This window comes from Leisingera sp. ANG-DT (assembly GCF_000813785.1).
Taxonomy (GTDB): Bacteria; Pseudomonadota; Alphaproteobacteria; order Rhodobacterales; family Rhodobacteraceae; genus Leisingera.
This window is the reverse complement of the sequence record NZ_JWLE01000025.1, coordinates 1-54789: the sequence shown is the minus strand read 5'-3', so window position 1 is coordinate 54789 and position 54789 is coordinate 1. Positions and strand designations below refer to the sequence as shown.

58 protein-coding genes (1 of these 58 only partly in view) are annotated in these 54789 nt (G+C 65.1%); 32 read left to right on the top strand and 26 right to left on the bottom strand.

Features of this window, described 5'->3' with window-relative positions:
• Positions 1–372, bottom strand: partial view of a GcrA family cell cycle regulator gene (locus RA21_RS17770; RefSeq protein ID WP_039151400.1) — the 5' portion only. 225 nt of this gene lie to the left of the window's left edge; the window shows 372 of its 597 coding nt (coding positions 1–372); the start codon lies at positions 370–372; its stop codon lies beyond the left edge, outside the window.
• 159 nt (positions 373–531) lie between these two features.
• Here RA21_RS17770 and RA21_RS17765 point away from each other — a divergent pair, with 159 nt between their 5' ends.
• The gene (locus RA21_RS17765; protein WP_019296092.1) at positions 532–1344 is read left to right on the top strand and encodes an ABC transporter permease; all 813 of its coding nucleotides are present in this window, start codon (positions 532–534) and stop codon (positions 1342–1344) included.
• A gap of 5 nt (positions 1345–1349) precedes the next feature.
• On the opposite strand, the gene RA21_RS17760 is transcribed toward RA21_RS17765, so the two are convergent.
• Both RA21_RS17760 and RA21_RS17755 read right to left on the bottom strand, forming a co-directional pair.
• Positions 1350–2588: an MFS transporter gene (locus tag RA21_RS17760; RefSeq protein WP_039151397.1), complete on the bottom strand. Its 1239-nt coding sequence runs from the start codon at positions 2586–2588 to the stop codon at positions 1350–1352.
• Positions 2589–2716: 128 nt separating this feature from the next.
• Complete coding sequence (locus tag RA21_RS17755; RefSeq protein ID WP_039151394.1) at positions 2717–3628, bottom strand: DMT family transporter; 912 nt, start codon at positions 3626–3628, stop codon at positions 2717–2719.
• Positions 3629–4058: 430 nt separating this feature from the next.
• Here RA21_RS17755 and RA21_RS17750 point away from each other — a divergent pair, with 430 nt between their 5' ends.
• From RA21_RS17750 to RA21_RS17735, 4 genes are all read left to right on the top strand, one after another.
• Complete coding sequence (locus RA21_RS17750; RefSeq protein WP_039151490.1) at positions 4059–5234, top strand: aspartate aminotransferase family protein; 1176 nt, start codon at positions 4059–4061, stop codon at positions 5232–5234.
• 79 nt (positions 5235–5313) lie between these two features.
• Entirely contained in the window at positions 5314–6240 is a 927-nt protein-coding gene (argF, locus tag RA21_RS17745) for an ornithine carbamoyltransferase (RefSeq protein WP_019296096.1), read from the top strand.
• Between the two features lie 162 nt (positions 6241–6402).
• Positions 6403–6978, top strand: a complete 576-nt coding sequence (locus RA21_RS17740; protein ID WP_039151393.1) for an isochorismatase family protein — start codon at positions 6403–6405, stop codon at positions 6976–6978.
• 91 nt (positions 6979–7069) lie between these two features.
• Positions 7070–7789, top strand: a complete 720-nt coding sequence (locus RA21_RS17735; RefSeq protein ID WP_039151390.1) for an SDR family NAD(P)-dependent oxidoreductase — start codon at positions 7070–7072, stop codon at positions 7787–7789.
• Positions 7790–7862: 73 nt separating this feature from the next.
• Here RA21_RS17735 and RA21_RS17730 read toward each other — a convergent pair whose 3' ends face one another.
• The 3 genes from RA21_RS17730 to hrpB form a co-directional block, all read right to left on the bottom strand.
• Positions 7863–9344: an inorganic phosphate transporter gene (locus RA21_RS17730; protein ID WP_039151487.1), complete on the bottom strand. Its 1482-nt coding sequence runs from the start codon at positions 9342–9344 to the stop codon at positions 7863–7865.
• A gap of 90 nt (positions 9345–9434) precedes the next feature.
• A complete protein-coding gene (locus RA21_RS17725; protein WP_039151387.1) occupies positions 9435–9893 on the bottom strand; it encodes an NUDIX hydrolase in 459 nt (152 codons plus the stop codon).
• Between the two features lie 214 nt (positions 9894–10107).
• Positions 10108–12555 (bottom strand): ATP-dependent helicase HrpB, encoded by a 2448-nt coding sequence (gene hrpB / locus RA21_RS17720; RefSeq protein ID WP_039151383.1) that lies wholly within the window; start codon positions 12553–12555, stop codon positions 10108–10110.
• A 197-nt stretch (positions 12556–12752) separates the two neighbouring features.
• Between hrpB and meaB the strand changes: the two genes are divergently transcribed.
• The 5 genes from meaB to RA21_RS17695 all read left to right on the top strand — a co-directional run bounded on the left by meaB (position 12753) and on the right by RA21_RS17695 (position 16013).
• Positions 12753–13730 carry a methylmalonyl Co-A mutase-associated GTPase MeaB gene (meaB, locus tag RA21_RS17715; RefSeq protein ID WP_052257706.1) on the top strand — a complete coding sequence of 326 codons (978 nt, stop codon included), beginning with the start codon at positions 12753–12755 and terminating at the stop codon, positions 13728–13730.
• Between the two features lie 9 nt (positions 13731–13739).
• On the top strand, positions 13740–14543 hold the full coding sequence (locus tag RA21_RS17710; RefSeq protein WP_039151379.1) for a hypothetical protein: 804 nt from the start codon (positions 13740–13742) through the stop codon (positions 14541–14543).
• Between the two features lie 149 nt (positions 14544–14692).
• Entirely contained in the window at positions 14693–14983 is a 291-nt protein-coding gene (gene rpmB, locus RA21_RS17705; protein WP_019296104.1) for a 50S ribosomal protein L28, read from the top strand.
• 151 nt (positions 14984–15134) lie between these two features.
• Positions 15135–15470, top strand: a complete 336-nt coding sequence (locus RA21_RS17700; protein WP_241480926.1) for a DUF2946 family protein — start codon at positions 15135–15137, stop codon at positions 15468–15470.
• 54 nt (positions 15471–15524) lie between these two features.
• Positions 15525–16013, top strand: coding sequence for a copper chaperone PCu(A)C (locus tag RA21_RS17695; protein ID WP_039151371.1), 489 nt, complete (start codon positions 15525–15527; stop codon positions 16011–16013).
• Positions 16014–16108: 95 nt separating this feature from the next.
• Here RA21_RS17695 and RA21_RS17690 read toward each other — a convergent pair whose 3' ends face one another.
• A complete protein-coding gene (locus RA21_RS17690; RefSeq protein WP_039151367.1) occupies positions 16109–16807 on the bottom strand; it encodes an NAD-dependent deacylase in 699 nt (232 codons plus the stop codon).
• A gap of 49 nt (positions 16808–16856) precedes the next feature.
• Here RA21_RS17690 and RA21_RS17685 point away from each other — a divergent pair, with 49 nt between their 5' ends.
• Positions 16857–17294, top strand: coding sequence for a low molecular weight protein-tyrosine-phosphatase (locus tag RA21_RS17685; protein ID WP_019296108.1), 438 nt, complete (start codon positions 16857–16859; stop codon positions 17292–17294).
• A gap of 1 nt (position 17295) precedes the next feature.
• Here the strand turns inward: RA21_RS17685 and RA21_RS17680 are convergent, their stop codons facing one another.
• From RA21_RS17680 to RA21_RS23210, 4 genes are all read right to left on the bottom strand, one after another.
• On the bottom strand, positions 17296–18261 hold the full coding sequence (locus RA21_RS17680; protein WP_039151364.1) for a LysR family transcriptional regulator: 966 nt from the start codon (positions 18259–18261) through the stop codon (positions 17296–17298).
• Between the two features lie 166 nt (positions 18262–18427).
• Complete coding sequence (locus RA21_RS17675; protein ID WP_019296110.1) at positions 18428–18739, bottom strand: hypothetical protein; 312 nt, start codon at positions 18737–18739, stop codon at positions 18428–18430.
• Between the two features lie 149 nt (positions 18740–18888).
• Positions 18889–19071: a hypothetical protein gene (locus tag RA21_RS17670; RefSeq protein WP_039151362.1), complete on the bottom strand. Its 183-nt coding sequence runs from the start codon at positions 19069–19071 to the stop codon at positions 18889–18891.
• A 353-nt stretch (positions 19072–19424) separates the two neighbouring features.
• Positions 19425–20945 carry a hypothetical protein gene (locus RA21_RS23210; protein WP_241483521.1) on the bottom strand — a complete coding sequence of 507 codons (1521 nt, stop codon included), beginning with the start codon at positions 20943–20945 and terminating at the stop codon, positions 19425–19427.
• Between the two features lie 46 nt (positions 20946–20991).
• Here RA21_RS23210 and lepA point away from each other — a divergent pair, with 46 nt between their 5' ends.
• From lepA to RA21_RS17650, 3 genes are all read left to right on the top strand, one after another.
• Positions 20992–22806: a translation elongation factor 4 gene (gene lepA, locus RA21_RS17660; RefSeq protein WP_039151358.1), complete on the top strand. Its 1815-nt coding sequence runs from the start codon at positions 20992–20994 to the stop codon at positions 22804–22806.
• 552 nt (positions 22807–23358) lie between these two features.
• Positions 23359–23988: a hypothetical protein gene (locus tag RA21_RS17655; RefSeq protein ID WP_039151354.1), complete on the top strand. Its 630-nt coding sequence runs from the start codon at positions 23359–23361 to the stop codon at positions 23986–23988.
• 344 nt (positions 23989–24332) lie between these two features.
• A complete protein-coding gene (locus tag RA21_RS17650) occupies positions 24333–24572 on the top strand; it encodes a hypothetical protein (RefSeq protein ID WP_019296115.1) in 240 nt (79 codons plus the stop codon).
• A gap of 76 nt (positions 24573–24648) precedes the next feature.
• On the opposite strand, the gene RA21_RS22410 is transcribed toward RA21_RS17650, so the two are convergent.
• On the bottom strand, positions 24649–24786 hold the full coding sequence (locus RA21_RS22410; protein ID WP_019296116.1) for an entericidin A/B family lipoprotein: 138 nt from the start codon (positions 24784–24786) through the stop codon (positions 24649–24651).
• 155 nt (positions 24787–24941) lie between these two features.
• Here RA21_RS22410 and RA21_RS17645 point away from each other — a divergent pair, with 155 nt between their 5' ends.
• The 5 genes from RA21_RS17645 to RA21_RS22915 all read left to right on the top strand — a co-directional run bounded on the left by RA21_RS17645 (position 24942) and on the right by RA21_RS22915 (position 29442).
• Positions 24942–25268, top strand: a complete 327-nt coding sequence (locus RA21_RS17645) for a TraR/DksA family transcriptional regulator (protein ID WP_039151350.1) — start codon at positions 24942–24944, stop codon at positions 25266–25268.
• 249 nt (positions 25269–25517) lie between these two features.
• Positions 25518–25736, top strand: coding sequence for a TraR/DksA family transcriptional regulator (locus RA21_RS17640; protein WP_241483520.1), 219 nt, complete (start codon positions 25518–25520; stop codon positions 25734–25736).
• Between the two features lie 266 nt (positions 25737–26002).
• Complete coding sequence (locus RA21_RS17635) at positions 26003–26656, top strand: protein-L-isoaspartate O-methyltransferase family protein (protein ID WP_039151347.1); 654 nt, start codon at positions 26003–26005, stop codon at positions 26654–26656.
• 130 nt (positions 26657–26786) lie between these two features.
• Positions 26787–28211 (top strand): TolC family outer membrane protein, encoded by a 1425-nt coding sequence (locus tag RA21_RS17630; RefSeq protein ID WP_019296120.1) that lies wholly within the window; start codon positions 26787–26789, stop codon positions 28209–28211.
• A gap of 76 nt (positions 28212–28287) precedes the next feature.
• Positions 28288–29442 (top strand): hypothetical protein, encoded by a 1155-nt coding sequence (locus tag RA21_RS22915; protein WP_052257704.1) that lies wholly within the window; start codon positions 28288–28290, stop codon positions 29440–29442.
• 251 nt (positions 29443–29693) lie between these two features.
• Here RA21_RS22915 and RA21_RS17620 read toward each other — a convergent pair whose 3' ends face one another.
• Both RA21_RS17620 and RA21_RS17615 read right to left on the bottom strand, forming a co-directional pair.
• Positions 29694–31148: a cobyric acid synthase gene (locus RA21_RS17620; protein WP_193748088.1), complete on the bottom strand. Its 1455-nt coding sequence runs from the start codon at positions 31146–31148 to the stop codon at positions 29694–29696.
• 192 nt (positions 31149–31340) lie between these two features.
• Complete coding sequence (locus RA21_RS17615) at positions 31341–31658, bottom strand: DUF6280 family protein (RefSeq protein ID WP_008556013.1); 318 nt, start codon at positions 31656–31658, stop codon at positions 31341–31343.
• Between the two features lie 219 nt (positions 31659–31877).
• Here RA21_RS17615 and efp point away from each other — a divergent pair, with 219 nt between their 5' ends.
• Positions 31878–32441: an elongation factor P gene (gene efp, locus RA21_RS17610; RefSeq protein ID WP_019296123.1), complete on the top strand. Its 564-nt coding sequence runs from the start codon at positions 31878–31880 to the stop codon at positions 32439–32441.
• Positions 32442–32578: 137 nt separating this feature from the next.
• On the opposite strand, the gene RA21_RS17605 is transcribed toward efp, so the two are convergent.
• From RA21_RS17605 to ygfZ, 3 genes are read right to left on the bottom strand one after another with little or no spacing between them, the layout of a single operon-like run.
• Positions 32579–33124, bottom strand: a complete 546-nt coding sequence (locus RA21_RS17605; RefSeq protein ID WP_039151343.1) for a hypothetical protein — start codon at positions 33122–33124, stop codon at positions 32579–32581.
• A gap of 60 nt (positions 33125–33184) precedes the next feature.
• Positions 33185–33988: a fructosamine kinase family protein gene (locus tag RA21_RS17600; RefSeq protein ID WP_039151340.1), complete on the bottom strand. Its 804-nt coding sequence runs from the start codon at positions 33986–33988 to the stop codon at positions 33185–33187.
• Positions 33985–34719: a CAF17-like 4Fe-4S cluster assembly/insertion protein YgfZ gene (ygfZ, locus tag RA21_RS17595; protein WP_039151337.1), complete on the bottom strand. Its 735-nt coding sequence runs from the start codon at positions 34717–34719 to the stop codon at positions 33985–33987. The genes RA21_RS17600 and ygfZ overlap by 4 nt, the downstream gene beginning before the upstream one ends.
• A gap of 99 nt (positions 34720–34818) precedes the next feature.
• On the opposite strand from ygfZ, the gene RA21_RS17590 reads away from it, so the two are divergent.
• The gene (locus RA21_RS17590; RefSeq protein ID WP_039151334.1) at positions 34819–35499 is read left to right on the top strand and encodes a TIGR04283 family arsenosugar biosynthesis glycosyltransferase; all 681 of its coding nucleotides are present in this window, start codon (positions 34819–34821) and stop codon (positions 35497–35499) included.
• 69 nt (positions 35500–35568) lie between these two features.
• On the opposite strand, the gene RA21_RS17585 is transcribed toward RA21_RS17590, so the two are convergent.
• Entirely contained in the window at positions 35569–37431 is a 1863-nt protein-coding gene (locus RA21_RS17585) for an ABC transporter ATP-binding protein (protein WP_039151332.1), read from the bottom strand.
• 206 nt (positions 37432–37637) lie between these two features.
• Between RA21_RS17585 and RA21_RS17580 the strand changes: the two genes are divergently transcribed.
• A complete protein-coding gene (locus RA21_RS17580) occupies positions 37638–38846 on the top strand; it encodes a pyridoxal-phosphate-dependent aminotransferase family protein (RefSeq protein WP_039151331.1) in 1209 nt (402 codons plus the stop codon).
• Between the two features lie 32 nt (positions 38847–38878).
• Here the strand turns inward: RA21_RS17580 and RA21_RS17575 are convergent, their stop codons facing one another.
• Positions 38879–39073, bottom strand: coding sequence for a hypothetical protein (locus tag RA21_RS17575; protein WP_039151328.1), 195 nt, complete (start codon positions 39071–39073; stop codon positions 38879–38881).
• 89 nt (positions 39074–39162) lie between these two features.
• Entirely contained in the window at positions 39163–40272 is a 1110-nt protein-coding gene (locus RA21_RS17570) for a pyridoxal phosphate-dependent aminotransferase (RefSeq protein WP_039151325.1), read from the bottom strand.
• A gap of 94 nt (positions 40273–40366) precedes the next feature.
• On the opposite strand from RA21_RS17570, the gene RA21_RS17565 reads away from it, so the two are divergent.
• From RA21_RS17565 to RA21_RS17550, 4 genes are all read left to right on the top strand, one after another.
• Positions 40367–41431, top strand: a complete 1065-nt coding sequence (locus RA21_RS17565) for an SMP-30/gluconolactonase/LRE family protein (protein WP_039151323.1) — start codon at positions 40367–40369, stop codon at positions 41429–41431.
• Positions 41432–41504: 73 nt separating this feature from the next.
• Positions 41505–42290, top strand: a complete 786-nt coding sequence (locus RA21_RS17560) for a crotonase/enoyl-CoA hydratase family protein (RefSeq protein WP_039151320.1) — start codon at positions 41505–41507, stop codon at positions 42288–42290.
• A gap of 424 nt (positions 42291–42714) precedes the next feature.
• The gene (locus RA21_RS17555) at positions 42715–42912 is read left to right on the top strand and encodes a hypothetical protein (protein WP_019296134.1); all 198 of its coding nucleotides are present in this window, start codon (positions 42715–42717) and stop codon (positions 42910–42912) included.
• A gap of 56 nt (positions 42913–42968) precedes the next feature.
• Positions 42969–43187 carry a hypothetical protein gene (locus tag RA21_RS17550; protein WP_019296135.1) on the top strand — a complete coding sequence of 73 codons (219 nt, stop codon included), beginning with the start codon at positions 42969–42971 and terminating at the stop codon, positions 43185–43187.
• Between the two features lie 82 nt (positions 43188–43269).
• Here the strand turns inward: RA21_RS17550 and RA21_RS17545 are convergent, their stop codons facing one another.
• The 3 genes from RA21_RS17545 to RA21_RS17535 form a co-directional block, all read right to left on the bottom strand.
• Positions 43270–44172 carry a fructose bisphosphate aldolase gene (locus RA21_RS17545; protein ID WP_039151318.1) on the bottom strand — a complete coding sequence of 301 codons (903 nt, stop codon included), beginning with the start codon at positions 44170–44172 and terminating at the stop codon, positions 43270–43272.
• An 80-nt stretch (positions 44173–44252) separates the two neighbouring features.
• Positions 44253–44585 carry a DnaJ family domain-containing protein gene (locus RA21_RS17540; RefSeq protein WP_039151316.1) on the bottom strand — a complete coding sequence of 111 codons (333 nt, stop codon included), beginning with the start codon at positions 44583–44585 and terminating at the stop codon, positions 44253–44255.
• Between the two features lie 41 nt (positions 44586–44626).
• Positions 44627–45997, bottom strand: a complete 1371-nt coding sequence (locus RA21_RS17535) for an aminotransferase-like domain-containing protein (protein ID WP_039151313.1) — start codon at positions 45995–45997, stop codon at positions 44627–44629.
• A 145-nt stretch (positions 45998–46142) separates the two neighbouring features.
• Here RA21_RS17535 and RA21_RS17530 point away from each other — a divergent pair, with 145 nt between their 5' ends.
• On the top strand, positions 46143–46523 hold the full coding sequence (locus tag RA21_RS17530; protein ID WP_019296139.1) for a DUF983 domain-containing protein: 381 nt from the start codon (positions 46143–46145) through the stop codon (positions 46521–46523).
• Positions 46524–46679: 156 nt separating this feature from the next.
• On the opposite strand, the gene RA21_RS17525 is transcribed toward RA21_RS17530, so the two are convergent.
• Positions 46680–48323 (bottom strand): CTP synthase, encoded by a 1644-nt coding sequence (locus RA21_RS17525; RefSeq protein ID WP_039151310.1) that lies wholly within the window; start codon positions 48321–48323, stop codon positions 46680–46682.
• 172 nt (positions 48324–48495) lie between these two features.
• Entirely contained in the window at positions 48496–48864 is a 369-nt protein-coding gene (gene secG / locus RA21_RS17520; protein WP_039151307.1) for a preprotein translocase subunit SecG, read from the bottom strand.
• A gap of 375 nt (positions 48865–49239) precedes the next feature.
• On the opposite strand from secG, the gene nthA reads away from it, so the two are divergent.
• From nthA to RA21_RS17495, 5 genes are all read left to right on the top strand, one after another.
• Positions 49240–49866: a nitrile hydratase subunit alpha gene (gene nthA / locus RA21_RS17515; protein ID WP_039151304.1), complete on the top strand. Its 627-nt coding sequence runs from the start codon at positions 49240–49242 to the stop codon at positions 49864–49866.
• Entirely contained in the window at positions 49863–50540 is a 678-nt protein-coding gene (gene nthB / locus RA21_RS17510) for a nitrile hydratase subunit beta (protein WP_039151302.1), read from the top strand. Before nthA ends, nthB begins: the two co-directional genes overlap by 4 nt.
• Positions 50537–50869 (top strand): nitrile hydratase accessory protein, encoded by a 333-nt coding sequence (locus RA21_RS17505; protein ID WP_039151300.1) that lies wholly within the window; start codon positions 50537–50539, stop codon positions 50867–50869. Before nthB ends, RA21_RS17505 begins: the two co-directional genes overlap by 4 nt.
• Positions 50870–51534: 665 nt before the next feature.
• Entirely contained in the window at positions 51535–52848 is a 1314-nt protein-coding gene (locus RA21_RS17500; RefSeq protein WP_039151297.1) for an adenylosuccinate synthase, read from the top strand.
• Entirely contained in the window at positions 52848–53096 is a 249-nt protein-coding gene (locus RA21_RS17495; RefSeq protein ID WP_019296880.1) for a DUF2842 domain-containing protein, read from the top strand. Before RA21_RS17500 ends, RA21_RS17495 begins: the two co-directional genes overlap by 1 nt.
• 136 nt (positions 53097–53232) lie before the next feature.
• Here RA21_RS17495 and RA21_RS22910 read toward each other — a convergent pair.
• On the bottom strand, positions 53233–54789 hold a 1557-nt coding region (locus RA21_RS22910), incomplete at its 5' end, for a hypothetical protein (RefSeq protein ID WP_052257703.1).

Genomic DNA, 54789 nt, shown 5'->3' with positions numbered 1-54789 from the left:
TTCATTGGCGGAGGGCTGCGGCGGCAGCGGCTGGCCGGCCGGGATGATCTGGCGGCGGGCCGGGGTTGCGGGCTTGGCGTCCGCGGAGGGCTGGGCCGCGGCCGGGCGGGCCGGTTCGGTCTTGGGTTGCGGCTTGGGCTTGGCGGTAGCCGCAGGTTTCGGCGCGGCGGCTGCAGGGGCGGCTGCCGGCTTTTCCTTCGGCTCCGCCGCCTTGGATCCGCCGCTGTTGCGGTTGGACAGGCCGAGGCGGTGCACCTTGCCAATGACGGCGTTGCGGGTGACGCCGCCCAGTTCCTTGGCGATCTGGCTGGCCGACTGGCCCTCGCCCCACATTTTCTTGAGCAGTTCGACGCGCTCGTCTGTCCAGGACATCTGTTGCCTTTCCAAGCTAATAGCGGCCCCAGGGGTTCTGCGGCCGCCATCATATTCCGTGTGATCCCCTATTCTAATCACTGCGGGCGGAGTTACAAGGCATCTTGCGCCCATTGGCCCAGCCGTTATGCAGTCGGGCAAGGAAATGCAGGGGGCAGCATGGCAGAGCAGGGCTATCAGGTGGAATTGGGCGCGCGCCGGTTCGGGCGGGTGAACTGGCTGGGGCTCAAGGCGCTGGCATGGCGCGAGGTGAAGCGGTTCCTGGCGGTCTGGACCCAGACTCTGCTGGCGCCGCTGGTGACCGCGGCGCTGTTCCTGATGATCTTCAACATCGCCATCGGGCCGAAGCGCGGCGATGTGATGGGGGTGCCGTTCCTGACCTTCCTGGCACCGGGCATCATGATGATGACGGTGATCCAGAATGCCTTTGCAAACACCTCATCCTCCATCGTTATTGCCAAGGTGCAGGGCAATATCGTCGACACGCTGATGCCGCCCCTGTCGGGGCTGGAGATCCTGCTAGGCTATCTGGCGGGCGCCGTTGCACGCGGCACTCTGGTGGCGCTGGGCATCGGGCTGGGGCTGATGGCGGTGCTGCAAATCGTACCTGCGCATCCGCTGACCGCACTGGTCTTCATCGTGCTGGGCGCGGCGTTTCTGGGCGGCCTCGGGATCGTTGCCGGGGTTTTTGCCGACAAGTTCGACCAGATGGCGGCAATCACCAATTTCATCGTCACACCCTTGGCTTTCCTCTCCGGCACTTTTTATTCGGTCGAGGCGCTGCCGCCGGTGCTGAAAGTCATCTCGCATCTGAACCCGGTGTTCTACCTGATCGACGGAGTGCGATTCGGGGTGATCGGCACCTCGGACAGCCCGCCCTTGCTGGGGCTGGCGGTCTGCAGCGGTGCCACCTTTGCGGTCTGCCTGCTGGCCTGGGTGATGCTGCGCACTGGTTACCGCCTGAAACCCTGACGCCGCTACTCCGCGGGCAGGGGGTCTTCCGCTGGCGGAGGCGCCGCCTTTCTGCGTCCCAGCCGCGGATGCAGCTTGCCAGCCAGCAGCGCGGCATAAGCCGCAGCCGCGGCGCCAGCGGCAAAGATCCCAGCCAGCGGCGACACCATCAGCACCAGCCAGGCGGCCCCCGGCGTCAGGATGCCGGAGATATCCCGGTAGCTGGAGTAGACCGCCGACATCTCGGTGCGCTCGGAGGGTTTCACCGCCATCAGGAATGGCAGTCCGCCGCAGATGTCCAGCAGGATCAGCGCGGCGGACCCCGCCATCAGCAGGCCGACCGCAACATCTGGCCAGCCCTGCAACGCTGCGGCACCGCCGAAACACAGGGCGACGATCAGAAAACCGGTGCGCACCGCCAGCCGGATCGAATGCTGCTGCACCCAGCGCTGCAGCAGCGGCGCGCCGAACAGGCAGGCGTTGGTCACGGACAAGAGGATGCCGCCCAGTTCCTGTCCCAGCCCTTTTTCAATGGCAAAGATCGGCAGGTAGACCACGTAGATCCACCAGCCAGCCGACCGGATCACCGCAAACAGGAAGCCGGTGATCAGCCGCGGCTGCTCCAGAAAGCGCGGCAGGTATTTCAACGGGCTGGAGGCCGGGCCGCGGGCGCGGGCGATCTGCTTGCCGTTGCCCATCCGCATCCACCAGAAGGCGGCCAGCATCAGGAGCGCCGCAGCACCGGAAATCAGGAACGGGGCAGGCGGCCACCAATCCAGCAGCAGCACCCCCGCCATTGGCCCGGCGGTCCAGCCCAGGGCTGAATAGAACATCCGTGAGGTCTCGCATTTGCCCAGTTCGACCCGGGAAATGTAGTCGAGTACATAGGCGTTGAAGCAGATGAAGGTGGTGACCGCCGCCACGGTGTTGAGCGCCAGCGCCGCCAGCACCGAACCCGGGCTGCCTTCGATCGCCAGCGCTGCCGAGGCCACGAACATCGCCGCGCCCAGGGAATAGGCCCAGCGGCGCGGCACCAGCCGCACCAGTGCGGGCACCATCAGCCCCGCGAGCAGCGACAGGATACCCACCGCGAAATAGGAGGCCGAGACCAGCCCGGCATCCCCCAGCGCCCGGTACATAATCAGCGGAAAGACTGAGATCAGCGTGCCGCGCACCACCGCCTCCAGCCCCGCCAGGATGCCGAAATCCCGGACCGAGGGCACCGGCGCGTGGCGCAGCCATTCTGGGATTCGCCGCTCGTGCATGGGTATTCTCCTGTCCTGTTACAGAGCAGGGTGCCGTGCCGGGCAGGCGGAAATTGCCGGTTTTCGACCTCGGCGTCGCGATGGGGCCATTGAAGGGAATAACTTTTTGTGAGGGTGGCGGCCCGGGGCTATCTTCCCGCGGTTGCCGCGCGGCCCGCGGTCGGCCGCACCCGGCCTTCGCGCCAGGCCAGAACAGCGGCGCCCGCCAGGATGATGCAGGCGCCGAGGAAGGAGATGGCATCCGGCACCACACCAAAGCCGAGGAAATCGTAAAGCGCAGCAAACACCAGCGTGGCATAGCTGAACGGCGCCACAAAGGACGCATCGGCCCGCGCCATCCCGTTGATGAAACAGGCCTGCGCGCAGGCCATCAGCAGCCCCAGCGCCGCCAATGCGCCCCATTGCCCGGTGCTCGGCATTTGCCAGACCGGCAGCACCGCGCAGCTGGCAATCATCATGCCCAAGAGGTTGTTGAACCACAGCACCTGCAACGGTCCCTCGCGGCCAGCGAGCTTCTTGATGAAAATCAGCTCCAGCCCCATCACCGCCGCCGCGCCCAGGGCCAGCAGCGCCGCGGGCTGGAAGCTGGCGGGCGTGGGGCGCAACAGAATCATCGCGCCGATCATCGCAACCAGCGCCGCGCCCCAGCGCCAGGGTCCGACCCGTTCCCCCAAGAGCGGGATCGCCAGCAGCATGCCGAAAACCGGGTTCAGGAAGGTGATCGCGGTGGCATCGGCCAGCGGGATATAGGCAACCGAGGCAAACATCAGCGTGACCCCGGCCCAGCCGAAGGAGGTGCGTCCGATGTGATAGCCCCAATGCGGGCGGATGAAGTGCGGGCGCAGGATCAGCACGGCGGTTGAAATGCCGATGAAGGCAAACAGGAAGCGCCCGTGGCTGATCTGCAGCGGATGCAGCGGTGCACCCAGCACATCTGTCCCCAATGACTTGGCCAGCAGAGTGGTGCCCGCAATGAAGGTGGTGGCCGCCAGGATCAGGGCAGCGGCCAGGGCGGGGTTCTGCGGGGTGTTGCGCGTCATGGCACCAGCGGTGCGGCAAGCCGCCGCGGGATGCAAGGGGAAAGGCTGCGGCAGCTGTCGTAATTTGCCGCCAGGGCGGGCGCGCTGCCCTCGCAGGTTTGTAAGGAAGAGGGGCGCTGCCCCTCTTGGCCTGCGGCCAATTCACCCCGGAGTATTTCGCCAAAGGTGAAAGGGCCGGGCGGCGCTTTGGCGGGGAGGGCTGCACAAAAGGGGTTTTCTTTCGCCAAAACCTCCACTATGGAACCCATCCATGATCAAACGCGCACATACCCCCATTTCGCGACGCCGACGCCGCCTGGTGTAACCGGCCCCTGATCCCCTGTGCCTGCCGTGCAGCACATCCCCCATTCGAAATCCAATGATCCACCGTTGACCCAAGGCCAAGCTTACGTCACAGCTTTGGCTTCCACCTTTGAAAAGGATGATCCCGATGATCCCGTCCGTTCTGCCGACCTACAACCGTGCCCCGCTTGAGTTCGTCAAAGGCGAAGGCGCCTGGCTGACCACGGCGGACGGGCGACGCTTTCTGGATCTGGGCTCCGGCATCGCGGTCAACGCGCTGGGCCATGCCCATCCGGCGCTGGTGGAGGCACTGACCACCCAGGCGCAAGCCTTGTGGCATGTGTCCAACCTCTACCACATTCCCCAGCAGCAAGCGCTGGCGGACAAGCTGGTGGAGCATACCTTTGCCGACACCGTGTTCTTCACCAACTCCGGCACCGAGGCCTGCGAGCTGGCGGTGAAGATGGCGCGTAAGTATTTCTATGACAAAGGCCAGCCGGAGCGGGTCGAAATCATCACCTTTGACGGCTCCTTCCATGGCCGGTCCTCGGCCGGCATCGCCGCCGCTGGCTCCGAGAAGATGGTCAAGGGCTTCGGCCCGCTGCTGCCCGGTTTCGTGCATCTGACCTTTGGCGATCTGGATGGCGTCACCAATGCCATCTCGGACAGCACTGCTGCCATCATGATCGAGCCGGTGCAGGGCGAGGGCGGCATCCGCCCGGTCCCGGATGCAGAGCTGAAGGCGCTGCGCCAGATCTGCGACGACAACGGCCTGTTGCTGATCCTGGATGAGGTGCAATGCGGCGTCGGGCGGACCGGCAAGCTGTTTGCCCATGAATGGGCGGGCATCGCTCCGGATATCATGATGGTGGCCAAGGGCATCGGCGGCGGCTTCCCGCTGGGCGCAGTGCTGGCCACCGAGGATGCCGCCAGCGGCATGACCGCAGGCACCCACGGCTCCACATACGGCGGCAACCCGCTGGGCTGCGCAGTGGGCTGCGCGGTGATGGATCATGTGGCTGACCCGGACTTCCTGGCAGAGGTGAACCGCAAGGCGGGTCTCTTGCGGCAGAAGCTGGAGGGGCTGGTGGCCGACCATCCAGAAGTCTTCGAGGAAGTGCGCGGCGCCGGCCTGATGCTGGGCCTCAAGTGCACGGCAGCCAACATAGATGTGGTCAACGCGGGCTACGCCAACGAGCTGATCACCGTCCCGGCTGCCGACAACGTGATCCGCCTGCTGCCGCCGCTGACCCTGAGTGATGAGGACATCGCCGAGGCCGTCAGCCGTCTTGATAAAACTGCCGCCCAGGTCGCAGCCTCCTGATCTTCACCTTTGCAGAAATACTCCCGGGGGTCCGGGGGCAGGCAGCCCCCGGCCTTCGCCAGAACAAAGCGATACGACTATGAACCATTTCCTCGACATCCACAAAACCGACCCTGCCGACCTGCGCGCCATCATCGACCAGGCTAAAGCCACCAAGCAGGCGCGCCTCGGCCGCCCCAAGGCGGCGCTGGATGATGAGCTGCCGCTGAAGGACCGGATGGTGGCACTGATATTTGAGAAACCCTCAACCCGGACCCGGGTGTCCTTTGATGTCGGCGTGCGCCAGATGGGCGGCCAGACTATGGTTCTGTCGGGCAAGGACATGCAGCTGGGCCATGGCGAGACCATCGCCGACACCGCCCGCGTGCTCAGCCGCTATGTCGACATGATCATGATCCGCACCTTCGATGAGACCGTGCTGACCGAGATGGCGGAGTACTCCGATGTGCCGGTGATCAACGGCCTGACCGACCGCACTCATCCCTGCCAGATCATGGCGGACGTGCAGACCTACGAGGAGCACCGCGGCTCCATCAAGGGCAAGAAAGTGGTGTGGTGCGGCGATGGCAACAACGTCTGCGCCTCCTTCATCCATGCGGCCGGGCAGTTCGGCTTCGACCTGACCTTCACCGGCCCCTCGCAGCTGGACCCGGAAGAGGAGTTCATGGGACTGGCGCGCAAGGCTGGATCGAAGATCGTGGTCGAGCGCGACGCCGTGAAGGCGGTGGAGGGTGCCGATCTGGTGGTCGCAGACACCTGGGTGTCGATGCATGACAGCCAGTCTTCCAAGGAGCGCCGCCACAACATGCTGCGCCCCTATCAGGTGAACGACGCGCTGATGGCGCATGCCAAGCCCGATGCGCTGTTCATGCACTGCCTGCCGGCCCACCGCGAGGAAGAGGTGACCTCCGCCGTCATGGACGGCCCGCAGTCGGTGATCTTTGACGAGGCCGAGAACCGCCTGCACGCGCAGAAGGCCATTATGCGCTGGTGCCTGGGCGGCTAAGGTCTGGCATTCCGGTTTTGCCAAGGCGCGCAGCAGGTGACACTGCTGCGCGCCTTTTTCGTGCGCTATGCGCCCATGACGCAGGGGCATGGGAGTTTGCACTGGCCGCTGGGCGCGGTTTCGGCAAACCTCCTGCCAAGAATTTCACCGCGAGGATTTCCCATGGACCGCAGCACAGCCCTGTTGATCGTCGACATGCAGCAGGAGATGGCCAACGTGGCCGCCTCTGGCCGCCCGCAGGCCAACCCGGATGCGGAGGAGACGGTGGCCGAGCTGGCCGCAGCCTTCCGCACCGCGGATCTGCCGGTGGTGCATGTAATGCATGACGATCCGCGGCCCGAGAGCAAGTTCCGCCGCGATCTGCCCAGCGGCCAGCCGTTGCCCTGCGCGGTGCCGCAGGAGGGCGAGGCGGTGTTCTGGAAAATCGGGTCATCCGGGTTCTACGGCACCGGGCTGGAGCAGCATCTGCGGGACGCCGGGATCACCCGGCTGGTGATTGCGGGTGGGGTGGCAGCCTTCTGCGTCAACTCAACCGCCCGCTCTGCCGCCAACCTCGGGTTTGAAATCGAGGTGGTAGAAGATGCGCTGATCGCCTTTGACATGCCCGCGCGCAACGGCGGGATGCTGGATGCCGGGACCGTTCTGGAGGTCACGCTGTCCGCCCTGCACGCAGGTTTTGGAAAGGTGGTGACCGCGGCAGATGTTCTTGCGCAGCTGCCTGCCGCGGCAGAGGCCTGATTCAGCCTTCGGCCAAGGCGCTGCCCGATAAACCTTGTGTCATGAGTGGATTGCCGTCAGCATTTCACTCAAGGACAGGGGAGGGCTGGCAATGGCAGGCACATCATCCAAACCGCAGGCGCTGATCGTCGGGGCCGGGACCGGTCTGTCGGCGGCTTTCGCCCGGCAGCTCTCTGCTGCGGGCTATGCGGTGCATCTGGCTGCCCGCAATACGGACAAGCTGGAGACGCTGGCAGCAGAGACCGGGGCCGTGCTGCACGTGCTCGATGGCACCGACACCAACGGGACCTCGGCACTGATCGACGGTTTGCCCGGGGAACTGCGGGTGGCCTGCTACAACCCCTCGGCCCGGCTGCGCGGTCCTGTTGCAGAACTGGAGCCGGAAGCGGTGCGCAAGGCAGTGGAGATCACTGCCTATGGCGCCTTTGTGCTGGGGCAGGCGGCGGCCAAGAGGATGCTGATGCAGCAGGCCTTGGACGGGCGGCGCGGCACCATCCTGTTCACCGGCGCCTCCGCCGGGGTGAAGGGCTTTGCCCAGTCCGCGCCCTTTGCGATGGGCAAGTTTGCGCAGCGCGGCCTGGCGCAATCGATGGCGCGGGAGCTGCACCCAAAGGGCATCCATGTCGCCTGGGTCAATATCGACGGCGGCATCCGCAATGCCGCCCGGCCAGAGCGGACAGAGGCCGCGGATAACCCCGACAGCATGCTGGACCCCGATGCCATTGCCGCGGAGTACATGCATCTGATTAACCAGCACCGCTCCGCCTGGAGCGACGAGCTGGTGCTGCGGCCTTGGGTGGAGCGGTTCTAGGGGCTGAAACCAAGGCAAAGAAAACCCCCGCAGCCGGATGGTGCGGGGGTTCCTAATGTGAATGTGGTGCAGCTCAGCTGACGAAGGTATTGAGCAGCAGGTAGATCACCGCGGACAGCAGCGCGGCAGCAGGCACGGTGATCACCCAAGCGGCCACAATTGTCATGAAGTGGCTGCGGCGCACCAGCTTGCGGCGGCGGCGTTCCTCCGGCGCGATGCGTTTCTCCACCGGGCGGCCTGCGGCGGATTTCTTCAGGCGGCGCTCCATGTGCCACTCGCGGAAGAAGCCGACGCCGAACACCGCGCCCACCGCGATATGGGTGGAGGAGACCGGCAGGCCCAGCCAGCTGGCCACGATCACGGTGATGGCGGCGGACAGCGACACGCAGTAGGCGCGCATTGGGTTCAGCTTGGTGATCTGGCTGCCGACCATGCGGATCAGCTTGGGGCCGAACAGGAACAGGCCAAAGGAAATGCCGAAGGCGCCGATCACCATCACCCAGGTCGGGATTGCGACCTTGGCGGCAAAGTCGCCGAACTCGGTGGCGTGCACGATGGCGGCCAGCGGGCCAACCGCGTTGGCCACGTCATTGGCGCCATGGGCAAAGGACAACAGGCCCGCGGAAATCACCAGCGGCAGGCCGAACAGCGCCTTCAGCGACTTGTTGCGGTTCTCCATGCCTTCGGACTGGCGCTTGATCAGCGGCGCGGTGATCACATAGGAAACCGCGCCGATGCCGGCACCGATCAGCAGCGCGGTCTGCAGGTCAATCTTGACGATCTTCTTCAGGCCTTTGAGGGCCAGATAGGCACCAAAGGCGCCCGCCATGATGGCAACCAGCACCGGCACCCAGCGGCGGGCAGCGGCGATTTTGTCGTCCTGGTAGATGATCCTGGCTTTGATGAAGGCCAGGAACAGCGCGGCGATGATGCCGCCCAGCACCGGCGAAATGACCCAGCTGGCGGCGATCTTGCCCATGGTGGGCCAGTTCACCGCGGCGGTGCCTGCGGCGGCCACACCGGCACCCAGCACGCCACCCACGACAGAGTGGGTGGTGGACACAGGCGCGCCGACCCAGGTGGCCAGGTTTACCCATAGGGCCGAGGAGATCAGCGCTGCCATCATCGCCCAGATGAAGATGCTGCTGCTGCTGACTGCGGCGGGATCAATGATGCCCTTGGAAATGGTCGAGACCACATCGCCGCCTGCCAGCAGGGCGCCTGCGCTTTCACAGATGGCGGCAATCACGATGGCGCCGCCCATGGTCAGCGCATTGGCACCGACCGCCGGCCCCATGTTGTTGGCGACGTCATTGGCGCCGATGTTGATCGCCATATAGGCGCCAAAGGCCGCGGCGGCGATCACCACCATGCTCATGGCGGAACCGCCGAAGAAAACGCCGGCGGCAAGGCCCGCCAGCACGATAAAGGCCAGCGCGATGCCCGGCGCCACCAGCGGGCGGGAGGCATAGCTGGTCGCGAGCTCCAGCTGGGAGATCCTGTTCAGATCCTTATCCAGCGTGTTCCATTGCGGACGCTGATCTTCGTGGCTCATCATCGCATTCCTGATTCCGGGGTCTGGGCACGCGCCTACCCCCGCTCAGGACACGGTTCAAGCGTTTGACATAAAAATGTCACATAACTTTTACAAACGGTGCAGAATGTCCCGCAGTTCCGGCTCATCCACCAGCCCGGCGGCCTCTGCGGGCTTCATCCACTGGCGGGTGCGCTCGCTGGATTCCGGGTAATCATCCTCCAGCTGCTCCACTTCGACCTCGAAGATCAGCGTTGTGACGGGCTCTTCGGTGCCGTTGTCGTGGCGCTTGGTGAAATGGTATTCACCGATCGGCTGCGGCGTGATGCGGGCCGGTTTGACGCCGGCTTCTTCCCAGGCTTCCTGCAGCGCCGAGTCCGGTCCGTCCTTGCCCTCAACCGGCCAGCCCTTGGGCAGGATCCAGCGCCCGGTGCCGCGGCTGGTGATCATCAGCACTTCCTTGCCGTCCGCATCCATGCGGTAGCACAGGGCGGCGACCTGCACGCGGGCAGGGCGCTGCAGCATCGGTTTGATGATCTCGTTCCAGGCGCGGGTCAGGGGGCTTGTCATTTGTGCTCAGCCTTTTGTTGTTGGGGAATATCCCGTGTCGTGTGTGTAACTGCAGGAATCTACGCCTGATTGACCGGGGTTGCAAGATGATGCGCGGGTTTGCCGTGCAGCAGACCGCAGGCCTCAGGCGGGGCTCCGGCCCGCTGATCCGCGCATCACAGATGCACCGCCAGCCGTTGGGCCGGGCAGCGCGGCTCAGCCGCGCTGCGTTTCGCTACTTGCGCCGTTTCGCCCTGAGCGTCGGGTCTTCTTGGGTCGGGTCTTCGGGCCAGGGGTGCTTGGGGTACTGGGCGCGCATGTCTTTTCTCACATCTGCATAGGAGCCGGCCCAGAAGCCCGGCAGGTCGCGGGTGATCTGGATCGGGCGCTGGGCGGGCGACAGCAGCGAGACCTTCAACGGCACGCCGCCCACCGAAGGGTGCCGGGTGACGCCGAACATCTCCTGCAGGCGGACCGAGATTTCCGGGATCTCGCCGTCATAGCTGATCGGAATCTTGCGCCCAAGCGGGGTTGTGAAACTGCCCGGCGCCTCGCGGTCCAGCATCTGCGTCTGTTCCCAGCTGAGCGCCGCCTTGAGCGCGGGCAGCAGGTCAAAGCGTTTCCAGTCCTCGGCCGATTTCACCCCGTCCAGCATCGGCAGCAGCCAGTCTTCCAGGTTCTCCGTCAGACCGTGCAGTGAGAAATCCGGCAGTTCATGGCCTTCCGCCCTGACCAGTTCCACCCGCGCCGCCAGCCGCGCGGCAGCCCCGGTGAGCCGCAGGCCGAGGTCGCGCACGCCGTCGAGCATCGCCCGGGCCACGGCGTCCGGCGGCACGTCCTTCCAGATGCGGTCGTCCAGCACCACGGCGCCGAACCGCTCCTGCTGGCGCGCCACCACCCGCCGGTCGCGCTTGGACCACTCGCATGTGTCCTCCCAAGTGATCTGATCCGCAAACAGCTCGCGGATCTCGGCCAGCGAGATTTGCGCCGCCATGCGGATCTTCGCCTCGCGCGGGTTGCCGTCGGTATCCAGCGCCACGATGAACGGTGCCCCCGCCAGCGTATCGCCGCCATCCAATATGGCGCCCTTGCCTCCGGACAGCACGAACCGTGGATTGTCGCCCTTGCGGCGCTGGCCGACGCGGTCCGGATAGGCGAGGGCGGCCATCATCGCGGCAGACAGGCCCGCATCCCGGTGGCCTGCCTGTTTCTCCAGCCGCCGCGCCTCGCTCCTGATCCGCTCCACCACCGGGCGGTTCAGCTGGTAGGGGTGATTGCGCGCAAACCCCTTGGGGTCCCGCAGCGCCTTCAGCCGCAGCGACAGGTCCGCAGGGGCGCCGCGTAGCGGATCGCGCTCACCCAGAAGGGCCGCCAGCGGTGCGGCTTCGGGGCCTGCCTGCAGCAGCATATGCCCAAGCCGCGGATGCAAGGGCAGGGCGGCCAGCGCCTTGCCGTGCTCGGTGATCCGCCCCTGGGCATCCAGGGCGCCCAGCATCGCAAGCAGCGCCTGCGCCTCTGCCAGCGCGCCCGCAGGCGGCTGGGTCAGGAACATCAGATCCTCCGGCGCCGCGCCCCACAGCGCCAGCTCCAGCGCCAGTGCTGTAAGGTCGGCGCTTTCGATCTCGGCGGGCGGAAACGCCATCAGCGCGCCTTCTTCGCCCTTGGTCCACAGCCGGTAGCAGAGGCCCTCCGCCACCCGGCCCGCGCGGCCCTGCCGCTGGGTCGCCTCGGCGCGGGTCACTTTCTCTGTCACCAGCCGCGACATGCCGGAGCCGGGATCAAACCGCGCGCGGCGCGCCTGTCCCATATCGACCACCACGCGGATATCCTGAATGGTCAGCGAGGTTTCGGCGATCGAGGTCGCCAGCACCACCTTGCGCCCCTGTGCCTCGGGCTGGATCGCCGCGCGCTGCTCGGCAAAGGGCAGGGCGCCAAACAGCGGCCGGATATGGCAGTGGCCGGGCAGCCGTTTTTCCAGCGCGCCGGCGGCGCGGCGGATCTCGCTCTCGCCGGGCAGGAACACCAGGATGCCGCCGCCGGTGGCCTTTGTTTCCCGTTCAGCCTGCACCACCAGATCCGCCAAGGCGTCCACGCGCCGCGCTTGCGCGGGCAGGGGGCGCTCCAGCCAGCGGGTGTCCACCGGGTAGCTGCGCCCCTCAGACGTCACCATCGGCGCATCCATCAGCGCCGCCACCGGCCCGGCGTCCAATGTTGCCGACATCGCCAGCAGCATCAGGTCATCGCGCAGTGCGCCCGCCACCTCCAGGCATAAGCCAAGACCCAGGTCGGCATTCAGCGAGCGTTCGTGGAATTCGTCAAAGATCACCGCGCCGATGCCGGGCAGGTCCGGGTCCGATTGCAGCATCCGGGTCAGGATGCCCTCGGTCACCACCTCGATCCGCGTGGACTTCGACACCTTCGCATCACCGCGCACCTTGTATCCGACGGTCTGGCCGGGCTTCTCCCCCAGCGTTTCCGCCATCCGCTCCGCTGCGGCGCGGGCGGCCAGGCGGCGGGGTTCCAGCATCACGATGCGGCCCGCGGTCAGCCCGGCCTCCAGCATTGCCAGCGGCACCCGCGTGGTCTTGCCCGCGCCGGGCGGCGCCTGCAGTACGGCACGGCCGCGGGCGCGCAGGGCGTCCAGAAGTTCGGGAAGGGCGTCTTCGATCGGCAATCTGGTCATTCCGCCTTATCGCCAAAGGGGCGGGGGAGGTCCAGCGGCCTTGCAGCGCCCGGCAATCCGCAAACCGCCTCAGGCGCGGCGGATTTGCCGCCTTTCCTGCGGCGTGCGCTGATGTAGTCTGCCCGCCAGACGGCAGGGGCTGGACTTTGCGGCGCGGCTTGCGCCAAGGTCCCGCCCATCAAGACAGGAAGGCACGCATGGACACCGATGAACTGACGCAGAAAATCCTCGATGGCGACCGCCGGGCGCTGGCCCGTGCCATCACCCTGGTGGAAAGCGGCCGCGAGGATCACCGCGCCAGGGCGCAGGAGCTGCTGTCGGAACTGGCCAAGCACAAACGCCAGTCGCTGCGCATCGGCCTGTCGGGCACGCCGGGCGTTGGCAAATCCACCTTCATCGAAAGCTTCGGCATGATGCTGACGGGCCTCGGCCTGCGGGTCGCGGTGCTGGCGGTTGATCCCAGCTCCGCCCGGTCCGGCGGGTCGATCCTGGGCGACAAGACCCGGATGGAACGGCTCAGCCGCGAGAAGAACGCTTTCATCCGCCCGTCCCCCAGCCAAAGCCACCTGGGCGGCGTCGCCCGCCGCTCCCGCGAAGCTGTCGCCCTGTGCGAGGCAGCAGGGTTCGACGTGGTGCTGATCGAAACCGTCGGCGTCGGCCAGTCGGAAACCGTGGTGGCAGAGATGTCGGACCTGTTCCTCCTGCTGCTGGCACCCGCCGGCGGCGATGAGCTGCAGGGGGTGAAGCGCGGCATCATGGAAATGGCCGACCTCATCCTGGTGAACAAGGCCGATGGGCCCCTGAAACCCGTCGCCACCCGCACCTGCGCCGATTACGCCGGCGCCCTGCGCCTGTTGCGCAAGCGGCCGCAGGACCCCGAAGGTTTCCCCAAGGCGCTTATGGTGTCGGCGGTGGAGGAGCACGGGCTGGAACAGGCTTGGGAAGAGATGCAGACGCTCACCGCCTGGCGCCGCGAAAACGGCCACTGGGGCCGCCGCCGCGCCGATCAGTCCTGCTACTGGTTCGACCAGGAGGTGCGCCAGGCGCTCTTGGCGCGGCTGCACACCGCCAGCGCCCAGGCGGCGATGGCAAAGCTGTCGGGGCAGGTGGCCGAGGGCGCGCTGACCCCGGCGGCGGCGGCGCAGCAGATGCTGCAGGACCACCTGAAGGGCTGAGCCGCGCAGATGCAGGAAACCCGGGTCTTCGACGGCGAATGCCTGCGCGCCTCGCTGTTCAACGCAGGCGCAGAACGGCTGTTCGTGACCTTCCGCCAGCGGGTTGCCGTGGCCGGGGAGTTCGAGGACCGCGGCCCGGTCAGGAACATGACCAGGCACGGCTATGCCCATCTGCACATCCAGCCCCGCCACAACGACTGGTACATCAACAGCGAGACCAAGGCGCTGTCGCGCAGCCTGAAGGAACTGTCCAAGGGCTATGGCGACGTCTCTGCCATGGGGTTTTCCATGGGCGGCTACGGGGCGCTGCGGTTCTCCGGGGCGCTGCGCCTGAACCGCCTAATTGCCGTCTCGCCGCAATACACAATTGCGCCGGGCGTGGTGCCGCATGACCGGCGCCGCAAGGAGGCAGAGGCCTTTGATGCGGCGCTCGGCGATCTGGTGCGCTATGGCCGCCATGATCTGCAGGGCGTGGTGCTGTTTGATCCGTTCCGCAAGATGGACCTCAGCCACGCGCTGTTCATCCAGGCGGTGTTCCCGGACCTGCAACTGTGCCGGCTGTCCTGCGGCGGCCATCCGGCCAGCCAGGTGATCCGCGAGGGCGGCAGCTTCTGGGACCTGCAATCGCTGCTGCGCGACGGCGCGCTGAACGCGGCGCGGGTACTGGAGCTGCACCGCAGCCGGCGCAGGCTGTCGCGGACCTATTGGCAGAAGCTGGCACGGGTGGCCCGGCAGCGCGGCCGGCCGGGGCTCGGGGCGGCGGCAGAAGCCGGTCTGGAGAGGCTTGAAGCGGCGCAGGAAAAGGTGCAGTAAGCGCGGCAAGAAAGCTGAGTTGAATCACTTGACGCTGTTGCCGGTTGAGCGTAAGAGCAGCGGACCAGTTTTCGGGCGCAGCCAATGGCCGCGCCCCTTGTGATTTGGCGCCGGACTGCCGGAGCCTCCAAAAAACGAAGGATGAAGATATGTCGCGCCGTTGCGAACTGACCGGAAAAGGCCCGATGACTGGCAACAATGTCAGCCACGCCAACAACAAAACCAAGCGCCGCTTTCTGCCCAACCTGAACGACGTGACCCTGCAGTCCGAAGTTCTGGGCCGTGGCGTCAAGCTGCGCATCTCCGCAGCTGCCCTGCGCTCTGTCGACCACCGCGGCGGCCTGGACGCGTTCCTGGCCAAAGCCAAGGACGAAGAGCTGTCGGCAAACGCGCTGAAAGTGAAGAAAGAGATCGCCAAGGCACAAGCCGCACAGGCTTAATTCCCTGGCCTGATCCCTTCACCGGATCGGATTAAGAGACACCGCGCAGGGCTGCCCCTGCGCGGTGTTTGCGTTTGCGCAATCTGCCGCAGGATTGCGCCTTGCAGACGGTTTGCCTTGGGGGCATATCTGCCTGCAGATGATACCTGCCTTGCGCATATTCCTTGGGCTGTTCCTGGCCCTGACCGTTGCCCTGACGGCGCACAGCGCCGCCGCCCGGCAGGGGGAGCGTAACGCCGCGGGCCAGATGGTGATCTGCACCGGCACCGGCCCGGTCGCAATCTACGTCGACAGCGACGGCCAGCCGGCCAAACCGCCGCACAATTGCCCCGACTGCGTGATGCATGTGCTGGACGCGGTGATGCAGCCTGCGGGGCTGGTACTGCCGGTTGTGGTCTGCAGTGAAGCCTCGGCGGGCCGGCAGGCCGCACTGGCCTCGGTGCAGCATATTCTGAATGCCAGCGCCCGCGCGCCGCCAGCCGCCTGACGTTCACACACAGCCTATCTGAAATTTGAAAATCCAACTATGAGGAGACAGAACATGTCCCTGAAGTCTGTTGTTTTTGCAGCCGCGGCTGCTGCTGCCTTTGCCACCTCCGCCTTTGCAGGCGATGCCATGATCATGGTGCACGACCAATACGCGCGGGTATCTTCCCCGACAGCCAAGGCCGGTGCCGCCTTCATGGAGATCATGAACAAGGGTGAGGCCGACGATCAGCTGATCGACGTGCGTTCCGACGTGGCCGCCAAGGTGCAGCTGCACACCCACAAGGAAGGCGATGACGGCGTCATGAAGATGATGCATGTGGAGGAAGGCTTTGCCGTGCCGGCCGGTGAAACCCATATGCTGATGCGCGGCGGCGACCACATCATGTTCATGGGCCTGAAGCAGGCGCTGAACCACGGCGATGTGGTGAAGGTCACGCTGGTGTTCGAAAAGGCCGGCGAGGTCGAGATCGAGGTGCCGGTGGATCTGGAGCGCAAGGCCGAGGGCCACGGCCATTCGGATCACTCCGGCCACTCGAACTAAGCGCCGCAGGGCAGGGCCGGCGCGGCGTCAGGCCGCGCTTCGGCCCTCCTTCGCGCCCAAAGCCCGCTCTTTGGCGGGCTTTTTGCCGCCTGGGCTCAGCCCAGCAGCTCAGCCACCCAGTCCGGAACAATCCCGCTGGCCGGGCCAAAGCGGCGCTCTGCAAAGCGGGAAGCGGTGGCCGACGGCTCCAGGTTCAGTTCCACCGTATGGGCGCCTGCCAGATACGCCTCATCGACAAAGGCCGCGGCTGGGTAAACCTCGCCCGATGTGCCGATGGCGGCAAACAGATCCGCCTCGGCCAGATGGGCATAGATCTCCTCCATGAAATACGGCATTTCACCGAACCAGACCACATCGGGTCGCCCGGCAGGCGCCGCGCAGGCAGGGCAGGGCTGGCCGGTCTGCATCTCCATTGGTGCAGGCCAACGGTGGCTGCAGGCCGCACACAGCGCGCCTGCCAGCGTGCCATGCATATGCAGCACCCCGTCTGCGCCGCCGGCCTCATGCAGCCCGTCGACGTTCTGGGTCACAATCACCACTTCTCCCGGATGCTCCCGCTGCAGCCGCGCCAGCGCCTGATGGCCCGGGTTGGGCGCTGCTTCCGCCGCCTGCCTGCGCCGCGCATTGTAGAAGCCATGAACCAGGTCCGGATTGCGCGCAAAGCCTTCGGGCGTTGCCACATCCTCGATCCGGTGCTGCGCCCAGAGACCGCCCTCATCGCGGAAGGTGCCCAGCCCGCTCTCGGCGGAAATCCCGGCGCCGGTTAGGATCACGATCTTCGCGCTCTTTTCCATCGCTGCAGAACCTCCTATCACTACTCCCGTTCAAAGGAGCCATTTGCCCATGCCTACCCGTATTCTGTTTGTCTGCCTAGGAAACATCTGCCGCTCCCCGGCGGCGGAGGGCGTGTTCCGCGCGCTTTGCCCGGAGGCTGAGACCGACAGCGCCGGCACCGCGTCCTACCACGCAGGCGAGCCGCCCTACGGCCCGATGCAGGCGGCGGCGCGGGCGCGGGGGCTGGATATCTCCGACCTGCGCGCCCGGCAGTTCCGGCGCGGCGATTTCGAGAGCTTCGACCTGATCATCGCCATGGATGACAGTAACCTGAAAAACATCGAAGCCCTGCGCCCGGCTGGCAGCGAAACCCCGGTGCGCCTGTTCACGGACTATGCGCCGGAGACCGGTGCCGGCCACGTGCCGGATCCCTATTACACCCGCGACTTCGACGGCTGCCTCGACCTGATCGAACAGGCCGCCAAGGGCCTTAGGGCGGCGCTGTAAATTACTCCGCAATCACCCGGAAACCGCCTGCCAGGAACGGCAGCTGCTGCACCGCCGGATCGATCATCTGGGTCTGCACCAGTCGGCGCACGGTCTCGGCCACATCGCGCGGCACCCGGTCGGCCCAGTCGGCGGCGGTGAACAGTGAGATTGTCCGCGACATTTCCCCGAACGGCAGCGGGAAGGCGTCGATCTGGTCGTGGAACCGGCCCGCGCGCATATACCCTAGCGGCGTGGTGATGGCCCAGCCGATCCGCCGCGCCACCATCGCCATCAGCGCCAGATGCGAGCCGACCTCAAACCGGTTCTCGAATTCCAGCTTCTGGCGGCTGAGCAGCCCCTCGATCTGCTGCGAGATCAGCTGTTCACGGGCATAGCGCAGAAACGGCAGGCCGCTCAGCTGCTCCTCTGCCTGCGCGATATCAGAAACCGCACCGCGCGGCGCCACCAGGATGAAGGGATCGCGCACCAGCGGGTATTCCACCAGCCCCTCGTGCAGGCCGCCGGCCGTGGCGGCAATGGCGATATGCAGCTCCCGCGCTTCCATCGCCCGCACCACGTCGTGGCTGGAGGCGGTGATCATCTTGAACCGGCACTGGGTGAGGCTGTCGGCCAGGATGGTGGCCAGCCGAGGCGTCAGGTCATTGTCGAAATCGTCGATCAGCCCGATCGACAGCGCCTGCAGGTGGGTGAGGTCCATCACCGTCAGCTCGCTCTGGGCCAGCCGCAGCTCGCCCAGCACCGCCTCGGTCCGGGCCAGGAAGCTGCGCCCTGCGGCAGTCAGCACCATCGGGCGGCGGCCATGGTCGATCAGTTCGCTGTCCAGCGCCTTTTCCAGGTTGCGCATCTGCTGGCTGACCGCCGGCTGGCTCAGCCCGGTCATCTCGGCGGCTTGCGCCACGGATCCGGTCTTGGCCAAAGCTTCAAACACTTCCAGCCCGCGTAAGGAAACGCCCTTGATCAACATATCAACTGCTCCAATACCTTAGGCCGTTCTTTGCGGTTTGAGGCTGCGCGGGTCAAGGGTGGCAATGCCGCAGTCTTTCCCCCTTGCGAAAATGCCGCAGCGCGGATGCATCAATAGAAAAGGCGCCCCGAAGGGCGCCCCCAGCAATCGTGAATGTGCCGCCGCTTCAGCCGCAGCTGCGTGCCGCGTGGTCGCCAAAGGCCTTGTAGCGCAGCCACAGCCGCTCGTCGCTGCGGTTGGAGGACTGGCGCACCACCTGGGCCTGGTGCGGATCGGCAAACCACTTGGAGACTTTCTTGCGCTCCGACGCTGTCAGGCTGCGGTTGGCGACCTTCTGGATGCAGTTGCAAAGGCTGGGCGAGGCCGCGGTGCGGTCCGACTGGCGGCAGGCGCGTTCAATGGCGCCGGCCTCAGCGCCCGCAGGCGCCAGCGCGGCCAGAAAGCCGGCGCAGAGCGCGGTTGTCAGGAAAGTTTTCATCTGCTCATGCCCCGTGTTTGGCAAGCGGGTCTGATGCCCGCAGTTCTGGCCGCAGTATGGCAAATGCGGGGCTGCGTTTCAATCGTGGTAAACGGGGAATGAAGGCGGCTGGAGCGCCACGGTCGACGGCCCTCCAGCTCTGGTTTCGCTCAGGCCTGGTTCGGCCCGCGCAGGGCGCGGACGGCCTGGCGCACGGCTTTCCAGTCTGCCGCCTCATCGTCCTTGCCGGCCTCTTCGCAGGCGCGCATCTTCTGCGCGGCCTCAGCCTCGGCCTTGTCGCCATGCGCGCTGTAGAGCGCGCGGGCGTATTCAGCGGCTTTGATTGCATCCATGCGGATCGTCCTCCTTTGCTTGTCACTCGCATCACAGGGGCGCGCGTCTCGCGGTACGGGAGCAGTATAGCGCATTTTGGCGAGCCATGCAGGGAACGGCGCGAATTTGCGGGGTTTTGGCGGCGCGGCGCGGAGGGCAGGGGGCAAAGGCCGCGTCGTAAACCTGAGGGCAGCGCCCGGTCCGAGGGTTGAAACGAAGCGCGATATTGGACAACGGGTGCGTTTGAACACCGAGGAACGCACCTGACCTTAGGGGAGGCGTAACACGCCTTCCCGTTTTGCCGGAGGCAAACCTTTGGTTTGACGGGGAAGGTCAGGCGTGTTCCGGCCTGCCGGCCGGGGGTGAGATTGATTTAGAGCACACCAAGAACTCGCAGCCCGATTTGCACAAGCTCAAAAAGCTTGGGGCCGATGGCTACCGCCGCGGTAATTGCACCGCCGCCGACCATGCCCGCAAGTTGCAAGGTCTTTCTTGTATCACTGTCGAACAACTCAGCCCCTTTGCGCGTCAGCTTGCCGTATTGATCTTGAAGCAGAGCCATCTTCGACACCCGGCTGAACACCCGCGTAGCCGCATCCGCCCCCGGCAAGGGCGGCGCGCCATCGGGCAGCGGCGTCACCGCATCGTTAATCAGCTCCGGAATATCCCGTGCGAAATCCTCTGCCAGCTCCGGGTCGCTGATGGCTGTCAGCACGGGCAAGGCCTCGCCCAGCACCTGCTTGTCCTCCGGTGCCAGCGCCTTGAACGCCTGCTGGGCAAGCTGTTCGCGGTTGGCGGCCACCTCCGGGTGGTTGGCCCGGATGCCGCGCACGCCTTCCTCCACCGCGTTCAGCAGGGCGAGGTTGTCCTCATTGTCCGGCAGTTCGCGGCTGTCATGCAGCTGCGCCCGCAGGCTGCCCGCCACCCGGGTCAGGGTCAGCTCGGCGTTCTGCGGGTCGTCCTTGTATTTCGTCAGCACCCGGTAGAGTTTTCGCACATCGCCTGCGCGCTCCGACAGGCCATTGTGGCCGCCCAGGCAATCCTCCAGCGCGTCGCTGATTTGCGACAGCAGCGCGGACATATAGGGCGCGTTCTCGACCGGGATAGGCACAGCGCGGAACTGGCCGGTCTCCGGGTTCAGCTCGATGGTCTCGGCCATCGGCAGTTTCTCGGAGAGCATCTCTGCCTTGATGCGCTCGATCTCGGCGGCGACGGCTTCGGGGCCTGCGTTCCATGTGGGCTCTTGGATTTGAACTATGCGCTTGTTTAACGCCGCGTTGTAGTCAGAACCCTCAACAAGGGCCTGAACCATAGAACGCCAAAATCCCCAAACTGCGGAGCGTTCATCGAAGTAGCTCAGCAGAGAGGAAAGTGAAGCGTTGTGCTTGCGGTCAGGTGCTGGCCAAAGCGGGGTTGAAAGGATTGACTTTTTGTCAAGCTTGCTTTTCGCTGTTTCCACATCTTTCTGGAGGCACCCTAAGTCTAAGTAATGCCCCGGCAAGACATTGTCCGGCTTAGATATAGCAAAAAAGACATCACCGGATGAAGCTTCTTCACCTTCCCATGATAGTTCGTAGAAGATCGCGTCCGAAGAGTAAGTCACAGTCGCTTCTGTCTCACGAGTGCTGAAGTGGAACCACGCTTCGCTTTTTTCAATGTTGTAGTCCCAAGCAAATCCGGAGTGGTTCTCCCACGGTTCATCTACGTCATCTAAGTAGAGGTTCAGGATGCTTCGAAGATAAACCAGTAGTACCTGATCGGGAACGTTTGGCCTGAACATTGACATGATTGGGAGAGTGCGAAGGAGCACTCGGGCCGAGATTGAAGTTTTGAACTGTTCGTCAACTTCGTATGCTGTTCTAATTTCTTGTAGGAAATCGTGCTGGGTGCCCATTCAATCCACCTTGACCAAACCCCGAATCCAAATCATATGCCTCAGCATGACTGACCTCGCTCACATCCGCAATTTCTCCATCGTCGCCCATATCGACCATGGCAAATCCACCCTCGCTGACCGGCTCATCCAGGAGACCGGAACGGTGAAGGACCGCGATATGAAGGAACAGCTGCTCGACGCCATGGACATCGAGCGCGAGCGCGGGATCACCATCAAGGCCAACACCGTGCGCATCGACTACAAAGCGCAAAACGGCGAGACCTATGTGCTCAATCTGATCGACACCCCCGGCCACGTCGACTTTGCCTATGAGGTCTCCCGCTCCATGCGCGCGGTTGAGGGCTCGCTGCTGGTGGTGGACTCGACGCAAGGGGTGGAGGCGCAGACGCTGGCCAACGTCTATCAGGCCATCGACGCGGATCATGAGATCGTCCCCGTCCTGAACAAGATCGACCTGCCGGCCTCCGACTGCGACCGGGTGGCGGAACAGATCGAAGATGTGATCGGCATCGACGCCACCGGCGCCATCCAGGTCTCTGCCAAGACCGGCCAGGGCATCCGCGAAACGCTGGAAAGCATCGTCCAGCACCTGCCGGCACCCGAAGGCACCCGCGACGCGCCGCTGAAGGCCATGCTGGTCGACAGCTGGTACGACAGCTACCTCGGCGTGATCGTTCTGGTCCGCATCATGGACGGCGTCCTGAAAAAGGGGATGCGGGTCAAGTTCATGTCGAACAACACCCTGCACCACGTCGACCGCATCGGCGTCTTCCGCCCCGCCATGCAGGTGGTGGATGAGCTGGGCCCGGGTGAGATCGGCTTCCTCACCGCCTCGATCAAGCAGGTGCGCGACACCCGCGTCGGCGACACCATCACCAACGACCGCAACGGCACCGAAAAGGCCCTGCCGGGCTTCAAACCGGCCCAGCCGGTGGTGTTCTGCGGTCTATTCCCGGTGGATTCGGCCGAATTCGAGGACCTGCGCGACGCCATCGACAAGCTGGCGCTGAACGACGCCTCCTTCAGCTTTGAAATGGAAACCTCCGCCGCCCTCGGCTTCGGCTTCCGCTGCGGCTTCCTGGGCCTGCTGCACCTGGAGGTGATCCGCGACCGGATCGAACGCGAATACAACATCGAGCTGATCACCACCGCACCAAGCGTGATCTACCACGTCTACATGAAGGGCAAGGACAATGTGCCCGGCGAGATGATCGAGCTGCACAACCCTGCCGACATGCCCGACCCCTCCAAGGTCGACCACATCCAGGAGCCGCGGATCAAGGCGACCATCCTGGTGCCGGACGAATACCTGGGCGACGTGCTGAAGCTCTGCCAGGACCGCCGCGGCATCCAGATGGATCTGTCCTACGCCGGCTCCCGCGCGATGGTGGTCTATGACCTGCCGCTCAACGAGGTGGTGTTCGACTTCTACGACCGCCTGAAATCGGTGACCAAAGGCTATGCCTCCTTCGACTACCAGATGACCGGCTACCGCCAGGACAACCTGGTCAAGATGTCGGTGCTGGTGAATGACGAGCCGGTCGATGCGCTCTCCACCATGGTGCACCGCGACCGGGCCGAGATGCGCGGCCGGGCGATGTGCGAGAAGCTCAAGGAGCTGATCCCGCGCCACATGTTCAAGATCCCGATCCAGGCTGCCATCGGCGGCAAGGTGATCGCCCGCGAGACCCTGTCTGCCCTGCGCAAAGATGTGACCGCCAAATGCTACGGCGGCGACGCGACGCGGAAGCGCAAGCTCTTGGACAAGCAGAAAGCGGGCAAGAAGAAGATGCGCCAGTTCGGCAAGGTGGATATCCCGCAGGAAGCGTTTATTTCAGCCCTTAAAATGGACAGCTGAAGCTGTCCATTTTAAGGGACGGCGGGCGAAAGCGGTTGGCAAAGCCAATTGCGTGCCCGCCCGGTACTGTTCTGCGCCGGAAACGAGACCTTTTCAAACGGTTGCAAGACGGGGCTTCGGCCCCGTTTTTGTTTCCGGCAATTGCCGCTGCCCCGCCCCGGCCGAGAGGCCGGGCAGCGCCTGATCCGCCCCTAGGGGCGGGTGCGACCCTCGATGAGTGAAGAGACACTGGGATAGTTTTGGCACAATACTTGATTGGAGAAGCCATGCTTTCAATTGGCGAAATGTAGGTGACATATTCACGGCAACGGCGAGCTGTTCGCTCTTTGGCTCTTGTCCGTTGTTGCCTCTGTTTCTTCGAGAGGGTTCGTCCTTGCGAAGAGAAATTTCTTTAGCGAGAGAGGGTTCTTTGGCTAAGCCTTTGTTGGTTAAGAATTTGCGCTGTTCCAGAGTTGCACTTATTGGCTGTGCGCTGTCCTTATTAGCCAGTAAGCTCTGTGTGTTGTCAGGGCAAGGCTCAGCAGCGGTAGAGCATTTCTTGGGGAAATTTGCATGGAAGATTATGATCGCCATTTCAGGTTGACTGAGACGCGTGACAAAAAAATAGTCCTCTTTGAAGAGCAATACAGGTTCTTGAGGCAGGAGATTTTGGATCGCCAGAAACGTAGGTTTTTTATCGTCGCGGGGGCTGCCCTTGGGATTCCTAGTGTGTCCGGACTGAAACTTAGCGGTGTGCTGGAAGGAACATTTATTTATGTAGTGCCGCTTGTTGTGGTAGCAATGTCATTTCTATTTGTCATTGAAGTGAACGGCATCGCAAGAGCGGGTAAGTTTATCGAAATCCACATCGAAGATGAACTGCGGGACGTTTCCGGTTGGGAACATTACTTGAAGAGAATGAGCAGAGATCATGCCCTCAATCCTCCGGTTGTGAAGGTTGCAAATGCTAGTTTTTTGATCTTGATGGCTGTCTATTTTCTCTTTTCAACTCTGATATCGTCGTGGAAGTTGTTATTCTTAGGTTCGCCCAGTGGCTCAGAGATTTTGAAGCTGATATGGTCGAAATCAGTTTTTCTTCCAATGGGTTACCTCGCGTTTGCGTCGGTCGTGGCCATGGTGTGGCTCAAGGAAGTGGGCCCTTTCCTGCGTTTTTCTGCAGAAGAACACAAAAAGGAAACTTAGTTGACTTGTTGTACCCGGTCGCCAGACCGGGCAGCGCCCGTCCCGCCCCCCGTCATGCCGGAGGCGTGCTTTCAGCACGACGCGGGCGCTTCGCTTCCCACCCCGCCGGGCCGGGCGCTGCCCTCCGCGTTCTAATCAAGCCTTTTGAAACCCGGGTGCCGGGGTAAGGCCGCTCCATAAGCTCCATCCGCCTGTATATCCGTAGGGCGGGCAATCCTGCCCACCGTCTACCGCCGCCCCCATGCGCCACTCTCCGCCCATCCGCGGCCTCTGCGCACCAACCCGCTGAAAACGCACCCGTTCCATGCTATCCTCCACCCCGTTCATCTGGGGAGGATAACACCATGAAACACCTGACTTTGGCTGCCGCGATCACCCTCCTGGCGTCGCCGCTTCTGGCCGGGCAATGCCCCGCCGATATTGCCGCCATCGACGCCGCACTGGCCGCGGGCACCGAACTGTCGGAGGAAGACCTGGCAACCGTCCAGGAACTGCGCGACGAGGGGCAGGCACTGCATGACAGCGGCGATCATGCCAACTCGGTTGCGACCCTGGCAGAAGCCAAGGCGATGCTGGGAATCTGACACACCTCAGCAGAAACAGAAAAACGCCCGGCGGCAAACCGGGCGTTTTTGCGTCTCCTCGCGAAAGCTAGTCCGCTTACAGCGCGTCCTGCACGTCCTGCGCGGCACCGCTGATCGCGTTGCCGGCCTTGGAAATATCGCGCCCTGCACCCTTGGCAGTCTCGCAGGCCGCCAGCCCCAGCAGCATCAGCGCGCAGGCAAAAATCCGCATCATTCCGGTCACTCCTCAAATCTGCTCTCTCTGTTGGCAAAATGTCTAGCAAGCCATTGGAGCGCAAGCCAGAGCCTTTGATGCGGTTGAGCGAAGTCAAGGCCGCGGGGGCCACGCCGGGCTAGGCTTTCGGCGAACAGTCACGAGGAGGCAGAGCCATGGACCTATCAACCCGCAAACAGGCGCTGGAGGCGCGCCGCGCCGAGCTGACCGGGCATCTTGCCAAGGTCGAACACACGCTGGACGCGCCGATGCCGCAGGACTGGGAGGACCGCGCGTCGGAACGCCAGGGCGACGAGGTTCTGGAAAGCCTCGGCAACGCAGAGCTGGACGAACTGCGCCGGATCGACGCCGCGCTGGGCCGGATCCGGGCCGGCACCTACGGCATCTGCGCCGGCTGCGGCGGCCTGATTTCCGACGCGCGGCTGGATCTCTTGCCCGCTGCGCCGCTGTGCAAAACCTGCGCCGGAGCGGCAGCGGGGTAGGGCGCGGCCTCCGGTTCAATGGGGATTTACCAGAAATTTGCAACTTATAAGGTAGTGCAATCCCCGTAAATCGCGAGTATCTTGACCTGGATCAAGGAGATAGAACTGACCCGGGGGCACGTTGCGCGAAACCTGAACTGGAGGGCATGGACGATGGACTTTTCCGCCAGAAGAGAATTGCTTGAGGCGCGGCGGCAGCGCCTGGCCGGGCTGCTGTGCCGCACCGGGCAGGCCCCTGCAGCACCCCGAATGGGCTCTCACCGCCAGCCGCGCTCTGAACGCGGCGCGGGCTGCGCGATCGAGGTGCTGCCCTACGCCAGCCACGAGGAGCTGCGCCGGATCGAGGCCGCGCTGGCCCGCCTGCGCGACGGCTCCTACGGCTATTGCCGGATCTGTGGCGACGACATCGGCGACGACTTTCTGGACCAGCGCCCGGCCTCGCCCTTTTGCAAGTCCTGCGCTTTGTAGCCGCGCCGCCCGCGCTGCGGCTCAGCAATGATTTCCTCCAGTGCCAGCGGCCTTTCGGGCCGCTGGCTTTTATGCCTGCAGGTATTTTGCTGGGGGCGCACTTTTTTTTGCCGGGGGCGCACAGGTTTTTTGCCACGGGCGCACCGGGGCCGTTGCCCGGTGGCAGCGCCGCACTACTTTAGCCCTTCGCGCGCAAAGGCCCCGTTGCCGTGCTTGCCGGGATGTGCCACAACCGGCCTGACCGACTGAACAAATGAGTTTAGCAGATGCCAGAATTCACTGAGCGCCGCCGCATGATGGTGGATACCCAGATCCGTCCCTCGGATGTCACCAAATACCCGATCATCGAGGCCATGCTGGCGGTCCCGCGGGAGAAATTCGTGCCGGACGCGCAGCGCGAGGCGGCTTATGCCGACCAGAACGTGCGCCTGGGCGGCGGCCGAGTGCTGATGGAGCCGCGCACCCTGGCCAAGATGCTGGATGCGGTGGATCTGCAGAACGACGAACTGGTGCTCGATGTGGCCTGCGGCTTTGGCTACTCCACTGCGGTGGCTGCGCGCATCGCGCAGATGGTGATTGGTGTCGAGGAAGACGAGGCCATGGCCGCGGACGCGCAGGAGCTGCTGAGCGAGACCGGCGCCGACAACGCCATCGTGCACATTGGCCCGCTGGCCGAAGGTGCTGCCGAACACGGCGCCTATGACGTGATCCTGGTGCAGGGCGGCGCCGAGGAGCTGCCCGCAGCGCTGCTGGACCAGCTCAAGGACGGCGGCCGCGTCGCCGCGCTGATGATGACTGGCAACCTGGGCGAGGTTAAGATCGGCTACAAGACCGGCGGCCGGATCTCCTGGCGGTTTGAATTCAACGCCAGCGCCCCGGTGCTGCCGGGCTTTGCCGCGGCAAAGGAATTCGCGCTCTGAGCCTGAGGGGCTGGCGCTGCGGCGGGACCCGCTGCAAGATATGAGGAAGGGGCCGGGCGCCGATCATTGGGTGCCCGGAGCAGGAACCAACCAACCGCGGCTGGCGGCGCGGCAAAAGATAAGGCAACCGATGCGAATGAAATTTCCGGCGAGTGTGTTCAAGGCTTTTGTATTTGCCGGCGGCGTGGCGGCGACGGCGCTGATGCCGCTGAAGGCGGCGGCGGACAACCTGTCCGACGCGATGATTGGCGCATATAAGACCAGCGGACTTTTGGAACAGAACCGGGCGCTGCTGCGCGCCGCGGACGAAGATGTCGCCGCAGGCGTTGCCCGCCTGCGCCCGGTGATCGAATGGACCACCTCTGCCACCCATACCTACACCCGCGGCACCAGCCAGTTCGGCAACTTCAATGAATTCACCGACAATGAAATCCGCACCCAGCTGCAGCTGACCCAGCTTGTTTTTGACGGCGGTGAAACGCGGCTGCGCAAACAGGCCGCGCAGGAACTGGTGCTGGCCACCCGCCAACGGCTGATCAGCATTGAGCAGCAGGTGCTGTTCTCGGCGGTTCAGGCCTATGTCGGCGTGCTGCAGGGGCAGGAAAACGTGTCGCTGCGCCGCAACAACCTGCGTCTGCTGCAGGAGGAGCTGAAAGCGGCCCAGGACCGGTTCGAGGTCGGCGAGGTCACCCGCACCGACGTGGCGCTTGCCGAAAGCCGGGTGGCGGCCGCCCGCGCCAACCTGACCGATTCCGAAGGCACGCTGCGGACTGCCCGCGCCACTTATCTGCAGGTGGTCGGCCATCAGCCGGGCAGCATCGCAGGCCAGCCGCGGCTGCCGTCGCGCAGCGCCTCGCTTGATCAGGCGCAGTCGATTGCCCTGCGCAACCAGCCCGACCTTCTGGCACAGCAGTTCTCGGTCAAGGCGTCCGACCTTCTGGTGCAGGCCACCACCAAGGCGCTGGGGCCGAGCGTGAACTTCACCGCCCGTGCAGGCCTTGGCGAAAACATCAATGACGGAACCGGCACCTCCTCGGATTTCACCGCCTCGCTGTCGCTCAACCAGCAGCTCTACACTGGCGGTCTCAACGCCGCGACCCGGCGCCGGGCCATTGCCACCGCCGATGCCGAACGCGGCACTCTGATCAACGTTCAGCGCACGATCCTGCAATCGGTCAGCGCCGCCTATTTCAACGTCGAAACCGCCCGCGCAACCCTGGTCTCCTCCGGCGAACGGGTGCGCGCCTCCAAAGTGGCCTTTGACGGCATCCGCGAGGAAGCCACCCTGGGCGCCCGCACCACGCTGGATGTGCTGCAGGCTGAGCAGGAATACCTCGATGCGCAGACCGAACAGGTCAATGCCCGAGCCAATCAGGCCCTGGCCGCCTATCAGCTGCTGCAATCCCAGGGGCTGCTGACCGCAGAGCATATCGGCCTGGCGGTCGAGATCTACGATCCCACCCTCTATTACAACCTGGTCAAGGACGCTCCGGCCCATCACAGCAAGCGCGGCAAGGATCTGGACCGGGTGCTCAAGGCCTTGGGACGTAACTGACAATTCATCCTATCAGTTGTGCGGGAAGGGGAAGGCCGCTACACTCTGACTCAAGAGGCAAGAGTGGTTTTAGATAATGTCCGACCCAGTTACCCACGCTGAGATTGAAGATGTATTGTCCTCGATCCGCCGGTTGGTGAGCGAAGACACACGGCAACAGCCCGCGGCGCCGGAACCGGCGGCGCGGCTGGTGCTGACACCCGCCCTGCGGGTGCAGGAGGCCGACGCCCCCGTCAGCGGCCCGCCCGCTGCAGAACCAGATGCAGAGCAGGACACAGAGGCTGCTGAGGCTGTCGCGGAACCGGCAGAGCAGGCAGCGGAAGACCTGCCGCAGACTGGTTTCGAAGCACAAGAACAGGGCGGTGGCACCGCCGCCATCGCGGATACCGCAGCTGCGGAAGACCTCGCCGCCAGCCTGGCACCGGAACCGCCGCTGGCCTTCCGCCACCACAGGGACCGGGACATTGGCCGAACGGACGCAGATGCACCGCAGGAGACGGCCGAAGATCAGGCCCCGTCTGCCGCCGCTGCGGATCCTGCCGAAACAGATGCGCCCTGGGGCAACCCCGAAACCACCCTGTTTGCCGCCGCTGCCGGAGCCGGGCAGCACGCTGACGATGAAGCCGGGGACGAAGGTACACACGCTGAAGGGGAGGCGGACGCCCAAAAGGCCGCGCCAGTCCTGCTGACGGAAGAAAGCCTCGCCAGCACCACCGCCGGCGCCCGCGCCGCATCCGTAGTCCGCAAGATTGCGGAGCTGGAGGCGCGCAGCACAGCCGCACAGGACCGCGCCCGGCAGCACTGGGAGCCGGACAGCCAGACCGAGGCGCCCTTTGCCGGCGCCGGTCCCGACACCATCGAATGGCGGGATGAGCCGCTGCCGCACCGCCGCACCCGCCGCGCGGACAACGGCATCCCGGATGCCGCTGCAGAGGATATCGCACCGGACACTGCCGATGACCCGGCCAGCGCCGAAGCAGCGCTGGATCCGGAAGCGGCTGCGGACACGCTGGAGGCGGCGGTGGAAGACGCAGTCACCGGCGCGGCAATGGACACGCTGGCGGAGGAGGGCGGCGACAGCTACCTCGACGAAGACGCCCTGCGCGACTTGGTGGCCTCCATCGTCCGCGAGGAACTGCAGGGCCCGCTGGGCGAGCGCATCACCCGCAACGTGCGCAAGCTGGTCCGCCGCGAAATCCACCGCGCATTGGCCGCCCACGACCTGCTCTGATCCGGTCCGTTTCTGGATAGGTTTGTTTCGGGGAGGGATGAAAGGGCACGCTTCCGGCTCAAGAGAAAACGGGGGCCGTCCCCTTTCCCCATCGCCTTCGCAGGCAGATGCCTATGGCGCACCGGAACCTGCATCAAGGACGCTGCGCGCCAGCAAGCTGGCAAGTCCTTGACGCAGAACCCTGACCGCCATTTCCCGGCATCAGCGAAGGCGACGGAGAAAGGGGACGGCAGCCAGCCCGGCGGCTGCGGTCAGGCCCGTACCTCCTGCGCCAGCTCCATCAGCTGATCCAGATCCATGTAGCGCTCCAGGTGATCGGCCAGCGCGTCCAGCACCTCCTCCACACCGTCCTCATATCCCGCCTGGCTTTCATGCCCCAGCGAAGCCAGCACGCTGGCGCGGAAGGCGTCCTCGGAAAACAGCCCATGCAGGTAGGAGCCCTTGACGCGCCCGTCGGCAGAGGCCGCGCCCTCGGCCCGCCCATCGATGCTGAGCCAGGCGCGGGCGCAGTCGGCGCCGGTGGTGCGGCCCATGTGAATCTCATAACCGCTCACAGGCAGGTTGCCGTCGCGGGTGACAGCTTCGGTCAGCGTTACGCGCTTTTCCCCCGCCATCACCGTGTGCACGTCCAGGAGGCCCAGACCGTCTACCTTGCCGGGCCGCCCGTCAACTCCTTCGGGATCGTCGATGGTCTTACCCAGCATCTGGTAGCCGCCGCACAGCCCCAGTACATGGCCGCCGCGCCGGTGATGCGCCAGGATGTCGATGTCCCAGCCCTGCGCCCGTAAATAGTTGAGATCGCCGATGGTCGATTTGCTGCCGGGCAGGATCACCAGGTCCGCATCGCCGGGCAGGGCGCGGCCCGGCGGCACGATCTCCACCGTCACCGCGGGTTCTGCGGCCAGCGGGTCCAGGTCGTCGAAATTCGCCATCCGCTCCAGCTGCGGCACCACCACCTTGCAGGCGCCGCCCTGGCGCGAAGCGATGTCCATCATGTCCTCGGCGGGCAGTTTCCAGGCATCCCAGAACCACGGCACCACGCCCAAGGACGGCCAGCCGGTGCGCGCGGCAATGTCGTCGCGGCCGCCGTCAAACAGGCTCAGGTCGCCGCGGAAGCGGTTCACCATGAAACCCACGACCCGCTCGAGGTCCTGAGGCTCCAGCACCGCATGGGTGCCAACGATCTGCGCAATCACCCCGCCGCGGTGAATGTCGCCGGCAATCACCACCGGCACCCCGGCGGCGCAGGCGAAGCCCATATTGGCAATGTCGTTCTTGCGCAGGTTGGTCTCGGCCGGGGAGCCTGCGCCCTCGATCAGCACCAGATCGGCATCCGCCGCCAGCCGGTGAAAGCTCTCCAGCGCCGCCTCCAGCAGGCCCGATTTGTCGCGCATGAAGGACCCGGCCCCCTGGGTGCCGCGCCGCTTGCCCTGCACGATTACCTGGGCGCCGGTATCGGTCTCGGGCTTCAGCAGCACCGGGTTCATATCGGTATGGGGCGGGCGTTTGGCGGCCCGCGCCTGCAGCGCCTGGGCGCGGCCGATCTCGCCGCCCTCAGGTGTCACCGCGGCGTTGTTCGACATGTTCTGCGGCTTGAACGGCGCCACCTTCAGCCCGCGCCGCACATAAGCGCGCGCCAGTCCCGCCACCAGCAGTGACTTGCCGACATTGCTGCCGGTGCCCTGGATCATGATTGCGCGTGCCATCAGCCGCTCCCTGCCTGCACCCCGTTGTTCAGGGGCCTGCATAGCAGGTTAGACGCCCCCGTCCATGGGGGCTGTGCCGCAAGCGTCCCGCGGCAGCCGCCGCGCGACAGGGTTCCCCTGCGGAAACCCCGGCATGCAAAAAGAAAAACGCGCCCCTAAGGGCGCGCTTTTCAGCAATGCGCAGGGGAAGCCTTAAGCGGCTTCAGCCTGCGCAGCGTTGCGGCGTTCGCTTTCTTCACGCGACAAAGCAACCGAGGTCCGCACACCGCGGCCCACGAAGTCCATCAGGCCTTCCACAACCCGTTCGTTCGGGTCGATGCCGGCGCAGGACAGCACTTCGCGGCCATCGCGCGAGCGCGCCCAGCGGGCGATCTGTTCCGGGCCATTGCCGTATTTCTTGTCGTCGGCGATGGCATCATCCAGTGCGGCCAGGACAACGGCTGCAAACAGTTTGCGGGCGCGGTTGCCTTGCTCGTTATTATAAGCGGTGCCGTCTACGAAATCTCGCATCTCGTATCCCTTGTTGTTCTTGCTATTGCAATTTTCGGCGTAGCGCTGCTTATGACGGAAGTGTGACGATTCGGATAGAGCGCAGATGCATAGCTTTCATGCAATTTGCGCATATCTTATTCACAGATCTTCCATACCATATCCTTGTCTTGCCAGCGATCAGCCCGCCAGATATAGGGTCTTGCAAATTATCATCAACCATCTGAAAGGCATTTTCCCATGCCCAAGATCAACGGCAACGAAATCCGTCCCGGCAATGTGCTGGAACATAATGGCGGCCTTTGGGCAGCGGTGAAGGTCGACCACGTCAAACCCGGCAAGGGCGGCGCTTTTGCCCAGGTCGAGATGCGCAACCTGCGCAATGGCTCCAAGCTGAACGAACGCTTCCGCTCCGCGGACAAGGTGGAGCGTGTCCGCCTGGAGCAGAAAGACCAGCAGTTCCTCTATGAGAGCGACGGCATGCTGGTGTTCATGGACGCCGAAACCTATGAGCAGATCGAACTGCCTGCGGAGCTGCTGGGCGACCGCCGCCCATTCCTGCAGGATGGCATGACCATTGTGGTGGAATTCTACGAAGCCGAGGCGCTGAACGCCACCGTGCCGCAGAAAGTCACCTGCAAGATCGTCGAGACCGAGCCGGTCGTCAAAGGCCAGACCGCGGCCAACTCCTTCAAGCCCGCGATCCTGGACAATGGCGTCAAAGTCATGGTGCCGCCGTTTGTCGGCCAGGACGAGATGATCGTGGTGAACACCGAGACCATGGAATATTCCGAGCGCGCCTGAACCGGGACGCCTTCGGAAAAACGGAAAAGCCGCCCTCCCTCGGGGGCGGCTTTTTCTGTGTCTGCGCAGCGCCCAAGACTTTTCTGAAAAGTCTTGGCAAAAGTTTTCAAAAACTTTTGCACCAGCCGCCGGGCGGATCACCCCGCAGGCAGCGCCAAGCTGAAGCCGCATTCATCCATCATCTTGCCATAGGCCGCGGTGAACCCGCTGAGCGAGGCCTCGTAGAACATGTCATTGCCCGCCCAGATCTCCACCCAGCGCCCCTGTTTCATCGCCTGCAGCATCACTAGGTGGTCCTGGAACCGCAGCGCGCTTTCGGCTTCGGCCAGGCCTTCCTCATTGATCCAGGAATTGATCCCGGCAGAGAGTGAGAAACTGCGGTCGAAGTCAAAGATGAAATCCACCGTGCCGCCCTGCTGCATCAGCGTCGGGTAGTGGCGCGGCGCGTATTCCTGCACCTTGGCCATCGGATAGACATCCGGCGGGCCCGCATCGCCGGAAAACACCTCCAGCGCCAGCAGCGGGTCGCCATCGCCGCCGGTCCAGGCGCGGCAGGTCAGATAGCTGTCCTGCTCGGTCTCATGCGGTTCGGTGGCGACATGCCAGTCCTTGTAACTCCAGTAGTCTGCCCAAGCGGGGCAAGCAGCCAGCACGGCAGCACACACTGCAAACATCAGACGCATCAATTACCCTTTCAGCAAATCCTGCGGCGACCCTAACGCAATCAGGTGAACAGAGGCTTGTCAGAAACCCAATGCGTCCAGCCGCGCCGCTACCATGCTGCGGTAGCTGGCACCGAACAGCCGCAGATGCACCAGCGCGGGCCAAAGCTGGTAGATGGCACGGCGGGCCTCAAATCCCGGTTCCAGTGCGCCATAAGCGTCGTGAAAAACTGCAGGCGGCGCGCCGAACAGATTTAGCATCGCCAGATCCACCTCCGCATCGCCGTAATAACACGCCGGGTCGATCAGAAAGGCCTGGGGGCCGCTGAACAGTACATTGCCGCTCCACAGATCACCATGCAGCAGCGCGGCAGGCGGCGTAGCGGACAGCAGCTCCGGCAGCCGGGCACACAGCGCTTCTATCCGCGCTCGCAGGTCACGGGGCAGGGCGTCCGGGGCAGCCAGCAAGCGGCGGCTGGTCCAGAACTCCACCCAGTCCGCCAGCAGCGCGTTCGGAATCGCCACCGGACCAAAGGCATAGTCTTCCGCCCAGCCGTAGTGCGGCCCGGTTGCAGAATGCAGCTGCCGCAGGGATTGCCCCAACGCCTGCCAGCCATTTGAAGTGGCCCCGGTTTCCTCCAGTGCTTCCATCAGCAGCACTTGACCGGCGGTGCCCAGCACCTCCGGCGCAGGCGCGCCCGCGTCCCGGATCGCGCGCAGCATCGCCGCCTCCGCCGCTGCCAAAGGCCCGGTCTTGGCCACCACACAGCGGCCATCGCTTAAGGAAAGAAGCTGCACGTCCGACAAATCGCCGCCATGCAGCGGGCGGGTGCGCAATACCTCCGCGCCCAGCAGGGACAGAACCGTATCGTTCAGCCCGCTCACGCCTGCCAGGCGACGCGGGCGTCCCCCGCCTGCATCTCCCCCTTGGCGCGGTCGAACCGCAGATAGGCGATGCCCCTGCCGCCCGACTGGGTGAACAGCGTGCCTATCACTTTGCCGTCCGCGGTGATCTCGGTCCCTACTGGGGCCGCGCCCGCGACTTCGACCCTGCGCAACCCCTTGCGCAGCTCGGTCTTGTGCTTCATCCGCGCCGTCACCTCCTGGCCGACATAGCAGCCCTTGCGGAAATCAACGCCCTTCAGCGCCTCAAAACCCGCCTCCAGGATATAGCTCTCCGGCCCCAGCTCAACGCCGCTTTCGGGAATGCAATGCGCCACCCGGATCGCGTCCCAGTCGCTGCCATCGTCGCCGCCCTCTGCGCCATACAGCCGCCAGCCCAAATCCCCGTGGCGCGGGTCCATCAGCGCGCCCTCGGGGGCCGCGCCAGTGCCGCGCTTCACCTGCAAGCCGGTCATCTCCACCTGCACATCGGCGCGCAGCCGGTACATGTTCAGCCGCTTCATCAGCCCCTCGGTCAGCGACGCCTCCACATCCAACAGCACCGCATCGCCGTCTGCGGCCAGAAAGAAATCCGCCAGGTATTTTCCCTGCGGCGTCAGCAGCGCGGCATAGACCAGCCCGCTGTCCAGATGGTCCACATTATTGGTCACCAGCCCCTGCAAGAAGCTCTTGGCGTCAGCGCCAGTCAGGCGCAGGATGCGGCGGTCGCTCATTTGTGTCTCCGGGTTGCTGCCAACGGCGTTTCACTGCTTGGCCCAGTGATATAGGAAGCAGGGCGGAAGAAAACAGCAAATCCGCTTCAAGGAGTACCCATGCCCGCGCCGGTCAGCATCGTCATTCCCACTTTGAACGCTGAAGGAGAGCTGCCCGCCACGCTGGAGCATCTGATGGAGGGGCTGGCGGCCGGGCTGATCCGGGGGCTGGTGATCAGCGATGGCGGCTCCACCGACGCCACCCGCGCTATTGCCGAAGCGTCCGGCGCCGAATGGATCAGCGGCACTCCGTCCCGCGGCGGCCAGCTGCAGCGCGGCTGCGCGGTGGCGCAGGGGGAGTGGCTGCTGGTGCTGCACGCCGACACCCATCTGGAGCCGGGCTGGGCTGCAGCAGTGGCGCAGCACCTGGAAAGCGGGGAGGGGAGGCCTGCCTGTTTCCACCTGCGCTTTAGGGCGCGCGGGCCAATGCCCGCCTGGGTCTCTGGCTGGGCCAACCTGCGCACGAGGTTGTTCGCGCTGCCTTATGGCGACCAGGGCCTGCTGATCCGCCGCGACATATATGAGACCGCAGGCGGCTACCCCGACCAGCCGCTGATGGAGGACGTGGCGCTGGCGCGGCGCCTGAATGGGGTGACGCTCTTGCCAAGCGCCGCGCTCACCAGCGCCGCACGCTACCAGCGCGCAGGCTGGCTGCGGCGCGGGGCGCGTAACATGTGGACGCTGATGAGGTATTTTCTGGGTGCGAAGCCGGAACGGCTGGCACGGTCCTACAGCAAATAGACTGCACGGTCCGCGCGGCCATCAGGCCGGGCCGCGCCTGACCATCGTCCGGGAAGGCGCGCGCTGGCCTCAGCCAAACACCTTCTTGGCAAAGCGGCGGAACCAGCGTTCCTTGCCGCGCCGGGCGCCGCCGGGAACCTGCTCTGCCTGGGCGGCAATGCCTGCGGTGTCCACCACCGTCTTGCCGTCCTGAAACTGAAGGCGGTAGAGGTCGGCATAGATGCCGCCGCGGGCCAGCAGCTCGTCATGGCTGCCCTGGTCCACCACCCGGCCGCGGTCCATCACCACGATCTTGTCGGCATTGCGGATGGTCGACAGACGGTGCGCGATCACCAGCGTGGTGCGCCCGCCCGACAGCTTGTCCAGCGCCTTCTGCACAACCTTCTCAGACTGCGCATCCAGCGCCGATGTCGCCTCGTCCAGCAAGAGCACCGGCGTGTTGCGCAGCAGGGCGCGCGCAATCACCACCCGCTGCCGCTGGCCGCCCGACAGGGCTGAGCCGCGCGGGCCGACCCGTGTCTCCAGCCCATGCTCCAGCTTGGGCAGGAAATCCGCCACATGCGAGGCCTCCAGCGCCGCCTGCAATTCCTCATCGCTCACATCGGTGCGGCCCAGCACGATGTTCTCGCGCAGGGTCTCGTCAAACAGCATCGCATCCTGGGTGACGACCGAAAACAGCCCGCGCAGATCGGCAGTGTTCAGATCGGTGACCTCAACCCCGCCCACGGCGACAGAGCCAGCCTGCGGGTCCACCATCCGGGTCAGCAGGTTGAAGATCGTCGATTTGCCGGCACCCGAGGCGCCCACCAGCGCCGTGGTCCTGCCAGCCTCGGCCTCCAGGTTCAGCCCGTGCAGGATATTTGCTTCGCCATAGCTCAGGTCCACCGCTTCCAGCTTGATCCCAGGCAGCCCCTCCGGCGCCGGCTTCGGGCTTGAAGGCTCGCTCAGCAGGATCGGCGCATCCAGCAGCTCCTTGATCCGCTCCAGGGCTGCGGCCGCGCTCTGCCAGACGCCGGAGATATTGGCCAGCCGCCGCATCGGCTCAAACGACAGCCCGATCGAGGTGAAGAAGCTCATGAACTGACCGACGGTCTTTTCGCCGGCGATGATCTCATTGCCGCCATAAAGCAGCACCGCCATGAAGCCGACGCCGGCCATGATGTCGGTCATCCCCGAAATCGAGGAGGTGCCAAAGGCCGCCTTCACCTCCGAGCGGACAAATTCGTCCTGCCGCTCGCCAAAGCGGCGGGTCTGATACTCTTCCAGCCGGTTCAGCTTGACCGGCACGATGCCGTGGAAAATCTCGTCCAGCCTTGTCGCCAGATCGGCGCCCAGGTCACGGGCGCGCGATGCCTTCTTACGCACATAGCGCTGGATGGAGGAGATCGGCAGCAACAGCACCGGCACCCCGATGAGCAGGATTAGCGTCCAGCGCCAGTCGATGCTGAAGGCCACGCCCAGCACCGCCACCAACGCCACCAGATCGCGGCCCGCTCCGGTGATCACCGCCTGCCAGACCGAATTGATCGCGCCCACGTCGCTTTGCACCCGCTGCAGCAGCAGCCCCGGCGGGTGCTGCTGGTGAAACGCCGGGTCCTGGCGGATCAGCCGCGCCAGCATGTCCTTGCGCAGATGCGCGGCAGAGGTCTGCGACACCTTGCTCAGCAGCACCTTCTGGGTGACGCTGGAGATCCCGCGCAGGGTGAAGATCGCCAGAAACGCCAGGCTGACCCAGACCAGCGCGGTGGAGTTGCCAGCCACGAACACCAGGTCGAACATCGGCTGCATCATGTAGCCAAGCGCGCCCATGGTGGCGCCCTCGATCAGCATGAAAATCACCGCGATGCCCAAAAGACCAATGTAATGGCGCAGGTATCCGCGCCACAGCCAGCCGAACAGCTCCTTGGAGGATTTATGCGGTTTCCGGCTCATGTCAGCGCTTCCCGGCGGGAAATTCGTGTCATTGCGGGCCTTTCCCTGTCGTTCCTGCGCCATTTAAGCAGGTGGGAAGCAGGGCGCAAGCACTTCGCCGTGACCCTGCGTCCGCGGCAATTGACGCCGGCAGCGGTCCGGCTACTGTGCCGGCATGGATCAACCGCGGCGGCCCCCGGGGCGCGCGCTGTCAGGGAACATCAGGCATGAGCGGACCAGTGAACGTATCGGCAGGGCGGCAGTACCGGGCCATTCCGGGGCCTTCGGTGGTGCCGGACCAGGTGCTGCAGGCGATGCACCGCGCCTCGCCCAACATCTACGCGGGCGAACTGGTGGAGATGACCGCTGGCCTGATCCCGGACCTGCGCCGGGTCGCGCGCACCCAGCATCACGCCGCCATCTATATCGCTAACGGCCACGGCGCCTGGGAGGCGGCCCTGCAGAACACCCTGCAGCCGGGCGATCTGGTGCTGGTGCCCTCCTCGGGCCGCTTTGCCGTCGGCTGGTCGGAAATGGCGGACAGTCTGGGGATCGAAACCCAAGTGCTCGATTTCGGCACCCGTGCCCCCTGGGACATGGCCAGTATTGGTGAGGTGCTGGCTGCTGACACGGACCACCGGATCAAGGCGGTGCTGGGCGTGCATGTGGACACCTCGAGCTCCATCCGCAACGACATACCGGGCCTGCGCCAACTGCTGGATGAGGCAGGCCATCCGGCGCTCCTGATGGCCGATTGCATCGCCTCTCTGGGGTGCGAGCGGTTCGAGATGGACGCCTGGGGCGTTGATGTGATGGTCACCGCCAGCCAGAAGGGGCTGATGATGCCGCCGGGTATCAGCTTCGTGTTCTTCAACGACAAAGCTGCCGCGGCGCGGGCGGCGCTGCCGCGGATCAGCCGCTACTGGGACTGGGCGCCGCGGGCCAACCCGGAGGAGTTCTACCAGTATTTCGGCGGCACCGCGCCCACCCATCACCTCTACGGCCTGCGCGCTGCGCTGGACATGATCCACGGCGAAGGGCTTGATAATGTGTGGAAACGCCATGCTCATCTGGCCCAAACCATCTGGGCCGCCTGTGAGGCCTGGGGCGCAGTGGGCCCGCTGCGGATGAATGTGGCGGACCGCGCCTTGCGCTCCCATGCGGTCACCGCGCTGCACATCGGCGCGCCGGACGGCACCCGCCTGCGCGACTGGGTGGAGCAGAACCTGGGGCTGACCCTGGGCATCGGCCTTGGCATGGCCGCGCCCAAAAGCCCGGAATGGCACGGGTTTTTCCGGCTTGGCCACATGGGGCATGTGAACGGACAGATGGTGATGGGTCTTCTGGGCGGCATTCAAACCGGCCTCACCGCGCTGGAAATCCCGCACGGAACAGGCGCGCTGGAGGCAGCTTCACGGGTACTGGCGGGCCGCTGACGGCCCGGCATCCGCAGCTGGCGGGGCGGGGTCTAGGCCCGTTGTGAATTCAGCCTGATGTCCAGCCTGGTGATGAAATGGTTGATCAGCACGGCCAGCACCAGCACCGGCACCAGACCGTACATCACCCAGACCACAAAGAAGATCCACATCAGGTTGATGCCGGCAAACATGATTGCGGCGGTAAAGAAATCCGGCATGGAGTCCGGCAGTTCAGGGTCACGCATGACAATTCTCCCGGTTATACCTGTTATGGTAGCCCGGCAGGGATGAATGTCCGGTAAAACTGCCGCGATCAGCGAGCTGCCGGCAGGAATCAGCCACCCCGCGCGGCGGCCAGCGCGCTAGGCAGCGCCGCGGCAAAGGCCTCCAGCTCCGCCTCCGGCCCGCAGCTCACCCTTATGCAGCGGTTCTGCGGTTCGGCAAAGGGCATCCGCACAAAGATCCCCTGATCCACCAGCCCGTCCAGCACCGCCTTTGCAAACGCCCCGTCCTGGCCGCAGTCGATGGCCACGAAATTGGTGGCGGAGGGCAGGGCGCACAGCCCGTTCTCTGCCGCAATCTCTGCAATCCGTAGCCGTGCAGCTTCAATCTGCGTCAGCACCTCAGCCAGCCAGTCCTGATCCTGCAGCGCTGCCAGCGCCCCCGCCTGCGCCGCCCGGTTCATGCCGAAATGATTGCGCACCTTGTTGAAGGCGGCGATCAGATCCGGATGGCCAATCGCATAACCCACCCGCGCGCCTGCCATCGCATAGGCCTTGGAAAATGTCCGCATCCGGATCACCCGCACATCATCGGCGCTCACTGGCGCCGCGGTGCCCTCCGGCGCGCATTCCACATAGGCCTCGTCCAGCAGCAGCAGGCAGCCTGCGGGCAGATGGTCCAGCGCCGCCGCAATATCGGCGCCCTTGTGCCAGCTGCCCATCGGGTTGTCCGGATTGGCCAGATAGACGATCTTGGCATCCATCTCCGCCGCCTTGGCAAACAGCGCCTCAAAATCCTCGCGGTCGTCCCTGTAGGGCACCGTGTGGATCACCCCGCCAAACCCCGCCACATGGTAGTTGAAGGTCGGATAGGCCCCCAGCGATGTCACCACCGCATCGCCCGCGCCCACCAGCAGCCGCACCAGGTAGCCCAGCAGCCCGTCAATGCCTTCGCCGACGATAATATGCGCCGGGCTCACCCCGTGATGCGCCGCCAGCGCCTGGCGCAGATCATAGTTCTCCGCATCGCCGTATTTCCAGATCTCCGCCGCGGCCTGCGCCATCGCCTCCACCGCCCGGGGCGAGGGGCCGAAGATGTTCTCATTCGCCCCCAGCCGCGCGGCAAAGCCATGGCCGCGCGCGCGCTCCTGTGTTTCGGGGCCGACAAAGGGCACGGTGGCGGGCAGAGATTGCGCAAGCGGGGTGTAGCGGGGACCAGTCATGGGCGCAGATAAGCGCAAGCATGGTCCTCGGGCAAGGCTTGCGTCACCGCCCCGCCCGGCGCAGTCTGCCCGCGGATTTCAAAGGGATTCTTTCATGCGCATTGCCCTGGCCCTGCTGGCCGCCGCCCTCGGCTACCTCCTGTTCTGGCCGGTGCCGGTCGATCCCATTGCCTATGACCCGCCCGCAACGCCGGGCTTTACCGGCGATTACGCCGAAAACAACGCCCTCAGCGCAGCCGCGCTGGTCCATCTGCCGGACGGAGAGCTGGGGCCTGAGGACATCGCCCAAACCCCGGACGGCGCCATCTACACCACCAGTCTGTCCGGCAACTTCTACCGCATCGACGGTGCGGAACCGGTGCTGGCGGACAAACTCGGCGGCCGCCCGCTAGGGCTCAAGGCAGGCCCCGATGGCGCGCTTTATATCGCCGACAGCTTCCGCGGCATCCTGCGCTGGTCCGGCCCCGGCACGCTGGAGATTGTGGCGGATAGCATCGACAGCGCCCCGATCATCTATGCTAACCAGCTCGACGTGGCGCAGGACGGCACCATCTATTTCTCCAACTCCTCGGACCGCTTCGACCCCGAAACAATGGGCGGCACCAAGCCGACCTCGATCCTGACGATCTGGGAGCAGTCAAACACCGGCTATGTGGCCCGCATCCTCCCCGATGGAACCACAGAGAAAATCGCCGAAGGTTTCGTCTACACCAACGGCATCGCCCTCTCACCTGACGAAGACTTCCTCCTGATCAACGAAACCGGCCGCGCCCGTGTCCACCGCCTCTGGCTCAAGGGGGACCGCACAGGCCAGCAGGAGGTGTTCCTCGATAACCTCCCCGGCTACCCCGACAATCTGGAGGCGCAGGGCGACGGCACCTATTGGCTCGCCTTCGCCAGCCCGCGGGTGCCGTCAGAGAAACTGATGCCGTACCCCTTCCTGCGCAAAGTGATCTGGCGCCTCGGCCCGATGGTGCGCCCGGCCCCCATCCACCGCGGCATGCTGGTGCAGCTGGACGGCCAGGGCAACGTGCTGCGCAGCCTGCAGGACCCGGACGGCCGCCTCGGCGTCACCACCGGCGGCAAGGTGATGGACGGACAGCTTTATGTGATGACCCTCGATTCCCCCTGGTTCGCCCGGATGCCGCTGCAGCCCTGACCTCAGGTAGGGCTGGCATGTCCGCCGGTTCCGGGGCAGGCTGCAGGCAAACCGGATACCAGGGGGAGCAGCCATGAAAAAAGTCACCACCGGCTACAAGGACCACATCGCCTATGTCACGCTTGCCCGCGCGGACAAGCACAACGCGCTGGATGAGGAGATGATCGACTTGATCATCGCCGCAGGCCAGGAGGTGGCACAATCGGACGCCCGCGCGGTGGTGCTTTCGGGTGCGGGCAAGAGCTTCTGCGCAGGCCTCGACATGGCGGCGCTGGCCAGCTTTGCGCAGCGCGACCTCAGCAGCCTGATCATGGAGCGCACCCATGAGGACGCCAACGCCTTTCAGGAGGTGGCGATGGTCTGGCGCCGGGTGCCGGTGCCAGTGATCGCCGCCATCCACGGCGCCTGTTTCGGCGGCGGCCTGCAGATCGCGCTGGGCGCCGACATCCGCATCGCCCATCCGGAGGCGCAGCTGTCGGTGATGGAGATGAAATGGGGCCTGATTCCCGACATGGGCGGTATGGCGCTCTTGCCGCGGCTGCTGCGCTCCGACGTGCTGCGCCGCCTCACCTGGACGGCGGAAAAGGTGGAGGGCCCGCAGGCGCTGGACTGGGGGCTGGTCACCGAACTGGCCGGCAGCCCGCTCAGCCGCGCCAATGAACTGGCCAAGGAAATCGCCGGCAAAAGCCCCTCCGCCGTGCGCGCCGCCAAACGGCTTATTGCCTATGCTGAATCCGGTGCCTCCCAGGCCGAAGTGCTGCTGCGCGAAAGTGCCGAACAGTTGGATCTTATCGGCAAGCCCGACCAGATCGAGGCGGTCGCCGCCCAGCTGCAAAAACGCCCGCCGGAGTTCAGCTGAACCGCTCCAGCCCGGCTTCTTTCTGGTCACAAATACCCATACCCCGGCCCCCGCCAAGCGGTGCCGCTGCCGGGGGGCGGGCCTGCCGCGGGAAAAGGTGTTTACGCTCCGGTAACCTCTTTGGATTCTGCAACAGCGGAATTTCGCCAAATTGTACGGAACCGCGTCCGGACAGGCGGGAAACCGCCGCCCGCCGGCGGGAAAATGCCGCGTAAAACCAGCGCCAATTCCCGTTAACGTTTTGGCAACACCTGGGGGCGAATTCTGCCTTCAGCAGGGCGCGAAGACGGCCAATCCAGCATCTGGAGATCTGCTGACCGGCAGCCCGGCGGGGGTGCCGGGTGGCCGCTTGCACCCTGGGAAACTGCAATAGAACCGGCGGCGGTCAGGGCCCGCAGCCGGACTTCAGAAAGGAGTGAGGCTGATGCAACTGGTTCAGAAGAAATGGTTTATTCTGTTTGAAAGCGGCGGCCTGCTGTCCCGGACCGGGGACCGGATTACCTATTTCTACGACGAAGCGCTGAGCTTCGGAGACCGCGAGGAGGCGCAGCGCTACCTGGCAGTGAACGAGAACAAGGTCAGCTATACGGGGCTGCGCCCCTCGCTGACCCAAGCGGCGTGAGCGGGTGGCTTGCCGCCAGCCGCACGGCGGAACGGCTTGCCGCAAGCGAGGGGAGGATGCCTAGGTCGGCGCGCTGGCTGCTGGCGCTGTCCGGCGTGCTGATCTCGGCCTCGGCGCTGATCTTCTGGGCCTGGCTCGGCGGTGCGGGCCAGGCGCCGGAGGACCAGCCGGGATGGTTCACCCTCACCGCGCTGCGCTTCTTCTGGCTGCCTTTTCTCAGCGGTGCGGGGCTGGTGCTGGCGGTCTGCTGCGCCGGGCGCAACAACGGCTACTGACACGGCCCAGCACAATAAGCCCAACAGAAGAGGCCGCGCCCGGGTGCAGGCGCGGCCTTCTCAATGTCAGCTCTGACAGCTCTTACAGCGAGGCGTCGTAGATCTTGCCAATGTTGGCACCCAGCGCCGCATCGTATTCCGCGTCGGACATCGAAACGTTCAGCCCCTCGGTCAGCGCGCGGCTGAAGGAGGCGATCATCTTGGTGTTCTGCGACAGGCGCGCGCAGGCGTCGTCGGTGGTGTAGCCGCCCGACAGCGCCACAACCCGCACCACATTGGCGTGATCGGCCAGATCATCATAGAGGCCCGCCTTGGACGGGATGGTCAGCTTCAGCGCCACTTTGCTGTCCGCGGGCAGGGCGTCCAGCTGCGCCTTGATCTCCGCCTTCAAGATCTCTTCGGCCTCGGCTTTGGTGGCAGAGTTGATGTCCACTTCCGGTTCGATGATCGGAACCAGGCCCGCGGCCGCGATCTGCTGGCCCACTTCGAACTGCTGGGCGACAACCGCCTTGATGCCTTCGGCATTGGCTTCCTTGACGACAGAGCGCATCTTGGTGCCAAAGATGCCCTTGGCGCCCGCCCGCGCCAGCAGCGCGTCCAGCTCCGGCATCGGCTTCATCATCTGCACGCCGTTGGCCTCATCGGCCAGGCCCTTGTCCACTTTCAGGAACGGCACCACGCCGCAGTTGCCCCACAGGAAGTCCGCGGTCGGCTTGCCGTTAATCTCGCCGTCCATGGTCTTCTCGAACAGGATCGCGCCCAGGATGCGCTCCTTGCCGAAGCTCGGCGAGGTGATGATGCGGGTGCGCATCTTGTGGATCTCGGCGAACATCTCGTCGTCGTTCGAATAGGCGTCCTCGTTCACGCCGTAAAGCGCCAGCGCCTTCGGGGTCGAGCCGCCGGACTGGTCCAGCGCGGCAATAAAGCCCTTGCCGGTTGCGATACGGTCGAGTTGTTCCTGCCGTGTGGAAGCGTCATTGGCCATAATGCGTCACTCTTCTTTGGAATGGTCGGTCTTGGCGCTGTCTATACCGCGAATCCGGCGGGAAACAACGGGGTGTTGCGCTAACGGAAGAAGGATTTCCGCGCATCCCGCGCCATGTTGTAGCGCATCTCCAGATCGGAGATCCGCGCCATCGCCGCCTTGCGCTCTTCCGGATCCGTCAATCCGGCGTATTCGCGGCGTGCCTCAGCCAGCTGCTGCTTCAGCCCGAACTCCTCCGGCACCACGCCCGCCTGCGCCATGATCCGCATACCCGCCGCCAGGCCAGCGTCCACGTGCGCCTCGCTGCTGCGGTCGGGCAGGGGCTTGCCTTCGCCCTCCAGCCCCTGCAGCTGGCCCTCGGCCTGCGCCTTGGTCAGCTGGCGCTCAATCAGGTTGCGGAAGGCGCGGATCATGCGGGCTCCTTTCTTTGCGGCAGCAGCATATCAGTCGCGGCTCAGCCCAGCCAGTCCTTGCGGGTGACGGCATCGTTCAGCGCCAGCAGGTCCTCGCGCAGGTCCGCCAGTGTGACCGGCCCGCCCAGGCACACCCGAACCGCCTCCTGCGGCAGGCCGGAGACGGTGAAGGCATCGCTCGGCATGATGCCGATCTGGCGGCCCGCCATGCGGCCCATCACCTCGGCCCGGCTGGTGCCCCGCGGCAAGGTCAGCCACAGGTTAAAGGCCAGCGGATCGCTGTCGATGAAACAGGCCTGCAGCACCTCCGTTGCCAGCGCCTGCCGCTCTGCCGCAGCCTTGCGGATGAAACGCTGGATCTCCGCCGCGGTTCCGTCCTCGATCCAGCGCCCCAGCAGCGCCAGATTGAGGGGCGACACCATCACATGCATCGACCGGAGCGCCTGGCTGAACTGCCCCAGAACGGCGCGTTTCGGCACCAAAGTATAGGCCAGCCGCAGCCCGGCGCCGAAGCATTTGGAAAGCCCCGCAATATGCCAGCCCAGATCGGGGATCAGGCTGCTGATGGGGGCCGGCGCGCCATTATCGACAAAGCAATAGGCATCATCTTCGATCAGCGGCAGGTCATGCTTTTGCAGCACTGCGGCAATCTCCCGCCGCCGTTTGGCGGTGATGGTCCGAGTGGAGGGGTTCTGCAGCGTCGGGTTCAGATACAGCGCCGCGGGCCAGTCGCTGGTGATGGCCTTTTCCAGCGCGTCCGGCTGAATGCCGTCCTTGTCCCCCGGCAGTCCGATCAGCCGGATCCCCAGCCGCGCCGCGATGGAGCGCAGCCCGGGATAGGTCACCTCCTCGCACAGCACGGTGGACCCCGGCTCGCACAGCACCGTCAGGATCGCATAGAGGCTGGCGTGCGCCCCCGGCGTGATCACCAGCCGGTCCGGCGCGCAGGGCAAGCCGTTGGCCTGCATCCACTCTGCCGCCAGCGCCCGGTCCTGCGGGCTGCCGGTCACCGACTGGTAGCGCAACAGCGGCTGCAGGTTGGCCGAGACATGCTCCAGCCCCTTTTGCATCCGCGCCAGCAAGCCTGGGTCATCCGGTTCCGGCGGCATGTTCATCATCGGGTCTTCTTCCAGCGCCCGGCGCGGGTCGGGGCGTTCCGGCAGCGCCTCCCGGCTGCGCACAAAGGTGCCGCGGCCGACAAAGCTCTCGATGTAGCCGCGCCGCACCGCCTCGGCATAGCCCCGCGACACGGTGGAGAAATCCACCCCCAGCTCCTGCGCCACCCGCCGCTGCGGCGGCAGCCGGTCGCCGGGCGCCAGCACGCCGGCGTCGATGTCGGCGCCGATCGCCTCGGCCAGCTCGATATAGCGGGGCCGGGCGCCGTCCAGACGGGCAGGGGTCCATTGTTTCATCGCCGGGTCTCCGCGAAGGCTTTGTTTCGTGATTGATTGGTTCAATGCAGGAGTGCGGCAATAAATGCAATATCAATGTTTGCATATTGATTGCATTCAATCCGGGAATCACGTTATCAGGCGGCGGAACCCAAGGAGACGCGCGATGACCCAAGCGGACGTTCTGGAAGAGAACCAGCGGGAGCTGAAACCAGCTTTGCTGAAGGGGCTGCGGCTGCGCTGCCCGAACTGCGGCGGCGGCAAGCTGCTGCACAGCTATCTCAAGGTGAACGACAGCTGCACCGAATGCGGCCAGGAGCTGCATCACCAGCGCGCCGACGACGGGCCGGCCTATCTGACCATCCTGGTGGTGGGCCACATCCTCGGCTTTGCGCTGCACATCGTCTACACCCAGCTGCGCCCGGACCCCTGGACGCTGGCGATCATCATGTCGGTGATCACGGTGGGGGCCTCGCTGTACCTGCTGCCGCGGATGAAGGGGCTGGTGGTGGCCTATCAGTGGGCCAAGCGGATGCACGGATTCTGAGCCGGGCAAAACCATTCAACTAAAATGCAAAAGGCGGGCCAGCGGCCCGCCTTTTCTTGTATTTTCCCTGCGCCGCCTTGGCGGCGCCGGGCCCAACGGGTGCTGCTCATGTGTCATGAGCAAAGCAGCGGGCGGGAGAACCCCGCCTGCCGGGGATTACACCAGCCGCGAGGCTTCCTTGGCCGCGCGGACGAAATCGTCGAACAGCGGGTGCGGCGCAAAGGGTTTGGATTTCAGCTCCGGGTGGAACTGCACGCCGATAAACCACGGGTGGTCTTTCCACTCCACGATCTCCGGCAGGCGGCCGTCCGGCGACATGCCGGAGAAGCTGAGGCCGCATTTTTCCAGCTGTTCCTGATACTTGGTGTCGACCTCATAGCGGTGGCGGTGGCGCTCCTCGATATGGGTGCTGCCATAAACTTCCGCCACTTTGGAGCCTTCCTCCAGCGCCGCGTCATAGGCGCCAAGGCGCATGGTGCCGCCCTTGTCGTCGCCGACTTTACGCTCGACGGTCATGTTGCCCTGCACCCATTCCTTCAGGTGGTAGACAACCGGCTCAAAGCGCTTCTTGCCGGCCTCGTGGTCGAACTCCTCGGAGCCCGCCTCGGAAATGCCCGCCACGTTGCGCGCGGCCTCGATCACCGCCATCTGCATGCCGAGGCAGATACCCAGGTAAGGCACCTTGTTCTCGCGTGCATACTGCGCTGCCTTGATCTTGCCCTCGGTGCCGCGCTCGCCAAAGCCGCCTGGCACCAGGATCGCGTGGTAGCCCTGCAGGTAGGGAGCGGCGTCTTCCTTGTCAAAGAGCTCCGCATCGACCCATTCGATCGAGACCTTGACCCGGTTCGACATGCCGCCGTGGGTCAGCGCCTCGGCGATGGATTTATAGGCGTCTTCCAGCTGGGTGTATTTGCCGACAATGGCTACCTTCACTTCGCCCTCGGGGTTGTAGATGCGGTCGGCCACATCTTCCCAGCGCTCCAGGTTCGGTTTCGGGGCAGGGGCGATGCCGAAGGCATCGAGCACCGCCTGGTCCAGCCCCTCGCGGTGATAGGCCAGCGGTGCCTCGTAGATGGATTTCAGGTCCTGTGCGGCAATCACAGAGTCAGCGCGCACGTTGCAGAACAGCGCCAGCTTCTCGCGTTCCTTGACCGGAATCGGGCCCTCGGAGCGGCAAACCAGAATGTCGGGCGCCAGGCCGATGGAACGCAGCTCCTTCACCGAGTGCTGGGTCGGCTTGGTCTTCAGCTCGCCGGAGGCCTTGATATAGGGCAGCAGGGTCAGGTGCATGAAGATGCATTCGCCGCGCGGCTTGTCCTGGGCGAACTGGCGGATCGCCTCGAAGAAGGGCAGGCCCTCGATGTCGCCGACGGTGCCGCCGATCTCGCAGAGCATGAAGTCGACCTCATCCTCGCCGATGGAGATGAAGTCCTTGATTTCGTTGGTGACGTGCGGAATGACCTGGATGGTTTTGCCGAGGTAGTCGCCGCGGCGCTCCTTCTCCAGCACGTTGGTGTAGATGCGGCCCGACGAGATCGAGTCGGTCTTGCGCGCCGGAACCCCGGTGAAGCGTTCGTAATGGCCGAGGTCCAGGTCGGTCTCGGCGCCGTCATCGGTCACGAACACCTCGCCGTGCTCAAACGGGCTCATGGTGCCCGGATCGACGTTCAGATAGGGATCCAGCTTGCGCAGGCGGACCGAGTAGCCCCGCGCCTGCAGAAGGGCGCCAAGTGCCGCCGAAGCCAGGCCTTTGCCCAGGGATGAAACAACACCGCCGGTGATGAAGATAAAACGCGCCATATGTGTTCGGCTGCCCCCGTGAGAAGTCAGATTTCAGCTGCCCGGCGGTGATTGGAATCAGTCCAAAAACCGCTGCATCACGGGACTTCATATATAAAGGATTCGCACGAAATGCGCAAGGGAACCGCAAGATGCTGTTGCGGTTCCTAAAACCCTCTCAAGGTGTAGTGGATCAGTCTGCGCTGGGAACCAGCGGAGCGTTGTCGCCCTCGGAAGGCGGCAGAAGATCGCTGCCCAGCGGTGCCGCCGGGGCTTCGGGTGCCTCGCCTGTTTCGCTCTGCGGCACGCCGATGCGGTCGGCAACAGAGGAGCCCGCGGATTTCTGCGCGGCCATGATGGTCAGGGTGATCGAGGTGCAGATGAAGGCAATTGCCAGCAGCCAGGTCACCTTGCTGAGCGCGGTTGCCGCCGCGCGGCCGGAGATCGCGCCGCCGCCGCCGCCGCCCATGCCAAGGCCGCCGCCTTCGGAGCGCTGCAGCAGAACCACGGCGATCAGGCCGAGAGCCAGAAGAAGATGGATGATCAGAACAACGTTTTCCATGGGTCCCTGCGGCGGTTGGCTAAGTACCGGGCGGTAAATAGGCAAGATTGCCCGGGGGGGCAAGGGCGGAGTTTGCCGGTTTCGGAGAGTTTGCGGCCGGAGCAGTTGCTTGCATGGAGCTTTGAAACTCCGGATCGCTTTGCGATCCGGTTCGCGCCCGGCCCCGCCCCCCAGGGCGGGCGCGAAATACTGTACCGTTTCAGAGAGATGCGAGGCTTGCTGGGTGTCCGGACGTTCCGCCATGCAGCACTGCGCCCACCCCCGGTGCCGGGCGCGAACCTGTTGTCCCGGATGGAATGCGACGTCACGCAACGTGATTGTTTGCATCAGGAAACGTGACTGGACAGCAGCCCCCGCGCGGGCGCAGCATGGGGTATGCCTCATGACCATTCCGACCACCCGCACGCCCTTTTGCCGCCTGATCCTGCCCTGCGGGTGAAGGCGCTGGAGACGATTCTCACCGAAAAGGGCCTGATCGACCCCGCCGCGCTGGAGGAGATCATCGACACCTATCAGAACAGGATCGGCCCGCAGAACGGTGCCAGGGTGGTGGCCCGTGCCTGGAGTGAGCCGGAGTTCAAGGCGGCGCTGCTGGCGGATGCCGATCCGGTGCTGGCGGAGCTGGGATATTACGGCCGCCAGGGTGAGCATATGGTGGTGGTGGAGAATACGCCCCAACAGCACAATATGGTCGTGTGTACCTTATGCAGCTGCTACCCGTGGCCGCTGCTGGGCATTCCGCCGGGCTGGTATAAATCCGATGCCTACCGCGCCCGCGCGGTGCGCGAGCCGCGCAAGGTGCTGGCGGAGTTCGGGGTGACGCTGCCACCGGAGGCCGCGGTGCGGGTCTGGGATTCGACGGCAGAGGTCCGCTATCTGGTGCTGCCGATGCGGCCCGGCGGCACTGAGGGGCTGAGCGAGGACGAATTGGCTGCGCTGGTCACCCGTGACAGCATGATCGGCACTGGATTGGCAAAAATGCCGGGGGAGTTGCCGTCATGACCCGGGTGCATGACATGGGCGGGCGATTCGGTGATGGGCCGGTTAAGCCTGAGGCCGAAGGCGCACCGGTCTTTGCCGAGGACTGGCATGCCCGTGCGCTGGCGGTGACGCTGGCCTGCGGCGCGCTGGGGCAGTGGAACATCGACACCTCGCGTCATGCCCGCGAGCGGCTGTCGCCCAAGGATTACACGCGCTTTTCCTATTACGAGAAATGGATTTCGGCGTTGGCGGACCTCCTGGTCGAGAAGGGTGTGCTGACGCGGGACGACCTGCAGGGCAAGGGGGCTGCCGGGCTGCACGCGCTGGCGGAGCGGGCGCTTAAGGCGGAGAACGTCGCCGCAGCGCTGGCCAAGGGCGGGCCTGCGGACCGGGAGGGCGGGCCGGCGCCGCTGTTCACCCCCGGCCAGGCGGTACGGGCGCGAATCCCTGCGGATAACGCGCTGGTCGATGGCGGCCACACCCGGCTGCCGCAATACGCTGCCGGGGTGCAGGGCTATATCCTGCGGCTGCATGGCACCCATGTCTTGCCCGACAGCAGCGCCCATGGGCTGGGAGAGGCGCCGGAGCCGCTCTATGCGGTGCGCTTTCATGCCAGTTCCTTGTGGGCGCATGCAGAACACCCCGAGGACGAAGTGGTGCTGGATCTGTGGCAGAGCTATCTGGAGCCGCTATGAGTACCTGTCCTGAGGTTGCAGCACCGGAGCCTGTCTTTGCCGAACCCTGGCATGCGCAGGTCTTTGCGCTGACGGTGCATCTGAATGAGGCCGGGCGGTTCAGCTGGGGCGACTGGGTGGAGCGGTTTTCCGCGACGCTCAAGCGCCATGGGTTGAGCCGTGAATTGGATGGCGGCGAGGATTACTTCCGCGCCTGGCTGGAAACGCTGGAGGTGTTTCTGGCCGAGGACGGCGCGGCCTCGCGTGCCGAGGCCGAAGTGATGCGCAGCCGCTGGGAGGAGGCATATCTGAGCACGCCGCATGGCGCGCCGGTACGGCTGCAGGGCTGAAGGCGCGCAGCTTTGGCCGCCGGGGCCGCTTGCGGGCCGGGGCGGTTTCTTCTTGCCGGTACTGTTGTTTCGTTCGTTCCGTTCGGGTGTTGCGCTGTGTCCCGGTTAAGGGGGCGGCGCCGCCGGGGTGGAGGTGGACAGACCCCGCCGGGGGCCTGCTCGGACAGGATATCCTGGACGACCCCCTTTTTATCAGGGCCGGTCTCCGGGTGTTGCCCATTCAGCCGCACAGATGCCTGGGCCTCGTATCATGGCCCCGCGCGCGGGAACCATGGCTGGGGGATCGCGATCTGATTGCAGTGTGGCATAGGGAAATGAGGATCGCGTGAAGGCACCGTACGCTGGGTATGCAACACCCCGCTGTTTGCCGCGATTTTTTCGTGACGCTGAGGGCGGGCGCCTGCCTGCGGGGTGGCGCTGCAACGGCTGTGTATGGCAGTTTATTCCTGCTGCGCCCGTACGAGTTTGCAATGGAGTACTGCACCTGCGAAAGCGCCAGCCCGTGCGGGCGGGCAGGCGCTGGCCCGGCGCCTGCGGCTTGATTCCGGGCGGGGAAGGTGCTGTGCCCCATGAATTAGCGCCAACTGCGGCGAATTTGCGGTTCCACTGCCTGCGCAGCATCGCTATATGAGCGTGGGTTTGAACCAGACTGTAAAGGACCGGATATGGCCAATGTCGTCGTAGTCGGCGCCCAGTGGGGCGACGAAGGGAAAGGCAAGATCGTGGACTGGCTGAGCGAGCGCGCTGACGTGATCGCCCGCTTCCAGGGCGGCCATAACGCCGGCCACACGCTGGTCATTGACGGCAAGGTCTACAAGCTGCACGCGCTGCCCTCGGGCGTGGTGCGCGGCGGCAAGCTGTCGGTTATCGGCAATGGCGTGGTGCTGGACCCCTGGCACCTGATGAAGGAAATCGCGACGGTTCAGGAGCAGGGCGTGGAAATCACCCCGGAGACCCTGATGATCGCCGAGAACACGCCGCTGATCCTGCCGCTGCACGGCGAACTGGACCGGGCGCGCGAAGAGGCGGCCTCCAAGGGCACCAAGATCGGCACCACCGGCCGCGGCATCGGCCCGGCCTATGAGGACAAGGTGGGCCGCCGTGCGATCCGCGTTGCCGACCTGGCCGACGAGGCGACCCTGATTGCCCGCGTTGACCGCGCGCTGCAGCACCATGATCCGCTGCGCAAGGGCCTGGGCGTTGACCCGGTCGACCGCGACGCGCTGATCGCCCAGCTGAAAGAGATTGCACCGCAGATCCTGCCGTTTGCGGCACCGGTCTGGAAGGTGCTGAACGAGAAGCGCAAATCCGGCAAGCGGATCCTGTTTGAAGGCGCGCAGGGCGCACTGCTGGACATTGATTTCGGCACTTACCCGTTTGTGACCTCCTCGAACGTGATTGCAGGACAGGCGGCGACCGGTGTCGGCATCGGCCCGGGTTCGATCGATTACGTGCTGGGCATCGTCAAGGCCTATACCACCCGTGTCGGCGAAGGCCCGTTCCCGACCGAGCTGCTGAACGCGGAAGGCAAGCCGGACGCCGATGGCGAGCGCCTGGGCACCCGCGGCCATGAGTTCGGCACCACCACCGGCCGCCAGCGCCGCTGCGGCTGGTTTGATGCCTGCCTGGTGCGCCAGACCTGCGCCACCTCCGGCATCAACGGCATTTCGCTGACTAAGCTGGACGTGCTGGACGGGTTCGAGACCCTGAAGATCTGCACCGGCTATGAGCTGGACGGCGAGCATCTGGATTACCTGCCGACCGCGGCTGACCAGCAGGCCCGCTGCACACCCATCTATGAGGAAATGCCGGGCTGGAGCGAGTCCACCGAGGGCGCGCGCAGCTGGAACGATCTGCCCGCCAACGCGATCAAATACGTGAAGCGCGTGGAAGAGCTGATCGAGTGCCCGGTCGCACTCTTGTCCACCAGCCCGGAGCGGGACGACACCATCCTGGTCACCGACCCGTTTGCCGACTGATGGCTGACAAGCAAGGCCTGAGCTACAAGGCCCGGCGGCGCTGGGCCCTGGTCATCCTGCTGGTGGGGATGCCGGTTTACATCGTGGCCGCAGTCACGGTGATGAACTGGCTCGACCGGCCGCCCCTGTGGCTGGAGCTGATCGTCTATGTGGCGCTGGGCATCGTCTGGGTGCTGCCGTTCAAGTTCGTGTTCCGCGGCGTCGGCAAGGAAGACCCGGACGCCGGGAAGACTGACCCGGAGAAATAAGGGGAGGGGCGCTGCCCCTCTTGACCTGAAGGTCAATTCACCCCGGAGTATTTCTGCAAAGAAGAAACAGGCCCTTGGTCTGAAACTGAAAAAGGCGGCCCGCGGGGCCGCCTTTTCTGTTTCTGCTGTCCGGGGATCAGCCCGCGGCGCGCTTGGGTTTGAAGCCGATGTCGCCGGAGGCGGTGAACTGGCCGTTGCCGGAGCGTTCGATCTTGCCGTCGCGCAGGAGCTGGCCGAAGGAGCGCAGCCCGTCCTCGCGGTTGAAGTCGCTGCTGCCGGCGCTGCGCACCTTGTTCATCAGTTGCGGGCGCGAGAAGTGGTCGCGGCCTTCGACAAAGCTCATGTAGGCGGCGGCGGCCTCCAGCAGTTCATGCAGCTCAGCCGCGCCGCGTTCTTCGGCATAGGCGGCAAAACCGCTGCCGCCTGCCTCTGCGTCATTGCCCAGAACCGCGGCTGACACCCGGCGCGGGCGCACCGGCTGGGGGGCCGCAGCGGCAGGGGCCGCGGCTGCACCTTCGTCGATGCGCTGCTCGGCCACCAGTTTCAGCGGCGCCGGGCGCGCGGCCGGGCTGGCCGGACGCGCCGAGACGCCCTGGCGGGCTTCGGGCCGGGCTTCGGGGCGGCGCGGGCGCACCACGCTGGCGAGGTCGTCGCGGTAAGGCTTGGCCTCGTCGCTGGCGCTGCCGGCGTCCGGGCCGTCAGCCTTGGTGGCGGCGACGGCGCCGCGCAGCTGGCTGTAGGCCTCAAGCGAGGAGGCGGTTTCCGGGTCTTCCAGCTTTTCGTCGGCGGCGGCCATCAGCCGGGAGACGTCGCTGTCGGCCAGGCCGGGCGCAGCCACCGGATCCGCCGCCTCTGCCGCATCGGCATCATCCTCAAGGGAAGCTTCAGCGGAGTCTTCGGCAGCAGGCTGTTCGGACGCGGCCAGGATCTCAGCCTCCACCTCGGCCAGTTCCCGCATCAGGTCGGCCTCGTCCTCGTCGGAGAGGATGGGCTGTTCGGGCTCTGCGTCTGCCGGAGCCGGGGTGTCTTCTGTCTCTTGCAGCTGGCCGGAGGCAACGGCCTGGTCGAGGACCGCGCGCTTGATCTTGGTGATGCGGACGCGGGCCGGTTTCGGTGCCGGGGCTTCTTCTTCCCCGGCCGGCTGGCTGGAGCTGTCCTCTGCGCTGTCCTCATCAAGGCCTGCGAAGAGACCGTCTTCGGCTTCGGCTTCGTCTTCGCCGCTGTCATCGCCTGCGGAGGCTTCCTCGGTGTCCGCGTCTTCTGCTTGGGCTGCTTCGGCAGCGGCGCTGTTCAGGTCCAGGCGGTCCAGGGCGCGGGCGATCTCGTCGTCGGCCTCGTCATCGAAATCCGGTGCGCCGTCATCTTCCAGCAGGGCCGCGGAGATGTCCTCAGCGGCGCCATCCAGCACGTCATCGGCGTGCTCGTCTTCGCTGAAATCCTCTTCGGGGGTCTGGGCGACCACGGCGCGGATGCGTTGCAGCTTGGCGGCGATGCTGTCGGCGGCGGAGGCGGCTGCCGGGGCCGCAGTCTCGACCTCTTCGGCCTCTGCCTGCGGCTCTTCCGCCTCTACTGCCGCTTCGGTGAAATCTGCCTCGGCTTCGGTCACTTCCAGCAGTTCGACGGCGGGGGCAGGCTCTTCTTCGCTTGCGGTGCCGAGCACAGCGGCGATGGCTTCTTCGGCTTCGGCTTCGGC

Coding starts and splice junctions, on each gene's coding strand:
- RA21_RS17530 (WP_019296139.1), top strand. CDS start 46,143: ATGACCCAAGCGGACGTTCTGGAAGAGAACCAGCGGGAGCTGAAACCA.
- RA21_RS17650 (WP_019296115.1), top strand. CDS start 24,333: ATGAAACACCTGACTTTGGCTGCCGCGATCACCCTCCTGGCGTCGCCG.
- ygfZ (WP_039151337.1), bottom strand. CDS start 34,719: ATGAGCGACCGCCGCATCCTGCGCCTGACTGGCGCTGACGCCAAGAGC.
- RA21_RS17635 (WP_039151347.1), top strand. CDS start 26,003: ATGCCAGAATTCACTGAGCGCCGCCGCATGATGGTGGATACCCAGATC.
- RA21_RS17500 (WP_039151297.1), top strand. CDS start 51,535: ATGGCCAATGTCGTCGTAGTCGGCGCCCAGTGGGGCGACGAAGGGAAA.
- RA21_RS17570 (WP_039151325.1), bottom strand. CDS start 40,272: ATGACTGGTCCCCGCTACACCCCGCTTGCGCAATCTCTGCCCGCCACC.
- RA21_RS17755 (WP_039151394.1), bottom strand. CDS start 3,628: ATGACGCGCAACACCCCGCAGAACCCCGCCCTGGCCGCTGCCCTGATC.
- RA21_RS17590 (WP_039151334.1), top strand. CDS start 34,819: ATGCCCGCGCCGGTCAGCATCGTCATTCCCACTTTGAACGCTGAAGGA.
- RA21_RS17680 (WP_039151364.1), bottom strand. CDS start 18,261: ATGTTGATCAAGGGCGTTTCCTTACGCGGGCTGGAAGTGTTTGAAGCT.
- hrpB (WP_039151383.1), bottom strand. CDS start 12,555: ATGACCAGATTGCCGATCGAAGACGCCCTTCCCGAACTTCTGGACGCC.
- RA21_RS17675 (WP_019296110.1), bottom strand. CDS start 18,739: ATGAAAACTTTCCTGACAACCGCGCTCTGCGCCGGCTTTCTGGCCGCG.
- RA21_RS17580 (WP_039151331.1), top strand. CDS start 37,638: ATGAGCGGACCAGTGAACGTATCGGCAGGGCGGCAGTACCGGGCCATT.
- secG (WP_039151307.1), bottom strand. CDS start 48,864: ATGGAAAACGTTGTTCTGATCATCCATCTTCTTCTGGCTCTCGGCCTG.
- RA21_RS17585 (WP_039151332.1), bottom strand. CDS start 37,431: ATGAGCCGGAAACCGCATAAATCCTCCAAGGAGCTGTTCGGCTGGCTG.
- RA21_RS17615 (WP_008556013.1), bottom strand. CDS start 31,658: ATGCGAGATTTCGTAGACGGCACCGCTTATAATAACGAGCAAGGCAAC.
- RA21_RS17495 (WP_019296880.1), top strand. CDS start 52,848: ATGGCTGACAAGCAAGGCCTGAGCTACAAGGCCCGGCGGCGCTGGGCC.
- RA21_RS17740 (WP_039151393.1), top strand. CDS start 6,403: ATGGACCGCAGCACAGCCCTGTTGATCGTCGACATGCAGCAGGAGATG.
- RA21_RS17545 (WP_039151318.1), bottom strand. CDS start 44,172: ATGGCCAATGACGCTTCCACACGGCAGGAACAACTCGACCGTATCGCA.
- efp (WP_019296123.1), top strand. CDS start 31,878: ATGCCCAAGATCAACGGCAACGAAATCCGTCCCGGCAATGTGCTGGAA.
- RA21_RS17505 (WP_039151300.1), top strand. CDS start 50,537: ATGAGTACCTGTCCTGAGGTTGCAGCACCGGAGCCTGTCTTTGCCGAA.
- RA21_RS22410 (WP_019296116.1), bottom strand. CDS start 24,786: ATGATGCGGATTTTTGCCTGCGCGCTGATGCTGCTGGGGCTGGCGGCC.
- RA21_RS22915 (WP_052257704.1), top strand. CDS start 28,288: ATGTCCGACCCAGTTACCCACGCTGAGATTGAAGATGTATTGTCCTCG.
- RA21_RS17620 (WP_193748088.1), bottom strand. CDS start 31,148: ATGGCACGCGCAATCATGATCCAGGGCACCGGCAGCAATGTCGGCAAG.
- lepA (WP_039151358.1), top strand. CDS start 20,992: ATGACTGACCTCGCTCACATCCGCAATTTCTCCATCGTCGCCCATATC.
- RA21_RS17525 (WP_039151310.1), bottom strand. CDS start 48,323: ATGGCGCGTTTTATCTTCATCACCGGCGGTGTTGTTTCATCCCTGGGC.
- RA21_RS17645 (WP_039151350.1), top strand. CDS start 24,942: ATGGACCTATCAACCCGCAAACAGGCGCTGGAGGCGCGCCGCGCCGAG.
- RA21_RS17685 (WP_019296108.1), top strand. CDS start 16,857: ATGCCTACCCGTATTCTGTTTGTCTGCCTAGGAAACATCTGCCGCTCC.
- RA21_RS17550 (WP_019296135.1), top strand. CDS start 42,969: ATGCCTAGGTCGGCGCGCTGGCTGCTGGCGCTGTCCGGCGTGCTGATC.
- RA21_RS17730 (WP_039151487.1), bottom strand. CDS start 9,344: ATGAGCCACGAAGATCAGCGTCCGCAATGGAACACGCTGGATAAGGAT.
- meaB (WP_052257706.1), top strand. CDS start 12,753: ATGGACACCGATGAACTGACGCAGAAAATCCTCGATGGCGACCGCCGG.
- RA21_RS17735 (WP_039151390.1), top strand. CDS start 7,070: ATGGCAGGCACATCATCCAAACCGCAGGCGCTGATCGTCGGGGCCGGG.
- RA21_RS17605 (WP_039151343.1), bottom strand. CDS start 33,124: ATGCGTCTGATGTTTGCAGTGTGTGCTGCCGTGCTGGCTGCTTGCCCC.
- RA21_RS17725 (WP_039151387.1), bottom strand. CDS start 9,893: ATGACAAGCCCCCTGACCCGCGCCTGGAACGAGATCATCAAACCGATG.
- RA21_RS17765 (WP_019296092.1), top strand. CDS start 532: ATGGCAGAGCAGGGCTATCAGGTGGAATTGGGCGCGCGCCGGTTCGGG.
- RA21_RS17655 (WP_039151354.1), top strand. CDS start 23,359: ATGGAAGATTATGATCGCCATTTCAGGTTGACTGAGACGCGTGACAAA.
- RA21_RS17565 (WP_039151323.1), top strand. CDS start 40,367: ATGCGCATTGCCCTGGCCCTGCTGGCCGCCGCCCTCGGCTACCTCCTG.
- RA21_RS17690 (WP_039151367.1), bottom strand. CDS start 16,807: ATGGAAAAGAGCGCGAAGATCGTGATCCTAACCGGCGCCGGGATTTCC.
- RA21_RS17535 (WP_039151313.1), bottom strand. CDS start 45,997: ATGAAACAATGGACCCCTGCCCGTCTGGACGGCGCCCGGCCCCGCTAT.
- RA21_RS17575 (WP_039151328.1), bottom strand. CDS start 39,073: ATGCGTGACCCTGAACTGCCGGACTCCATGCCGGATTTCTTTACCGCC.
- RA21_RS17630 (WP_019296120.1), top strand. CDS start 26,787: ATGCGAATGAAATTTCCGGCGAGTGTGTTCAAGGCTTTTGTATTTGCC.
- RA21_RS17760 (WP_039151397.1), bottom strand. CDS start 2,588: ATGCACGAGCGGCGAATCCCAGAATGGCTGCGCCACGCGCCGGTGCCC.
- RA21_RS17560 (WP_039151320.1), top strand. CDS start 41,505: ATGAAAAAAGTCACCACCGGCTACAAGGACCACATCGCCTATGTCACG.
- RA21_RS17540 (WP_039151316.1), bottom strand. CDS start 44,585: ATGATCCGCGCCTTCCGCAACCTGATTGAGCGCCAGCTGACCAAGGCG.
- RA21_RS17555 (WP_019296134.1), top strand. CDS start 42,715: ATGCAACTGGTTCAGAAGAAATGGTTTATTCTGTTTGAAAGCGGCGGC.
- RA21_RS17710 (WP_039151379.1), top strand. CDS start 13,740: ATGCAGGAAACCCGGGTCTTCGACGGCGAATGCCTGCGCGCCTCGCTG.
- RA21_RS17640 (WP_241483520.1), top strand. CDS start 25,518: ATGGGCTCTCACCGCCAGCCGCGCTCTGAACGCGGCGCGGGCTGCGCG.
- RA21_RS17750 (WP_039151490.1), top strand. CDS start 4,059: ATGATCCCGTCCGTTCTGCCGACCTACAACCGTGCCCCGCTTGAGTTC.
- RA21_RS17695 (WP_039151371.1), top strand. CDS start 15,525: ATGTCCCTGAAGTCTGTTGTTTTTGCAGCCGCGGCTGCTGCTGCCTTT.
- RA21_RS17670 (WP_039151362.1), bottom strand. CDS start 19,071: ATGGATGCAATCAAAGCCGCTGAATACGCCCGCGCGCTCTACAGCGCG.
- rpmB (WP_019296104.1), top strand. CDS start 14,693: ATGTCGCGCCGTTGCGAACTGACCGGAAAAGGCCCGATGACTGGCAAC.
- RA21_RS23210 (WP_241483521.1), bottom strand. CDS start 20,945: ATGGGCACCCAGCACGATTTCCTACAAGAAATTAGAACAGCATACGAA.
- nthA (WP_039151304.1), top strand. CDS start 49,240: ATGCCTCATGACCATTCCGACCACCCGCACGCCCTTTTGCCGCCTGAT.
- nthB (WP_039151302.1), top strand. CDS start 49,863: ATGACCCGGGTGCATGACATGGGCGGGCGATTCGGTGATGGGCCGGTT.
- argF (WP_019296096.1), top strand. CDS start 5,314: ATGAACCATTTCCTCGACATCCACAAAACCGACCCTGCCGACCTGCGC.